The 56,701-nt window shown below is 65.0% G+C and carries 54 protein-coding genes; 39 read left to right on the top strand and 15 right to left on the bottom strand.

Going from position 1 to position 56,701, the window contains the following annotated elements:
- The first annotated feature begins 250 nt into the window (after positions 1–250).
- Entirely contained in the window at positions 251–685 is a 435-nt protein-coding gene (locus QW863_RS21935) for a c-type cytochrome (protein ID WP_315714312.1), read from the top strand.
- Between the two features lie 18 nt (positions 686–703).
- Here the strand turns inward: QW863_RS21935 and QW863_RS21930 are convergent, their stop codons facing one another.
- The 6 genes from QW863_RS21930 to QW863_RS21905 form a co-directional block, all read right to left on the bottom strand.
- Positions 704–967, bottom strand: a complete 264-nt coding sequence (locus QW863_RS21930; RefSeq protein WP_315714313.1) for a hypothetical protein — start codon at positions 965–967, stop codon at positions 704–706.
- 11 nt (positions 968–978) lie between these two features.
- Positions 979–2,190, bottom strand: coding sequence for a geranylgeranyl diphosphate reductase (locus QW863_RS21925; protein WP_315714314.1), 1,212 nt, complete (start codon positions 2,188–2,190; stop codon positions 979–981).
- Positions 2,191–2,193: 3 nt separating this feature from the next.
- Positions 2,194–3,528: a BCD family MFS transporter gene (locus QW863_RS21920; protein WP_315714315.1), complete on the bottom strand. Its 1,335-nt coding sequence runs from the start codon at positions 3,526–3,528 to the stop codon at positions 2,194–2,196.
- Positions 3,525–4,427 carry a chlorophyll synthase ChlG gene (gene chlG, locus QW863_RS21915; RefSeq protein WP_315714316.1) on the bottom strand — a complete coding sequence of 301 codons (903 nt, stop codon included), beginning with the start codon at positions 4,425–4,427 and terminating at the stop codon, positions 3,525–3,527. The genes QW863_RS21920 and chlG overlap by 4 nt, the downstream gene beginning before the upstream one ends.
- A gap of 14 nt (positions 4,428–4,441) precedes the next feature.
- Positions 4,442–5,809, bottom strand: a complete 1,368-nt coding sequence (ppsR, locus tag QW863_RS21910) for a transcriptional regulator PpsR (protein ID WP_315768641.1) — start codon at positions 5,807–5,809, stop codon at positions 4,442–4,444.
- A gap of 138 nt (positions 5,810–5,947) precedes the next feature.
- Positions 5,948–6,844: a B12-binding domain-containing protein gene (locus tag QW863_RS21905; protein ID WP_315714318.1), complete on the bottom strand. Its 897-nt coding sequence runs from the start codon at positions 6,842–6,844 to the stop codon at positions 5,948–5,950.
- A 229-nt stretch (positions 6,845–7,073) separates the two neighbouring features.
- Between QW863_RS21905 and bchF the strand changes: the two genes are divergently transcribed.
- From bchF to bchJ, 16 genes are all read left to right on the top strand, one after another.
- A complete protein-coding gene (gene bchF / locus QW863_RS21900; protein ID WP_315714395.1) occupies positions 7,074–7,664 on the top strand; it encodes a 2-vinyl bacteriochlorophyllide hydratase in 591 nt (196 codons plus the stop codon).
- A gap of 2 nt (positions 7,665–7,666) precedes the next feature.
- The gene (locus QW863_RS21895; protein ID WP_409977954.1) at positions 7,667–8,947 is read left to right on the top strand and encodes a ferredoxin:protochlorophyllide reductase (ATP-dependent) subunit N; all 1,281 of its coding nucleotides are present in this window, start codon (positions 7,667–7,669) and stop codon (positions 8,945–8,947) included.
- Between the two features lies 1 nt (position 8,948).
- Entirely contained in the window at positions 8,949–10,505 is a 1,557-nt protein-coding gene (bchB, locus tag QW863_RS21890) for a ferredoxin:protochlorophyllide reductase (ATP-dependent) subunit B (protein WP_315714320.1), read from the top strand.
- Positions 10,480–14,070 (top strand): magnesium chelatase subunit H, encoded by a 3,591-nt coding sequence (locus QW863_RS21885; protein WP_315714396.1) that lies wholly within the window; start codon positions 10,480–10,482, stop codon positions 14,068–14,070. The genes bchB and QW863_RS21885 overlap by 26 nt, the downstream gene beginning before the upstream one ends.
- Positions 14,067–14,972, top strand: a complete 906-nt coding sequence (gene bchL, locus QW863_RS21880) for a ferredoxin:protochlorophyllide reductase (ATP-dependent) iron-sulfur ATP-binding protein (RefSeq protein WP_315714321.1) — start codon at positions 14,067–14,069, stop codon at positions 14,970–14,972. The genes QW863_RS21885 and bchL overlap by 4 nt, the downstream gene beginning before the upstream one ends.
- A gap of 15 nt (positions 14,973–14,987) precedes the next feature.
- Positions 14,988–15,689 carry a magnesium protoporphyrin IX methyltransferase gene (bchM, locus tag QW863_RS21875; protein WP_315714322.1) on the top strand — a complete coding sequence of 234 codons (702 nt, stop codon included), beginning with the start codon at positions 14,988–14,990 and terminating at the stop codon, positions 15,687–15,689.
- Positions 15,686–17,116: a BCD family MFS transporter gene (locus QW863_RS21870; protein ID WP_315714323.1), complete on the top strand. Its 1,431-nt coding sequence runs from the start codon at positions 15,686–15,688 to the stop codon at positions 17,114–17,116. The genes bchM and QW863_RS21870 overlap by 4 nt, the downstream gene beginning before the upstream one ends.
- 19 nt (positions 17,117–17,135) lie before the next feature.
- Positions 17,136–17,918, top strand: a complete 783-nt coding sequence (gene puhA, locus QW863_RS21865; protein ID WP_315714324.1) for a photosynthetic reaction center subunit H — start codon at positions 17,136–17,138, stop codon at positions 17,916–17,918.
- Entirely contained in the window at positions 17,915–18,565 is a 651-nt protein-coding gene (gene puhB, locus QW863_RS21860; RefSeq protein WP_315714325.1) for a photosynthetic complex putative assembly protein PuhB, read from the top strand. Before puhA ends, puhB begins: the two co-directional genes overlap by 4 nt.
- 16 nt (positions 18,566–18,581) lie before the next feature.
- Positions 18,582–19,049, top strand: a complete 468-nt coding sequence (gene puhC / locus QW863_RS21855) for a photosynthetic complex assembly protein PuhC (protein WP_315714326.1) — start codon at positions 18,582–18,584, stop codon at positions 19,047–19,049.
- A complete protein-coding gene (locus tag QW863_RS21850; RefSeq protein ID WP_315714327.1) occupies positions 19,046–19,351 on the top strand; it encodes a hypothetical protein in 306 nt (101 codons plus the stop codon). Before puhC ends, QW863_RS21850 begins: the two co-directional genes overlap by 4 nt.
- Positions 19,348–20,409 carry a magnesium-protoporphyrin IX monomethyl ester (oxidative) cyclase gene (gene acsF / locus QW863_RS21845; protein WP_315714328.1) on the top strand — a complete coding sequence of 354 codons (1,062 nt, stop codon included), beginning with the start codon at positions 19,348–19,350 and terminating at the stop codon, positions 20,407–20,409. The genes QW863_RS21850 and acsF overlap by 4 nt, the downstream gene beginning before the upstream one ends.
- A gap of 13 nt (positions 20,410–20,422) precedes the next feature.
- Positions 20,423–21,466 (top strand): putative photosynthetic complex assembly protein PuhE, encoded by a 1,044-nt coding sequence (puhE, locus tag QW863_RS21840; protein WP_315714329.1) that lies wholly within the window; start codon positions 20,423–20,425, stop codon positions 21,464–21,466.
- Complete coding sequence (gene hemA / locus QW863_RS21835; protein WP_315714330.1) at positions 21,463–22,674, top strand: 5-aminolevulinate synthase; 1,212 nt, start codon at positions 21,463–21,465, stop codon at positions 22,672–22,674. The genes puhE and hemA overlap by 4 nt, the downstream gene beginning before the upstream one ends.
- A 94-nt stretch (positions 22,675–22,768) precedes the next feature.
- Positions 22,769–24,373 (top strand): magnesium-protoporphyrin IX monomethyl ester anaerobic oxidative cyclase, encoded by a 1,605-nt coding sequence (gene bchE / locus QW863_RS21830; protein WP_315714331.1) that lies wholly within the window; start codon positions 22,769–22,771, stop codon positions 24,371–24,373.
- A 1-nt stretch (position 24,374) separates the two neighbouring features.
- The gene (gene bchJ, locus QW863_RS21825; RefSeq protein ID WP_315714333.1) at positions 24,375–25,040 is read left to right on the top strand and encodes a bacteriochlorophyll 4-vinyl reductase; all 666 of its coding nucleotides are present in this window, start codon (positions 24,375–24,377) and stop codon (positions 25,038–25,040) included.
- A gap of 48 nt (positions 25,041–25,088) precedes the next feature.
- Here the strand turns inward: bchJ and QW863_RS21820 are convergent, their stop codons facing one another.
- Positions 25,089–26,009: a LysR family transcriptional regulator gene (locus tag QW863_RS21820; RefSeq protein ID WP_315714335.1), complete on the bottom strand. Its 921-nt coding sequence runs from the start codon at positions 26,007–26,009 to the stop codon at positions 25,089–25,091.
- Between the two features lie 146 nt (positions 26,010–26,155).
- On the opposite strand from QW863_RS21820, the gene QW863_RS21815 reads away from it, so the two are divergent.
- The 9 genes from QW863_RS21815 to QW863_RS21775 all read left to right on the top strand — a co-directional run bounded on the left by QW863_RS21815 (position 26,156) and on the right by QW863_RS21775 (position 35,936).
- Positions 26,156–27,211: a class 1 fructose-bisphosphatase gene (locus QW863_RS21815; protein WP_315714336.1), complete on the top strand. Its 1,056-nt coding sequence runs from the start codon at positions 26,156–26,158 to the stop codon at positions 27,209–27,211.
- Positions 27,212–27,246: 35 nt separating this feature from the next.
- The gene (locus QW863_RS21810; RefSeq protein WP_315714337.1) at positions 27,247–28,122 is read left to right on the top strand and encodes a phosphoribulokinase; all 876 of its coding nucleotides are present in this window, start codon (positions 27,247–27,249) and stop codon (positions 28,120–28,122) included.
- Positions 28,119–30,146, top strand: a complete 2,028-nt coding sequence (tkt, locus tag QW863_RS21805) for a transketolase (protein WP_315714338.1) — start codon at positions 28,119–28,121, stop codon at positions 30,144–30,146. Before QW863_RS21810 ends, tkt begins: the two co-directional genes overlap by 4 nt.
- A 44-nt stretch (positions 30,147–30,190) precedes the next feature.
- Positions 30,191–31,273, top strand: coding sequence for a class II fructose-bisphosphate aldolase (fba, locus tag QW863_RS21800; RefSeq protein ID WP_315714339.1), 1,083 nt, complete (start codon positions 30,191–30,193; stop codon positions 31,271–31,273).
- 35 nt (positions 31,274–31,308) lie between these two features.
- Complete coding sequence (locus tag QW863_RS21795) at positions 31,309–32,769, top strand: form I ribulose bisphosphate carboxylase large subunit (RefSeq protein WP_315714340.1); 1,461 nt, start codon at positions 31,309–31,311, stop codon at positions 32,767–32,769.
- Between the two features lie 75 nt (positions 32,770–32,844).
- Entirely contained in the window at positions 32,845–33,261 is a 417-nt protein-coding gene (locus tag QW863_RS21790) for a ribulose bisphosphate carboxylase small subunit (protein ID WP_315714341.1), read from the top strand.
- A gap of 170 nt (positions 33,262–33,431) precedes the next feature.
- Positions 33,432–34,376, top strand: coding sequence for a CbbX protein (gene cbbX, locus QW863_RS21785; protein WP_315714397.1), 945 nt, complete (start codon positions 33,432–33,434; stop codon positions 34,374–34,376).
- A complete protein-coding gene (locus QW863_RS21780) occupies positions 34,373–35,095 on the top strand; it encodes an HAD-IA family hydrolase (protein ID WP_315714342.1) in 723 nt (240 codons plus the stop codon). Before cbbX ends, QW863_RS21780 begins: the two co-directional genes overlap by 4 nt.
- Positions 35,096–35,243: 148 nt before the next feature.
- A complete protein-coding gene (locus QW863_RS21775; protein WP_315714343.1) occupies positions 35,244–35,936 on the top strand; it encodes a TetR/AcrR family transcriptional regulator in 693 nt (230 codons plus the stop codon).
- A gap of 9 nt (positions 35,937–35,945) precedes the next feature.
- On the opposite strand, the gene QW863_RS21770 is transcribed toward QW863_RS21775, so the two are convergent.
- Both QW863_RS21770 and QW863_RS21765 read right to left on the bottom strand, forming a co-directional pair.
- Positions 35,946–36,533, bottom strand: coding sequence for a PepSY domain-containing protein (locus tag QW863_RS21770; protein ID WP_315768638.1), 588 nt, complete (start codon positions 36,531–36,533; stop codon positions 35,946–35,948).
- Between the two features lie 190 nt (positions 36,534–36,723).
- Positions 36,724–36,969 carry a hypothetical protein gene (locus QW863_RS21765; protein WP_315714345.1) on the bottom strand — a complete coding sequence of 82 codons (246 nt, stop codon included), beginning with the start codon at positions 36,967–36,969 and terminating at the stop codon, positions 36,724–36,726.
- A 177-nt stretch (positions 36,970–37,146) separates the two neighbouring features.
- Between QW863_RS21765 and QW863_RS21760 the strand changes: the two genes are divergently transcribed.
- Positions 37,147–37,962, top strand: a complete 816-nt coding sequence (locus QW863_RS21760) for a lytic transglycosylase domain-containing protein (RefSeq protein WP_409977953.1) — start codon at positions 37,147–37,149, stop codon at positions 37,960–37,962.
- A 95-nt stretch (positions 37,963–38,057) separates the two neighbouring features.
- On the opposite strand, the gene katG is transcribed toward QW863_RS21760, so the two are convergent.
- Entirely contained in the window at positions 38,058–40,238 is a 2,181-nt protein-coding gene (gene katG / locus QW863_RS21755) for a catalase/peroxidase HPI (RefSeq protein WP_315714346.1), read from the bottom strand.
- Between the two features lie 229 nt (positions 40,239–40,467).
- On the opposite strand from katG, the gene QW863_RS21750 reads away from it, so the two are divergent.
- The 5 genes from QW863_RS21750 to QW863_RS21730 all read left to right on the top strand — a co-directional run bounded on the left by QW863_RS21750 (position 40,468) and on the right by QW863_RS21730 (position 44,153).
- A complete protein-coding gene (locus QW863_RS21750; RefSeq protein ID WP_315714347.1) occupies positions 40,468–41,397 on the top strand; it encodes a hydrogen peroxide-inducible genes activator in 930 nt (309 codons plus the stop codon).
- A 58-nt stretch (positions 41,398–41,455) separates the two neighbouring features.
- Entirely contained in the window at positions 41,456–41,770 is a 315-nt protein-coding gene (locus QW863_RS21745) for a hypothetical protein (protein WP_315714348.1), read from the top strand.
- Between the two features lie 167 nt (positions 41,771–41,937).
- Positions 41,938–42,360, top strand: a complete 423-nt coding sequence (locus tag QW863_RS21740; protein ID WP_315714349.1) for a hypothetical protein — start codon at positions 41,938–41,940, stop codon at positions 42,358–42,360.
- Between the two features lie 182 nt (positions 42,361–42,542).
- Entirely contained in the window at positions 42,543–43,109 is a 567-nt protein-coding gene (locus QW863_RS21735) for an HPF/RaiA family ribosome-associated protein (RefSeq protein WP_315714350.1), read from the top strand.
- Positions 43,110–43,160: 51 nt separating this feature from the next.
- The gene (locus QW863_RS21730; RefSeq protein ID WP_315714351.1) at positions 43,161–44,153 is read left to right on the top strand and encodes a ribose-phosphate diphosphokinase; all 993 of its coding nucleotides are present in this window, start codon (positions 43,161–43,163) and stop codon (positions 44,151–44,153) included.
- A gap of 22 nt (positions 44,154–44,175) precedes the next feature.
- Here the strand turns inward: QW863_RS21730 and QW863_RS21725 are convergent, their stop codons facing one another.
- Positions 44,176–45,102, bottom strand: a complete 927-nt coding sequence (locus QW863_RS21725) for a hypothetical protein (protein WP_315714352.1) — start codon at positions 45,100–45,102, stop codon at positions 44,176–44,178.
- Between the two features lie 241 nt (positions 45,103–45,343).
- Here QW863_RS21725 and QW863_RS21720 point away from each other — a divergent pair, with 241 nt between their 5' ends.
- Entirely contained in the window at positions 45,344–46,006 is a 663-nt protein-coding gene (locus QW863_RS21720; protein WP_315714353.1) for a phosphoribosyltransferase, read from the top strand.
- Between the two features lie 11 nt (positions 46,007–46,017).
- Here QW863_RS21720 and QW863_RS21715 read toward each other — a convergent pair whose 3' ends face one another.
- A complete protein-coding gene (locus QW863_RS21715; protein ID WP_315714354.1) occupies positions 46,018–46,236 on the bottom strand; it encodes a ChaB family protein in 219 nt (72 codons plus the stop codon).
- Positions 46,237–46,398: 162 nt separating this feature from the next.
- Here QW863_RS21715 and QW863_RS21710 point away from each other — a divergent pair, with 162 nt between their 5' ends.
- From QW863_RS21710 to QW863_RS21695, 4 genes are all read left to right on the top strand, one after another.
- A complete protein-coding gene (locus QW863_RS21710; RefSeq protein WP_315768635.1) occupies positions 46,399–47,742 on the top strand; it encodes a nicotinate phosphoribosyltransferase in 1,344 nt (447 codons plus the stop codon).
- 67 nt (positions 47,743–47,809) lie between these two features.
- Positions 47,810–49,525, top strand: a complete 1,716-nt coding sequence (polX, locus tag QW863_RS21705; RefSeq protein WP_315718650.1) for a DNA polymerase/3'-5' exonuclease PolX — start codon at positions 47,810–47,812, stop codon at positions 49,523–49,525.
- A gap of 75 nt (positions 49,526–49,600) precedes the next feature.
- Positions 49,601–49,930 carry a hypothetical protein gene (locus QW863_RS21700; RefSeq protein WP_315718649.1) on the top strand — a complete coding sequence of 110 codons (330 nt, stop codon included), beginning with the start codon at positions 49,601–49,603 and terminating at the stop codon, positions 49,928–49,930.
- A 58-nt stretch (positions 49,931–49,988) separates the two neighbouring features.
- Positions 49,989–50,336, top strand: a complete 348-nt coding sequence (locus QW863_RS21695) for a cytochrome c (RefSeq protein ID WP_315718648.1) — start codon at positions 49,989–49,991, stop codon at positions 50,334–50,336.
- Positions 50,337–50,529: 193 nt separating this feature from the next.
- On the opposite strand, the gene QW863_RS21690 is transcribed toward QW863_RS21695, so the two are convergent.
- The 3 genes from QW863_RS21690 to groL form a co-directional block, all read right to left on the bottom strand.
- A complete protein-coding gene (locus QW863_RS21690) occupies positions 50,530–51,018 on the bottom strand; it encodes a DUF2267 domain-containing protein (RefSeq protein WP_315729401.1) in 489 nt (162 codons plus the stop codon).
- Between the two features lie 42 nt (positions 51,019–51,060).
- A complete protein-coding gene (locus QW863_RS21685) occupies positions 51,061–51,915 on the bottom strand; it encodes a universal stress protein (protein WP_315718646.1) in 855 nt (284 codons plus the stop codon).
- Between the two features lie 156 nt (positions 51,916–52,071).
- Positions 52,072–53,694, bottom strand: coding sequence for a chaperonin GroEL (gene groL, locus QW863_RS21680; protein WP_315718645.1), 1,623 nt, complete (start codon positions 53,692–53,694; stop codon positions 52,072–52,074).
- A 107-nt stretch (positions 53,695–53,801) separates the two neighbouring features.
- Between groL and QW863_RS21675 the strand changes: the two genes are divergently transcribed.
- Together QW863_RS21675 and QW863_RS21670 are read left to right on the top strand one after the other, a co-directional pair.
- Positions 53,802–55,160 (top strand): hypothetical protein, encoded by a 1,359-nt coding sequence (locus QW863_RS21675; protein WP_315768633.1) that lies wholly within the window; start codon positions 53,802–53,804, stop codon positions 55,158–55,160.
- 224 nt (positions 55,161–55,384) lie between these two features.
- Positions 55,385–56,473, top strand: coding sequence for a hypothetical protein (locus QW863_RS21670; RefSeq protein ID WP_315718643.1), 1,089 nt, complete (start codon positions 55,385–55,387; stop codon positions 56,471–56,473).
- The last annotated feature ends 228 nt before the right edge of the window (positions 56,474–56,701 follow it).

The raw sequence follows: 56,701 nt of genomic DNA, 5'->3' as shown, positions 1-56,701 counted from the left end.
GCGCATTTTGAAGGTGTTGCGCCCCATCCCGCTAACGTATTGAGAGTCTTGAGAATGTCGTTAGCCCATGCAGGGCGCTCGCTGTCAAGGCTTATTTCAGAGCATCCAGCTTTCGTTGGTATCCCTGCGCCTATTGCATGTTCGAGCTGCGACTTAATCACTCGGGTGAGAATGACAAGATATCATGACACTGATAAATGTAACGATGAGGTCACATGGGCTAACGGAACGACAAATTGGGAGGATGCACATGCTCAAGGCGGGTTTGGTTGCGGCAGTCGTGGTTGCAACGTCGGGAGGCGCCGCATTGGCGCTGGACGGCGGCGACGCTGCGAAGGGCGAACAGGTCTTCAAGCAGTGCATGACCTGCCATCGGATCGGACCGGAGGCGAAGAACGCGGTCGGTCCCGTGCTCACCGGCGTGGTCGGCCGGCCTACCGGGACCTATCCGGGCTTCGCCTATTCTGAGCTGAACAAGCATGCCGGCGAGGCCGGGCTGGTCTGGACCGAGGACAACATCTTCGCATACCTCCCAGATCCCAACGCCTTCCTGAAGAAGTTCCTCACCGACAAGGGCAAAGCGGATCAGGCCACTGGATCGACCAAGATGGTGTTCAAGCTCGCCAACGAGCAGCAGCGCAAGGACGTCATCGCGTATCTGAAGACATTCTCCGAGAAGAAGTGATCGGTATCTGCCGACCCCTCATCGCCAGCGCTGCCGCAGATCGGCGGCGTTGGCGAGACCCGAGGCCGCCAGACAGCCTGCGAGCCAGAACCAAGGCGCCCCGATCAGCGCGCAGCGCAGCGCCAGCAGCAGGAACACGCCGGCGAGCAGGTTGGGCAGCAGTCCAAGCGGGCTGATGCCGCGGCGGTGCCGCTGCCAGATCCACGCCACGGCGGCGAACTCCACGGCGACCACCGCGAGGATCAGGTCGACCAGATGCGGGCTGCGAAACAGCTCACCCATTGCGCGAGCCGCTAGGCGGCCCTCGCGAGTCCGGTGAGGTGCGCGATGTTCTTGAAGAAGATCCGCACATGCGACAGCGGTTTCGCCTTCACCAGTTCCTTGTTCATGTAGGCGTCCCAGGTCAGCTGCTGGACGTCCTTGTCACGGCAGATCGCGACGAAGCGCTCGCGGCGGGCGTCGTTCGTGTACCAGTAGCGCTGCATCATGCCGAGGATGAAGAACACGGCGCCATGCTTGCGCATGAAGGATTTGCGGGCGGTGGCCAGGGCGGCTGCGTCGCCGGTCTTGAGGAACAGGGCAACGGCGTCGGCGGCCGCGCGGCCGCCGGCCATTGCGTAGTAGATGCCTTCACCGGAGGCCGGGGCCACCACGCCCGACGCATCGCCGGCCAGCACGACGTCGCGGCCATTGTCCCACCGCGACAGCGGCTTCAGCGGGATCGGCGCGCCTTCGCGGCGGACGGTTTCGAGATCGTCGAGCGCGGCGGCCTTGCGGAATTCGGCGACTGAGCCCCGCAGCGAAAAGCCCTTATGCGCGCTGCCGGTGCCGATGCTGGTGGTCGGTCCGTGCGGAAACACCCAGCTGTAGAAGTCCGGCGACAGCCGGCCGCGATAGACGACATCGCACCGCGCGGCATCGAACACCGGATGGCTAAGGTCCGGCGAGCGGATGATCTCGTGATACGCGAACACGTAGCGCATCTCGCTGGCTTCGGGGATGCACTGGCGCGCCACGGCCGAGACCGCCCCGTCGGCGCCGATCACGGCGCGCGTCCGCACGCTGTCCTCGCGCACGCTGCCGTCGTCCATGCGCCTGACATAGTGCACCACCGACTTGCCGTCGTCGTCGCGCGCGATATGGCTGAAGGTCCCGGTGCGGCGGATCGCGCCGTTTGCGGCGGCGCGCGCGCGCAGCCATTTGTCGAAATGTTCGCGATCGACCATGCCGACGAAGCCGCCATCGATCGGCATGTCGACGTCCCGGTTGCTCGGCGACACCATGCGGGCGGAGGAGATGCGCGCCACCAGGAGTTGGTCGGGGATCTCGAACTCGGCGATCAGCCGCGGCGGAATCGCACCGCCGCAGGGCTTGATGCGGCCGGCCTTGTCGAGCAGCAGCACACGCTGGCCCTTGCGGGCGAGATCATTGGCGGCGGTCGCGCCGGCGGGGCCGCCGCCGATGACCACGACGTCGAAGGTTTCCGGGCTGGAAGAGGAAGTCATCGCTCAGGCTCCGATGTTGGCCGGCTGTGGCGCAAGGCTCGGTTGAGCTTCGCGTGGGCTCTTGATCCAGATTGCGAGCCAGGCGGCGAAGACGAACAGTGCGGCCTCGGCGGCGAACACCGCCGCATAGGCCGAGGCGGTGGTGGGCATGAAATGGCGCGCGGCGTCCGCCGCGGCGGTGCCGACGAAGCCGCCGATGCCGAACGAGATCGCCTGCGAGGCGCCCCACAGGCCCATGCGCGTGCCCTCGCGGTTGTCGCGGCCCTCGCTGACCATGTTCATCATCGCGCCGATCGCGGCGATGGCGTAGACGCCGTTGGTGATGCCGAGCAGCAACACGGACGCGCGCAGCGGCCAGGCCGGGCCGACGGTCGCGGCCGCAACCAGGCTGAGCAGCGCCAGTGCCGAGGCGAGGCAGCCGCCGATGATCCACGGCTGCGGCCGCATCCGCCAATCGGCATGCAGGCTCGCCATCGCCGGCATCAGGATCATGCCGATCAGTGCACCCATGTGTTGCACCGATGAGAGCTGCGTGGTCTGGCCCGGCGTCATGCCGAACACGCTGCCGGCGAACGGCTCCAGGATCAGGTCCTGTGCGCTGTAGGCGAGCATCGAGACGAAGATGAAGATCGCGAAGCGCCGCGCCTGCGGCTCCCGGCAGATCTCGCGGAAGTCTTGCATGAAGCCCGACCGCTCCGCGATGGCGGAGGTCGTCTCGGCAGAGGTGTCGGGCTGCTCGATGCCCCAGACGCCGAGCAGCGTCAGCACCATGGCGATCGCCGACACCGTGCCCGACACCGTCATCAGCCGCTCGCCGGAGAACGGATCGAGCGCCTTGCCGGCCACCGCCGTGGTGACGATGAAGCCTGTGATCATCATGATCCAGGCGATCGAGGCGGCGGCGCTGCGCCGCTCTGGCGCGGTGCGCTTGGCGAGCAGCACCAAGAGCGACGTGCCGGCGGCGCCGACGCCGATGCCGATCATGATGAACGCGATCACTGCGAGCGCCAGGCCGAGGGCGAGGTGGGTCGCCATCAGCGCGGTGGCGGCTGCGGCCAGCAGGCCGCCAGCCGCGAGCACGGCCATGCCGCCGACGATCCAGGCGAAACGACGCCCGCCGACATCGGAGCCGTGACCGAGCCAGGGCCTGAGCACCTGCATCGCATAGTGGATCGCGACCAGCAGGCCGGGGATCATCGCCGGCAGCGCCAGTTCGATCACCATGACGCGGTTGAGCGTCGAGGTCGTCAGCACCACGACGGCGCCGAGCGCGGTCTGCACCAGGCCGAGCCTGACGATGCCGAACCAGGACAGGGGAGCGGGCGCAGCGTTGCTCATGCCGACAACCCCGCCAGCGCGAGGGCCGTGACCAGCATGCCCAGCACGTAGAGCAGCACGCCCGTGCCGTTGTACCAGGGCGCGAGCTCGCGCGGGTTCGTCATCAGCCGCCGCATCAGCACCAGCTGGGCCGCGATCAGCGCAACCACGATGATGGCATGGGCCGGGCGGCTCCAGACAATGAGCAGCGTCAACACCGCAACCTGCGCCAGCGCCATCGTGATGCAGGCGAGGCGCGCGGCGCGCTCGGCGCCGAGCAGCACCGGCAGCGAGTTGACGCCGCTGACGCGGTCGCCGCCGATCGACTTGAAGTCGTTCAGGGTCATGATGCCGTGCGCGCCGGCGCTATACAGCAGGGCGACCGCGAGCACGGGCCAGGACGGCGCCTGCGCGCTCATGATCGCTGCCGCCGTGATCCAGGGCAGGCCTTCGTAGCAGAGGCCGACGGCGCTGTTGCCCCACCAGCCGTTCTGCTTGAGCCGGATCGGCGGCGCGCTGTAGGCCCAGGCCAGCGCGAGGCCAAGCGCCGCAGCAGCAAAGCCCCAGGTGCCGAGCAGGGTGGCGACGCCGAGCGACAGCACCGTCCAGATCAGCGCAATATAGAGACCCCAGCGTCCGGGAATGCGGCCCGACGGGATCGGGCGGTCCGGTTCGTTGAGCGCATCGACATGGCGGTCGAACCAGTCGTTGACGGCCTGGCTGGTGGCGCAAACCATCGGCCCGGCGAGCATGAGACCCGCGATCACGACCGGCCAGCGCGGCGCCAGTGGCGCGCCGGACGAGATCATGCCGCAGCCGAACGCCCAGATCGGTGGAAACCAGGTGATCGGCTTCAACAGCTCGAGAACGGCCGAGGGATGAAGCCGGGGAGCGAGCGGGACGGGCGCGATCTCGGTCATTGCAACTGTTCCCCCTATTCCAACTGGCTGTCTTCTTCGCTCGGCTCGGCAAGGCCATAGCGCCGCAGCTTGACGTAGAGGCTCTGGCGGCTGAGGCCGAGCATCTCGGCGGCGGTGGCGCGGTTGTCGCCGGTCAGCTTGAGCGCGGTCTCGATGCACATCCGCTCGATCACGTCGGTGGTCTCGCGCACCAGCTCCTTAAGCGGCACGCGGCCGATCAGCTCGGCGAGCTGCTCGCGGGAGCGCGGAATATAGCCGTGGTCGCCGCCGTCGCCGGAGATGCGCGGGCCGACGTTGCGGATGGTGAAGCCGAGCCGGGCCTGGCCGGGCGCCCCGACCGTGCTGGCGGAGATCTCGACGTCGACCGGCGAGCCGTGCTCGCCGCGGACGACGCTGGAGAACAGCTTCACGCTGCCATGCTGGCGCAGATTGGTCAGCATGACCGAGAAATCGATCGCCGACTTGCCGATCCAGCGGTCGATCGTCTCGCCCATGATCTGGTGCATGTTCTCGATCTGGGCAAGCTGGAGGAAGGTGGCGTTGGCGTGCAGCAGGCGGCCGTCCATGTCGGTGATGACGAAGCCGTCGGGCGCCGATTCGACGAACTGCACGAGCTGGGTGTTGACGTCGGACGTCCTGGGGAGCGCAGGCTGCGACGTCTGCGGCGAGAACCGCAGCAGGAACAGCGACGAGTTGTCCTGCCGGAAGAAGGTGCCGTCGAGCAGATAGTCGCGGCCACCGTCGAGCCGGATCTTGGCGCGTTCGATCTTGCCCTGCGAGCGGATCGCCAGCGACAGGGATTGCGACATCGCCATGTCGTCGAGCAGCAGCACGTCGGGAAACAGCTTGCCGATCAGATTGGCGGCGCCATGGTCGAGCAGGGCGGCCGCGGCCGGATTGGCCTCGACGATGCGATGGCTCACCGCATCGACGATCAGCACCGGCTCGGCCGTGATCTGAAACAGGATCCGGTAGCGCGATTCGGCGTTGCGCATGCGCGAGTAATCGCGCTCGATGGCAACTTGCGCCTCGATCAGCTTCTGCTGGAGCGCGGCGGTGGCGCGCACGTCGCGGCCGACCGCGATGAAGCGCGCCGCGCCCTTGATCGCCACCACCGCGAACAGGATCGGGATGTCCGGTCCGCGCGCGGCCGGATAACGCACCTCGCGCCAGCGCGACACCTTGCGCTGGGAGGCTTCGGCGAGCAGCAGCTCTGGCTTGGTCTGGCTTTCCTCGGACACTGTTGCTTGCCAGGATCGGCCGATCCACGCGTCTGTGTTTCTCAGTTCAAGCGGTAGGCCGGCTTGTTGAAAAGCCAGGTCCTGAATGTTGCCGTCGGCGTCGAGCGCGAGCGCAATGTCGGACGCTGCGGCCACCAGCATGCCCGCAACATCCGCATTGAGGTCGCCAAGCGACTCTTTCGGAGCTCTGAACGCCCTCACCAACGCCGTTGTCCTCCCAGTCAAGGAGCCTTCGCGCGGCAAGTCTCGTTCCAGCATTCATCTTCACTGCACCCTCAGCTATCGCCGTTCGGTCAGAAGACTGACGACGTGCCGGGCTTGCGAAGCCTCTCTGCTCGGATCGGAGACGACACCGTCGCCACCGACCAGGAGAACGAGTTCAGGCCGTTCAATAAAAGCAGGACCGCAGACCAGCACGCCGACGTCCTGGTTGGAGGACTCGCGCCGGACCATCCTTATGTTTGAGGCGAGATCGTCAAGCTTCTTGTCGCTGTTGGCGAAGAACTCGACGACGTTGAACCACTGCGAGCGAAGCGTCTCGACGAAGCCGCGATCGGCCGTATCCGGCTCGATCCAGGTCTCGAAGCCGTCGCGACGGAAGAACTCGCCGGCCAGCACGAGACCGAACATCATGTGGCCCAGCTCGCGCCTGTCGCCCGGCGCCGTGGTCAGCAGCACGCGCAGCCCCGCGGGCGCGACCGAGAGCTCGGCGCAGAAGGCCGAGCTGAAATGCCGCAGCAGCTGCTGCAGCCGCCACAGCGCGAGCGTGACGTCGGCGAAGTCGCGCTCGTCGTCCGCCCACAGATGGCGCAGATGGTTCGCGGTGGGGACCAGGAGATCGAGGTAGATGCGCTCCAGGGTCTCGCCGTGATCGCGATGCGCCTGGATGCAGGCCACTGCGCCAACGTCGTCCGCATCCAGCACGAGTTCGGCGAAATCAGCCGCCTCCTGCGCCGAGGCCGTGATGATTGCCGGGACGCGTTCGAGCGCGGAGGCATGGGCCATCACGAGCCGCGGAATGATCTCGGCTTCGATCGCGTCGTTGAGTTGGGGGTGACGTGTGTTGCGTAGCGGCGCGATGATGCGCGGCGATGCAGGCGAATGAAAGCCGGGCTGCCCCCGCTTCGTCCGAAAGCGGGCTCGCGGAAATCGGGCTGTCTCATTGAGCTCGGTCATAAGCGCCTCCCCTCCATATGAGCGCACGTCACTCGTTGCGTCAATATTATTTGACGTCAATTTTGATTGACACTCTTCCTGCCCAGGTCTAGCGTTTCCCCATCGGGCTCGCACTCGGGGATTTGCGATGCGCCACCTGCGAACTGCACAACGTAGCGCTGATCAGACCGAGTGCGGTGCACCACAAATCCCCCTGTGGTTGTCGTCATCGCATCACTGGGCACCGATGTTGTCAAATCATCTTTACACATGGTGTGACGCCCAGTTCACATCCGCCACCGATCCGTCGCTCTGGAGCCAGCTCTGCTTCACGCCTGAGCCGGCGCCGCGTGCAAAGCGGCAAGCGCTTTACACGCCTGAGGAAAAGCGCCGGCGCGACGCCACGCCATGGACCCTGGTGCAGGCCATTCTGGCGCCGCTGCAATTTCTCGTCTTCCTGATCAGCCTCGGACTCGTGGCGCGCTATCTCGCGACCGGCGAGGGACTCTGGCTCGCGACCGCCTCGGTCGTTCTGAAGACAGCGCTGCTCTACATCATCATGATCACCGGCTCGATCTGGGAGCGGGTCGTGTTCGGGCGTTATCTGTTCGCACCGGCCTTCTTCTGGGAGGACGTATTCTCGATGCTGGTGATCGCGCTGCATACGGCCTATCTGGCCGCGATCATCGGTCATATCGGCGGCGCCCGGCAGCAGATGCTGCTCGTGCTCGCCGCCTACGCCGCCTATGCGATCAACGCCGCGCAATTTCTCCTCAAGCTGCGTGCGGCACGGCTGCAGGACGAGGCGATGGCGCAGGTCGGTGCGGAGCGCGCGTCATGAGCATGTCCGCGCAAGCCTGTGCCGTGAAACCACCTGCTTCGCCGGACGGCGTGCTGCGCGAGCGCGGACAGCGCGAGGTGTTCTGCGGCCTCACCGGCATCGTCTGGCTGCATAGGAAGATCCAAGACGCGTTCTTCCTCGTCGTCGGCTCGCGCACCTGCGCGCATCTGATCCAGTCGGCCGCCGGCGTCATGATCTTCGCCGAGCCGCGCTTCGCCACCGCCATCATGGAGGAGCGCGATCTCGCCGGCCTCGTCGACGCCAATGACGAGCTCGACCGCATCGTCGCGCAGCTGCTGGCGCGTCGGCCCGAGATCAAGCTGCTGTTTCTGGTCGGCTCCTGCCCGTCGGAAGTGATCAAGCTCGACCTGTCACGCGCGGCGCTGCGGCTGTCGCAGCGCTTCTCACCTGATGTGCGCGTGCTCAACTACTCCGGCAGCGGCATCGAGACGACGTTCACGCAAGGCGAGGATGCCTGCCTCGCGTCGCTGGTGCCGGTGCTCCCCGCAGCCGATCGGGCTGCGCGGCCATCGCTGCTGGTGGTCGGCGCGCTCGCCGACGTGGTGGAGGACCAGTTCAGGCGGACCTTTGCGGCAATCGGCGTCGACCAGGTCTCCTTCCTGCCGCCGCGCCGCTCCTCGGAGCTGCCCGCGATCGGCCCCGAGACGCGCGTGCTGCTGGCGCAGCCCTTCCTCGGCGACACCGCGCGTGCGCTCGAGGAGCGCGGTTGCCGCCGCATCGCTGCGCCATTTCCGCTCGGCGGCGAAGGCACCGCGCTGTGGCTCGCAGCCGCCGCCGACGCCTTCGGTGTCTCTCGCCCCCATGTCGAGCGGACCATCGCGCCGCTGAAGGCGCGGGCCGAGCGCGCGCTGGCGCGCTACCGCGCGCGGCTCGCCGGCAAGCGCGTCTTCCTGTTTCCGGACTCCCAGATCGAGATCCCGCTGGCGCGTTTCCTGGCGCGCGAGATCGGCATGGAGCTGGTCGAGGTCGGCACGCCCTATCTGCACCGCGACCATCTCGCCTCCGAGCTGGCGCTGCTGCCTGATGGCACGCAGCTCAGCGAAGGCCAGGACGTCGAGCGTCAGCTCGACCGTTGCCGCGCCGCGCGGCCCGATCTCGTCGTCTGCGGGCTCGGCCTCGCCAATCCGCTGGAGGCCGAGGGTCTCACGACCAAATGGTCGATCGAGCTGATCTTCACGCCGATTCAGGGTTTTGAGCAGGCTGGCGATCTCGCCGAGCTGTTCGCGCGGCCCTTGCTGCGGCAAACCCGACTGGCGGTGTGAGATGCAGCTGTCGGTCTGGACCTATGAAGGACCCCCGCACATCGGCGCGATGCGCATCGCGACCGCGATGCGCGACGTGCACTACGTGCTGCACGCGCCGCAGGGCGACACCTACGCCGATCTGCTGTTCACGATGATCGAGCGCCGTGACCGCCGTCCGCCGGTCACCTACACCACGTTCCAGGCGCGCGATCTCGGCGGCGACACCGCGGATCTGCTGCAGAGCGCGGCGCGCGCCGCTTACGAGCGCTTCCAGCCGCAGGCGATGCTGGTCGGCGCGTCCTGCACGGCCGAGCTGATCCAGGATGATCCCGGCGGGCTCGCGCAGGCCTTGAAGCTTCCCATTCCGGTGATTCCGCTCGAGCTGCCGGCCTATCAGCGCAAGGAGAATTGGGGCGCCTCAGAAACGCTCTACCGGATTGTACGGGCGTTGGCTGCGTCTTCCGCTGATGGCTCCCCCCGCCGTGAAAGGAAGACAGGCGCCCGTCCAGTCTGCAACCTGCTTGGTCCGACGGCTCTCGGCTTCCGTCACCGCGACGACCTCGCGGAAGTGACCAGGCAGGTTGTGGAGCTCGGCATCGAGATCAACGTCGTCGCGCCGTGGAACGCGACGCCGGCCGATCTCGCCCGCCTTCCCGACGCCGATTTCAACATCGTGCTGTATCCCGAGATCGCGCTGACGACGGCGCAATGGCTCAATCGCCAGTTCGGCCAGCCTTTCACGCGCACGATCCCGATCGGCGTCGGCGCGACGCGCGACTTCATTGCGGAGGTCGCAGGCCTCGCCGGCGTCGATGCCGCGCCGGTGCTGGCGCGCAGCGAGAGCCGGCTGCCGTGGTACTCGCGCTCGGTCGATTCGACCTATCTCACCGGCAAGCGCGTCTTCATCTTCGGCGACGCGACCCATGCGGTCGCCGCGGCGCGCGTCGCGACGCAGGAGCTCGGCTTCGAGGTCGTCGGCCTCGGCACCTATGCGCGGGAATTCGCCCGCGAGATCCGCGAGGCCGCGGCGATCTACGGCGTCGAGCCACTGATCACCGACGACTATCTCGAGGTCGAGGCGCGCGTCAGCGAGCTCAGGCCCGAGCTCGTGCTCGGCACGCAGATGGAGCGCCATATCGCCAAGCGCCTTGGCATTCCCTGCGCCGTGATCTCGTCGCCGACCCACGTTCAGGATTTTCCCGCGCGCTATTCGCCGCAGATGGGGTTCGAAGGCGCCAACGTGCTGTTCGACACCTGGGTGCATCCGCTGATGATGGGCCTGGAGGAGCATCTGCTCGGCATGTTCCGCGAGGACCACGAATTCGCCGATCACGCCCCCTCGCATCTCGGAGCAGCGCCCGCGGTTCCCCCGCAACAGCCGCAGCTGCGCGTCGTCGAAACCGCCATCGCCACCGAGCTCGCCTGGGCGTCCGACGCCGAGCGCGAGCTGACCAAGATCCCCTTCTTCGTGCGCGGCAAGGCCCGCCGCAACACCGAACGCTTCGCGCGCGAGCGCAACGTCAACCTGATCACGCTCGAGACCTTGTATGATGCCAAAGCGCATTTCGGTCGCTGACGTCACACCCATCCGGGTGGTGATCGTGACGATGGACAGCCATCTCGCCTCGGCTGCCGTGCGCGCGCGCACGGCGTTGCAAGCGGAGCTGCCCGGCCTCGATCTGAAGGTGCACGCAGCCGACGAATGGGGCTGCAATCCGACCGCGCTGGAACACTGCCTCGCCGACATCGCCACCGGCGACATCGTCGTCGCCACCATGCTGTTCATGGAGGACCACATCCAGCCGGTGCTGCCAGCGCTGCAGGCCCGCCGTGATCATTGCGACGCCATGATCGGCTGCCTGTCGGCCGGCGAGGTGGTGCGGCTGACGCGGCTCGGCAAGCTCACGATGTCGGGCTCGGCCACCGGCGTGCTCGGCCTGTTGAAGCGGCTGCGCGGCAGCAACCGGGCCGGCAGCTCCAGCGGCCAGGGCCAGATGAAGATGCTGCAGCGGATGCCGCGTCTCCTGCGCTACATCCCCGGCACCGCACAGGACCTGCGCGCCTACTTCCTCACCCTGCAATACTGGCTCGCCGGCTCCGAGCAGAACTTTGCGAACATGGTGCGCTTCCTGGTCGGCCGCTACGCCGACGGCCCGCGTGCTGTGCTGCGTGGCAAGACCAACGCGGCCGAGCCGGCGATCTATCCGGATGTCGGCCTCTATCATCCGCGGCTGTCGCCGCGGATCATCGAGCGCGCCGACCAGTTGCCGGCCCTGGCGAAGCCGGCCGGCCGCGTCGGCGTGATCTTGATGCGCTCCTATCTGCTCGCCGCCAACACCGCGCATTATGACGGCGTGATCGCGGCGCTGGAGGCGCGCGGGCTTGCGGTCATTCCGGTGTTCGCCTGCGGGCTGGACTCGCGCCCGGCGATTGAGCGCTATTTCCAGAAGGACGGCGTCGCCACCGTCGACGCGGTGATCTCGCTCACCGGTTTCTCGCTGGTCGGCGGCCCCGCCTACAATGACGCGCGCGCCGCGGAAGAGGTGATGGCCGGCCTCGACGTGCCGCTGATCGCGGCGCATCCGCTCGAATTCCAGACCGTCGAGCAGTGGCGCGATGACGCGCGCGGGCTGACGCCCGTCGAAGCCACCATGATGGTCGCGATTCCCGAGCTCGACGGCGCCGTCCGCCCGACCGTGTTCGGCGGCCGCTCGGCGGTGGCCGATGCCGGCCGCGACATGGCCTCGCTGCCGGAGCGCGCGGCGCAACTCGCCGCGCGTGTGGCCAGGCTCGTCGAGCTACGCCGCTCCGCGCGCGCCGAGCGGAAGCTCGGCGTGGTGTTGTTCAACTTCCCGCCGAACGGTGGCAGCGCCGGCACCGCCGCCTATCTCTCGGTGTTCGAGTCGCTGCACAATGTGATGAATTCGCTCCGCGCGGCGGGCTACACGATCGACGTCCCCGACACCGTGGACGCGCTGCGCGCGCGTGTGCTCAAGGGCAATGCCGAGCGCTTCGGCACCGCCGCCAATGTCGCGGCGCGCATCCCGGTGGATCAGCATGTCCGGCGCGAGCGCCACCTCGCCGAGATCGAGAAGCAGTGGGGGCCGGCGCCCGGCCGCCACCAGACCGATGGCGCCAGCCTCCTCGTGCTCGGCGAGCAGTTCGGTAATCTGTTCGTCGGCCTGCAGCCGGCGTTCGGCTACGAAGGCGATCCGATGCGGTTGCTGTTCGAGCGCAGCTTTGCGCCGACGCATGCGTTTGCGGCGTTCTATCGCTGGCTGCGCGAGGATTTCCGCGCCCACGCCGTGCTGCATTTCGGCACCCATGGCGCGCTGGAATTCATGCCGGGCAAGCAGGCCGGGTTGTCCGCGGAATGCTGGCCGGAGCGCCTGATCGGCGACCTGCCGAACTTCTACATCTACGCGTCCAACAACCCGTCCGAGGGCGCTCTGGCGAAGCGGCGTGGCGGTGCCACCCTGATCAGCTATCTCACGCCCTCGATCACCAGCGCCGGCCTCTACAAGGGGCTCGCCGATCTGAAATCCTCGCTCGACGCCTGGCGCAATCTGTCGCCGGACGCGACCGAGCAGGTGAGGGGCGACAGCGCGGCGCTGATCCAGGCGCAGGCGGCGGCGGTCGATCTTGCCGCGGCCGAGCCGCTGTGGGGCGACGAGCGCGATGCCAGCATCGGCGCGCTGTCCGCGAGCGTGCTGGAGCTGGAATACTCGCTGATCCCACACGGCCTGCACATCGTCGGCGCGCCGCCGCCCGAGGGGCAGCGGACCGAGCTGCTCGACCTCGCCGGCATCGCCGATCCGGCCAAGCGTGCCGAGCTCGACAGGATGCTCGCCACCGACAGCGAGACGCCCGCGATCCTGCACGCGCTCGACGGCGGCTATATCCGTCCGGTGCCCGGCGGCGATCTGCTGCGCAACACCGACGTGCTGCCCACCGGGCGCAACCTGCATGGTTTCGATCCCTTCCGCATCCCCAGCGCCTTCGCGCTCAAGGATGCCGAGCGCCAGGTCGCGCGGCTGCTCGCCCGCCATGCAGGTGAAGGCCACAAGCTGCCTGAGACAATCGCGCTGGTGCTGTGGGGCACCGACAATCTCAAGACCGAGGGCGGGCCGATCGCGCAGGCGCTGTGGCTGATGGGCGCCGAGCCACGCCATGACAGCTATGGCCGCCTCTGCGGCGCGAAGCTGATCCCGCTGGAGCAGTTGGGCCGCCCGCGCATCGATGTCGTCATCACTCTCTCGGGCATCTTCCGCGACCTGATGCCGTTGCAGACCAAGTTGCTCGCCGAAGCAGCGCTGCTTGCGGCGTCCGCCGACGAGCCGGCCGACATGAATTACGTGCGCAAGCACGCGGTCGCGTTCCAGGCCGCGCATGGCGGCGAGCTGGCGGATGCGTCGCTGCGTGTGTTCGGCAATGCCGAGGGCGCCTATGGCGCCAACGTCAACCACCTGATCGATTGCGGCGCCTGGACCGATGAGGACGAACTCGCCGACGTCTACACACGGCGCAAGGGCTTTGCCTACGGCACCGACGGACGCCCTGTCCGGCGCGACGCGTTGCTCGGCCATGTGCTGGCCGGCGTCGATGCGGCCTATCAGAACGTCGACTCGGTCGAGCTCGGCGTCACCACTATCGACCATTATTTCGATACGCTCGGCGGCATCAGCCGCGCGGTGAAGCGCGCCAAGGGCGAGGCGGCACCGGTCTATATCGGCGACCAGACCCGCGGCGAAGGCACGGTGCGCACGCTGTCGGAGCAGGTGGCGCTGGAGACCCGTACCCGCACGCTCAATCCGAAATGGTACGAGGCGCTGCTCGCCCACGGCTATGAGGGCGTACGCCAGATCGAGTCGCATGTGACCAACACCGTCGGCTGGTCGGCCACCACGGGCCAGGTCGCGCCCTGGGTCTATCAGCAGATCACGACGACCTTCGTGCTCGACCCCGCGATGCGCGAGCGGCTTGCCTCGCTCAATCCGGCCGCGTCGGCGAAGATCGCCAACCGACTGATCGAGGCGCATGAGCGCAATTACTGGACCCCGGACCCCGACATGCTCGACGTGCTGCGCAAGGCGGGGGAAGAGCTCGAAGATCGCCTCGAAGGCGTGGGAGTTGCCGCATGAACGTGACATTACGACCGCCGCTGACGACCGCGCCGCGACGCCCCGACGGGGCCGGCAGCGTGCAGGTGCAGCTCGATCCGAACGTCGTCATCGACACCGCGAAGGTGTTCTCGGTGTATGGCAAGGGCGGCATCGGCAAGAGCACGACGTCGTCGAACCTCTCGGTCGCGCTGTCCAAGCTCGGCAAGCGCGTGCTGCAGATCGGCTGCGATCCCAAGCACGACTCCACCTTCACTTTGACCAAGCGGCTGGTACCGACGGTCATCGACATTCTCGAGCAGGTCAATTTCCACGCCGAGGAGCTGCGCCCGGAGGACTTCGTCTACCAGGGTTATAACGGCGTGATGTGCGTCGAGGCGGGCGGGCCGCCGGCCGGCACCGGCTGCGGCGGCTACGTGGTCGGCCAGACCGTCAAGCTGCTCAAGGAACACCATCTGCTCGAAGACACCGACGTCGTGATCTTCGACGTGCTCGGCGACGTCGTCTGCGGCGGCTTCGCAGCGCCCTTGCAGCACGCCGACCGTGCGCTGATCGTGGCTGCGAACGACTTCGACTCGATCTTCGCGATGAACCGCATCGTCGCCGCGATCCAGGCCAAGTCGCGCAACTATCCGGTGCGGCTCGGCGGCGTGATCGCCAACCGTAGCGCCGCGACGGACCAGATCGACAAGTTCAACGAGCGGGCCGGATTGAGGACGGTGGCGCACTTCCCCGATCTCGACGTCATCAGAAAGAGCCGGCTGAAGAAGTGCACGCTGTTCGAGATGGAGGCCTCGCCCGACGTCGAGCGCGCCCAGAACGAGTATCTGCGCCTCGCCGCCTCGCTGCTCGCCGGCAGCGAGCCGATGCAGGCGGTGCCGCTCAAGGACCGCGACATCTTCGATCTCCTTGGTTTCGATTGAGTAGGGCTCTCTCCGATGACCTCAGCGCAATATCTCGCCCGCCGCAGTGAAGTGGAGACCTATTTCGACCGCACCGCGGTCGCCGCCTGGACACGGCTGACGTCGGATGCGCCGGTCGGCCGCATCCGCGCCACGGTGCGGGCCGGCCGTGACGAGATGCGGCGGACGCTGCTGTCATGGCTCCCGCTCGATCTGCGCGGCGCGCGCATTCTCGACGCCGGCTGCGGCACCGGCAGCTTCTCGATCGAGGCGGCCCGTCGCGGCGCCGATGTCGTCGCCGTCGACATTTCGCCGACCCTGATCGAGATCGCCCAGCGCCGGCTGCCCGACGACATCAGCCGCAACGCCATTCAGTTCGTCGCCGGCGACATGCTCGATCCCAGGTACGGCGGCTTCAACTTCGTCGTCGCGATGGACTCGTTCATCCACTACCGCGCCGAGGATGCCGTGCGGATTGTCGCCGGTCTGGCCGCTCGCACCTCCGACGCGATCCTGATGACCTATGCGCCGCGCACGCCGTTGCTCGCCGTCATGCATGCCGTCGGTGGCGTGTTCCCGCGCGGCAACCGCGCGCCGTCGATCGAGCCGGTCGCCGAGCAGAAGCTGTATCGCCTGATCGCCGACCATCACGATCTCGCCGACTGGCGCTGCGCCCGCAGCCGCCGCATCGCCAACGGCTTCTATATCTCGCAGGCGCTGGAGCTCCGCCCGGCATGAGCGCACGCGCACCATCGATCATGCAGGCGTGGATGCGGCTGTCGTCGCGCTATCTGCCGTTTGCGGATGCCGCCTCGACCGAGCTGCCGCTGTCGCGCCTGATGCGGCTGTCGCTGTTCCAGGTCTCGATCGGCATATCGGTGGTGCTGCTCAACGGCACGCTCAACCGCGTCATGATCGTGGAGCTCGGCGTGCCCTCCTGGCTGGTCGCGACCATGGTGGCGCTGCCGCTGGTGTTCGCACCGCTGCGGGTGCTGATCGGCTTCAAGTCCGATCATCACCGCTCGGTGCTCGGCTGGCGCCGGGTGCCCTACATCTGGATGGGCACCCTGTTGCAGTTCGGCGGCCTCGCGATCATGCCGTTCGCGCTGCTCGTGCTCTCGTCGGGCGACGCACCGGGCCAGGTGATCGCCGGCCGTATCGGTGCCGCGCTTGCGTTCCTGCTGGTCGGCGCCGGGTTGCACACGACGCAGACGGCAGGCCTGTCACTCGCGACCGACATCGCGCCGGAGCATTCGCGTCCGCGCGTCGTCGCCTTTCTCTACGTGATGCTGATGTTCGGCATGATGGCGAGCGCGCTGACCTTCGGTGGGCTGCTCGCCGAGTTCAGCGAGATGCGGCTGATCCAGGTGATCCAGGGCGCGGCGCTGACCGAGATGGTGCTCAACGTCATCGCGCTGTGGAAGCAGGAGGCGCGTGATCCGTCGCGCACGTCGGCGGCCCGCGAGCGGCCGCGCTTCGGCGACTCCTGGCGACACTTCCGGGAGGCGGGTGGCTCGGCACGCGTGCTGCTCGCAGTCGGGCTCGGCACCGCCGGCTTCACCATGCAGGACATCCTGCTGGAGCCTTACGGGGCTGAGATCCTGCATCTGACCGTCGGCGAGACCACGGCGCTGACCGCCTTGTTCGCCGCGGGCACGCTGGCCGGCTTCGGTCTCTCTGCGCGCCGCCTCGGCAAGGGCTCCGATCCCTATCGGATCGCCGCCCTCGGCGGACTGGTCGGGCTGTTCGCTTTCTCTGCTGTCATCTTCTCGGCGCCGCTGGCCTCACCCTTGTTGTTCCGGATTGGCACCACGCTGATCGGTCTCGGCGGCGGGCTGTTCGCCGTGGGCACGCTGACGGCGGCGATGGCACTGGTGCAGAACGGCGAGAGCGGGCTTGCGCTCGGTGCCTGGGGCGCGGTGCAGGCGACGGCGGCGGGGCTCGCGATCGCCGGCGGCGGCGCCATTCGCGATGTGATGTCGCAGCTCGCGCTGGATGGCCGCCTCGGCGTCGCCCTTGCCGGTCCCGCGACCGGCTACAGCATCGTCTACCACGTCGAAATCGCGCTGCTGTTCGTCACGCTTGCGGTCATCGGACCGCTGGTGCGGCGGCGAGCGGCGGAGCCGCAGCAACTACAATTCGGAATCGCTGAATTTCCAGGTTAGCCCGGTCGGGGAGGAAACCATGCAGACGTCTTTCACGAGCTACATCGATGTCGCCCAGGTGGTGCTTTACGGGTTCTGGGTGTTCTTCGCAGCCCTGATCCTCTACCTGCGCACCGAGGACAAGCGCGAAGGCTATCCGCTGCAGTTCGAGGGCCGCGTCGGCCGCCGGACCGCCTCGAGCGGTCACGGCTTCCCGACCCCGCCGAGCCCGAAGACCTACCACATGCATGGCGGCCGCACCGCGACCCTGCCGAACTGGGACAACGACCGCGCCGATGCGCCGGTGACGCCGATGTATCCCTGGCCGGGCACGCCTTATCTGCCGACCGGCAATCCGATGCTCGACGGTGTCGGCCCGGGCTCCTTTGCCGCGCGCAAGGACGAGCCGGAGCTGACCATCGACAACATCCCTGCGATCGTGCCGCTGCGCGTCGACGGCAGCATCTTCATCGCCTCCGAAGATCCGGATCCGCGCGGCATGCCAGTGCTGGGTTGCGACGGCAGGCTCGGCGGCAAGGTTCGGGAGGTCTGGGTCGACCGCGCCGAGATGCTGATCCGATACCTCGAGGTCGAGGTCGACGGCATCGTCGGACGTCACGTGCTGCTGCCGATGACCATGGCCATCGTCGACAGGTCGCGTAAGGCGGTGCTGGTCGATGCCATCCTCGGCTCGCAATTCGCCAGCGTGCCGGGCCTTGCCAACCCCGACCAGGTCACCAAGCTCGAGGAAGACAAGATCGTCGGCTACTATGGCGGCGGTCATCTCTACGCGACTGCTGCACGGCAGGAGCCGCTGCTGTGAGTACGCGCAGGGAGATGGACACGCTGATGCTGCCGGAGGGCGAGCGGCTGCTTTGGCAGGGACAGCCCACGGTGAAGGCGCTGCTGCTGCGGGTGTTCCACCTGCGCCTCGTGCTGGCTTATTTCGCGGCGCTGTTCGGCGCGCGCGTTGTGGCGGGCGTGCTCGATCATCAGCCGCTCGCGGCCTCGGTCGTCGGCGCCTCGTCGCTGGTGACGCCGGTGGCACTGGCGACGCTGCTGCTCACCGGGCTCGCGGTGCTCTACAGCCGCACCACGCGCTATACCATTACCAGCCGGCGCGTACTGCTGCAGTTCGGCGCCGTGTTGCCGATGACCCTGAACGTGCCGTTCAAGCAGGTGGCACGGGCGGATGCGAAGCTGTTCTCCGATGGCTCCGGCGATCTGCCGCTCGGCGTCACCGCGCAGCAGCGGCTGTCGTATCTGCTGCTGTGGCCGCATGCGCGGCCGTGGCGGCTGAACGAGGTCGAGCCGATGCTGCGCGGCGTTCCGGACGCCCGCAACGTCGCCGAGATTCTTGCCAAGGCGCTGGTTGCGGCGTCGGATGGCGCCGTCGCCGCGCAGCCGCTGCCGACAGCCAATGGTCAGTCGCAAGGCGCACCGCCGGCGGCGGTCGCCAGCGCGGCGTGATCGGGAGGAGGGCGCGATGAGCAACGCCGATAGCCATGCCGAAGCCGAGATCATCATTCCGAAGGGCGCGCTCCGCGCGGCCTTCGCGCTGGTCGCCTTTGCCCTGCTCGCGGCCGGCGTCGGCCGGGTCACGGGTATCGGCACGGTGCGCAACGACCACGTCACGGCGGTGCAGTCGACGGCGCTGCGGTTCGAGGACCGTGCCGATGGCGGCATTGCGGTGGTGTCGCCCGACAGCGGCAAGCTCGTGACCGTGGTCGAGGCCGGCGGCGATGGCTTCCTGCGCACCGTGCTGCGCAGCATGGCCTTCGACCGCCAGCGTCTCGCGATCGGATCGGGCCCGGCGTTCACGATCAACCGCTGGTCCGACGGCCATCTGACACTGGACGATCCCGCCACCGGCCGGCGGATCGATCTCGCGCCGTTCGGCGCCGACAACATGCGCCGGTTCACGGGATTGATGGCGATGGGAGAGCCGCGATGAGAGGATTATGGGCCGCCGGGCCGCGCCGCTTCGACATCGGCTGCAGCATCGAGATCGAGCAGACCTCCGAGACCTTGCATGCCCATGTCACGCTCGACCGCGACGTCAACATTCGTCCGGGCGACGAAGTGCTGATCCAGGGCGCGCCGATCGTGGTGAAGTTCGGCGAGCAGCTCAACCTGCGCCGCACCGCCACGGTGGTGCGGGCAGGTCCCTTGAAGCGCCTGATGATGCATGTCGCGGGCTATCTCGAGCTCACGGAATTGTACGACGTCAGCTTTTCGGACGGGAGGGTCAGATGATCGCGATGGAAGGCGGAAGCGGCAACATCTCCACCAAGATGGCACTGGAGGACACGATCCTCACGCCGCGCTTCTACACCACCGACTTTGCGGCGATGGACCGGCTCAACGTCGACCTGGTGCGCCGCGAATGGGATGCGGTCATGGCCGAGCTGCGCGCCGACCACAACCGCAAGCACTTCGTGCGCACGCCGGAATTCGAGAAGGATCTGAACGAGCTGCCCGAGGCGCTTCGCGTGGAGTTCAAGGACTTCCTGGTGTCGTCCTTGACCGCCGAGTTCTCCGGCTGCGTGCTCTATGCCGAGATCAAGAAGCGGATCACCAATCCCGATATCCGCGAGCTGTTCCAGTTCATGAGCCGCGACGAGGCGCGCCATGCCGGCTTCATCAACGAGATCCTCAAGGATCACGGCATCGGCGTCGACCTCAGCTTCCTCACCAAGACGAAGAAGTACACCTACTTCAAGCCGAAGTTCATCTTCTACGCGACCTATCTGTCCGAGAAGATCGGCTACGCCCGCTACATCACCATCTATCGCCAGATGGAGCGGCATCCGGAGCGCCAGTTCCACCCGATCTTCAAGTGGTTCGAGCGGTGGTGCAACGACGAGTTCCGGCACGGCGAGGCGTTCGCGCTTCTCATGCGCGCCGATCCGAAGCTGCTCAGCGGCCTCAACAAGCTGTGGATCAAGTTCTTCCTGCTCGCGGTGTTCGCGACGATGCATGTCCGCGACCACATGCGCCCCGCCTTCTACGAGGCGCTCGGCATGCCGGTGGACGAGTACGACATGCGCGTGTTCCGGATCACCTCGGAGATCTCGCGCCAGGTGTTCCCGGTCATGCTGGACATCGATAATCCGCGCTTCTGGGCCGGCTTGAGGCAGCTGCGCCAGGTATCGGAGGCGATTGCCGATGCAAAGGCACAGGGGGGCATCATGGGCACGCTCAAGCGCGCCGTGCTGCCGCTCAAGGCGGCGCTGACCTTCGGCCGGCTGTACATGCTGCCGGCCAAGAGCAACGAACTGCCACGGGAGATCAGGCTGCAACCCGCCTGGTGACAAGGAGCCGGCCATGGGCGCGACCGCGATTGCCATTCCCTACGTCGTGTTCGTCTGGTGGTTCTCGACCGGCGCCGTGCTGGCGCTGGTCGGGCTCGCCGCCCGCCATCCGGCCGCGTTCAAATGGGGCACGGCCGCAGCCTTCGTCGCGGCCCTGTCGGGCGTCGCGGTGTCGAGCCAGGCGGCGGAGGATGCCAACGCCTATTGCGCCTTCACCTGCGCCATTCTCCTGTGGGGCACGGTCGAGATGTCGCTGCTCGCCGGCTGGATCACCGGCCCGCGGCCCGAGGCGTGCCCGCGGGACTGCACGCCCGCCTCGCGCGTCGGCTTCGCGCTGCAGGCGATCGCCTATCACGAGTTGGCGCTGATCGCGACAGCGGGCCTCGTCTTCGCGGTGACATCGGGCGCGCCCAACCGTCTCAGCTGGTGGACCTTCGCGGCACTGCTGGTGCTGCGGCAAAGCGCCAAGATCAATTTGTTCCTTGGCGTGCGCACCCTGAACGACGAGCTGCTGCCGCAGCAGGTCCGCTTCATGCGCAGCTATTTTGCAAAGAAGTCCACCAACCCGTTGTTCCCGTTCTCGATTGCCGCGGCGACCACCGCGACCGTGATGGTCGCGGCTGCCGCGATCGGCGCAACGTCATCGTTCGACGGCGTCGCGCTGTCACTGCTCGCATCGTTGATCGCGCTCGGCCTGCTCGAGCATGGCTTCATGGCGCTGCCGATGCCGGTGATCAATCTGTGGCGCTGGAGCGCGCCAGTCGAGCCTGCCGTGCCTGCGATGGCGGTCGTGGCTGCCGCTCCCGCACCAGTGCCCGCGACGCCTTTGGTCCGGCCGGTGCTCGCGGTAGTCTCTCCTGCGCCGCAGGCCGAGCGTCCCGTCTCTGTTCAGAAGAATGCAGCAGCCGCAGCACGGCAGCGGCTCGAAGAGCAATTCCGCCAAGCCTATCGCCAGGCCCGCGCTGACGCGCAGGCGCAAACCATCACCGGACTGGCCGCGGTGCCGGTCACGCCGCCGGTCGATCCGAACACGACAGCACAGGGGGGAGTACCATGAACTACGAAGACTATTTCCGCCGCCAGCTCGACGGTCTCAGGCGCGAAGGACGCTATCGCGTGTTCGCCGACCTCGAGCGCAAGGCCGGCGCCTTCCCGCGTGCGACCTATCGTGGCCCCCATGGCGAGCGCGATGTCGCGGTGTGGTGCTCCAACGACTATCTCGGCATGGGCCAGCACCCCAAGGTTCTGGAGGTGATGCACGAGGCGCTCGACCGCTGCGGTGCCGGCGCCGGCGGCACCCGCAACATCAGCGGCACCAACCACTATCATGTCCTGCTGGAGGAGGAGCTCGCCGATCTCCACGGCAAGCAGGCTGCGCTCTTGTTCAACTCCGGCTATGTCTCGAACTGGACGTCGCTGTCGACCTTGGCTTCGCGCATGCCCGGCTGCGTGATCCTGTCCGACGAGCTCAACCACGCCTCGATGATCGAGGGCATCCGCCACAGCCGCTGCGACACCCGGATCTGGCGCCACAACGACGTCGCCGATCTCCACGACAAGCTGTCGGATCTCGATCCCAAGGCGCCGAAGCTGATCGCGTTCGAGAGCGTCTATTCGATGGACGGCGACATCTCGCCGATCTCGGACATCTGCGACGTCGCCGACGAGTTCAACGCCATGACCTATCTCGACGAGGTCCACGCCGTCGGCCTGTACGGTCCGCGCGGCGGCGGCATCTCGGAGCGCGACGGCGTGGCCGATCGCCTGACCGTGATCGAGGGTACCCTGGCCAAGGCGTTCGGCGTGATCGGCGGCTATATCACGGCCTCCAACACGGTCTGCGACTTCGTTCGCAGCTTTGCCTCCGGCTTCATCTTCTCCAGCTCGCTGCCGCCGGCGGTGGCGGCGGGGGCGCTAACCAGCATCCGGCATCTGAAGGCCAGCAATGCCGAGCGCGCCCGGCACCAGGACCGTGTCGCTCGGCTGCGTCGCCGGCTCGACGAGGCCGGCGTCAGCCATCTCGACAATCCCAGCCATATCGTGCCGGTGATGGTGCGGGATCCTGTGCTGTGCAAGCGGATCAGCGACATCCTGCTCGACCGCTACGGCATCTATGTGCAGCCGATCAACTATCCGACGGTGCCGCGCGGCACCGAACGGCTGCGCATCACGCCGTCGCCCTATCATTCCGATGCGGATATCGAGCATCTCGTTGCGGCACTCTCGGAGATCTGGGCCGAGATGGGTCTCGCACAAGCGGCATGAGGTGACGCTTTCGCGCGGCGTTTGAGCCAGATCAAATTGTCAATCTATCTTGACGTTAAGATTGATAGACAAATTGATAATCGGGGAGAACGCCGTGCGGATCTTGTTGCTGCATCCGAATTATCACTCCGGCGGCGCCGAGATCGCCGGCAACTGGCCGCCCGCCTGGGCGGCCTATATCTCTGGCGCGCTGAAGGCGGCCGGCTTCACCGACCTCCGCTTCATCGACGCGATGACCAACGATCTCTCCGAGGATCAGGTCCGCGCCATCCTGCGCAGCGAAAAGCCTGACGTGATCGGGTGCACCGCGATCACGCCCTCCATCTACAAGGCCGAGCGTCTTCTGGAGATCGCTCGGGAGGAGCACCCGGACGCACTGACCGTGCTCGGCGGCATCCACGCCACCTTCATGTATCAGCAGGTGCTGACCGAGGCGCCGTGGATCGACGCCATCGTGCGCGGCGAGGGCGAGGAGATCATCGTCGACCTGATGCGCGCCCGCGAGGACGGCCGCTGGGCGACGGACCGCCGCAGCATCAAGGGCATCGCCTATCGCGACGGCAGCGAGGTCGTGGCGACGGTGGCGGCGCCGACGGTGAAGAACCTCGATGCGATCACGCCGGATTGGAGCGTGCTCGAATGGAGCAAGTACATCTACATCCCGATGAACAAGCGCGTCGCCATCCCCAACATGGCGCGCGGCTGCCCGTTCACCTGCAGCTTCTGCTCGCAATGGAAATTCTGGCGCGACTATCGCATCCGCGACCCGAAGAAGGTGGTCGATGAGATCGAGACATTGATGCGCGAGCACGATGTCGGCTTCTTCATCCTGGCCGACGAGGAGCCGACCATCAACAAGAAGAAATTCATAGCCTTCTGCCAGGAGCTGATCCGCCGCGACCTCAAGATCCTCTGGGGCATCAACACCCGCGTCACCGACATCCTGCGCGACGAAGCGCTGCTGCCGCTGTACCGCAAGGCCGGCCTGATCCACGTCTCGCTGGGGACGGAAGCCGCGGCGCAGATGAAGCTCGACCGCTTCAACAAGGAGACCACGGTCGCGCAGAACAAGAAGGCGATCCAGCTCTTGCGCGACGCCGGCATCGTCGTCGAGGCCCAGTTCATCGTTGGCCTTGAGAACGAGACCCGCGAGACCCTGGAAGAGACCTACCAGATGGCGCGCGACTGGAAGCCGGATCTCGCCAACTGGGCGATGTACACGCCCTGGCCTTTCTCCGATCTGTTCCGCGACCTCGGCGACAAGGTCGAGATCTTCGACTACGAGAAGTACAATTTCGTCACCCCGATCATGAAGCCGGACGCGATGGACCGCGGCGAGCTGCTCGACGGCGTCATGAACAACTATCGCCGCTTCTACATCCTAAAGGCGCTGTTCTCCTATCCCTGGGCCGGCTCCGGCGAGCGCCGCCGCTATCTGCTCGGCTGCCTCAAGGCGTTCCTGAAGTCGGGCTTCGAGCGGAAATTCTACGATCTTGGCCGCGTCAATTACTGGGGGCCGCAGTCCAAGGGCAAGGTCGATTTCGGCTTCGATACGTCGCGCAGGCGCGCCGATCCCGGCAAGGTCGAATGGAAGACGAGCCATAATCGCAAGCTGAGCGGACCGCAGCAGGCGCAGGTGATGGCCTGTGGCGGCGGTGCCGGGCAGATGAACGACGAGACCGAGACGCGGGTGCATTGAAATGCACGGCACGTGCGCCCGGCACGTTCCGCTGCCGCGTGCTGACGCCGCGCCTGACCATCAGGACGGCGTTGCTGAAGGCCACATCGCCGGCCGCATCGGTCCCAACGCGATCATCCAGACCGCGGAGGCCTTGCGTCAGCTGCACGGCGAGGAGGCGGCGCGCCGCGTCTTCGCGGCCGCGCGGCTCGACACCTATCTCGCGACGCCTCCGGCGGCGATGGTCGACGAAGCCGAGGTCACGCGGCTCCATCGTGCGCTTCGGACCGAGCTCGACGACGATGCTGCGCGCGCCGTCAGCACCAGGGCAGGGCGGCTGACGGCGGCCTATCTGCTCGCGCATCGCATCCCCTCCGCGGCGCACCGCGTGCTCCGGCTGCTGCCGGCCCGGCTCGCGAGCGGCGTGCTGACGCGGGCGATATCCGCGCATGCCTGGACGTTTGCCGGGACCGGCACCTTCACCGTACGCCCAGGTCGGCCCACCATCTACCAGATCAGCCATTGTCCGCTGTGCCGCGGCCATCACGGCGATCACGCCATCTGCGACTTCTACGCTGGGACGTTCGAGACGCTGTTCGCAAGGCTCGTGCATCCCGACGCCCATGCGCGCGAGATTGCCTGCGAAGCCTGGGGTGACGAGGCCTGCCGGTTCGAGATCGGCTGGTGAGACGGCGCCATGCGAGACGTGACACCGCAATGGCATCGGTTGTCGCGCTCAGCTCGGCAGAAACCGCGCTCCTTCCTTGCCGAAGAAGTCCAGCATCGCCTGCGCCGGCGGCAGCAGCAGCTTGTCGGCGCGCCGCACCGCGTGCCACTGGCGGATGATCGGCAATCCCGCGACCTTCAACGTCACCAGCCGCCCCTCGCTGAGCTCATGGGCGACGGTGTGCTGCGAGATGAAGGCGATGCCGAGGCCGGCGATCACGGCCTGCTTGATGGTCTCGTTGCTGTCCATCTCCATGCTGGTCTTCGGCTTCAGACCATGCTTCTCGAAGAATGTCTCCATCAGCAGCCGGGTGCCCGATCCCGGCTCCCGGGTGATGAACACCTCGCCGGCGAGATCCTCGGCCGCGATCCGCTTGCGGCGCGCCAGCCGGTGGTTGGCTGGGGCGATGATGATGTGCGGGTGCTTTCCGAACGGCCGCATATCCACGGGAACGTCGGCCGGTGGCCGGCCCATGATGGCGATGTCGAGATCATAGCCGCGCAGTGCCTCGCGCAGGCTGTCGCGATTGCCGATCCGCAAGGTGACGTCGATCTTGGGGAAGCGCCGCGAAAATTCCGCGATCGCAAACGGCACGAAATATTTCGCGGTGCTGACCGCGCCGATCGCCACGCGGCCGCCGCTGCGTCCCGCCAGAATGTCGAGCGCCTGCTCGCAGTCCTGCAGCGCGGCTTCGACGCGCTCGGCGAGTGCCAGGACGCTGCGGCCGGCCTCGGTCAGGATCATGCCGTCGGTGGTGCGCTGGATCAGCGGCAGCCCGGCGAGCTCCTGAAGATTGCGAATCTGCAGGGTCACGGCAGGCTGAGTGAGGTTCAAACGGCCGGCCGCAGACGTCACCGACCCCGAGTTTTGCACGGCAGCCAGCGCCCGAAGCTGGCGGATGGTGAGATCGCGAGAGAAGTGCCGGCTCATGGAACCCTCGATGAGATCGCCAGTATAAGGAAAACTTTGGTCTATCCAAAGATAATGAAATTTCCCTAATTAGGCAAATCGAGTGTTGATAGCAGCGCGGCACGACGCATTCGTGCGGCTTCATCAAGTTCCCGGCAGAGGAGCTGATGGCGAGGGAGTGGCCCATGAATCACCAAATGGATCAACATCAGACATTGCAGGCACATCTGGCGGCGCAGGGTGCCGACGCCGATTGCGCCGCGGTCATCGAGGCTCTGGCCGGGGCGGCGCGCGAACTCGCGCGGCAGATCGCGGTCGCACCGCTGTCTGGCGTCGACGAAGGCGCCGCCACCGTGAACGCCGACGGCGACGTCCAGAAGGCGCTCGACATCGTCGCCGACAATCTGATGCGGGATGCGCTGCGCCGGGCTCCGGTCGCTGGCATCCTGTCCGAGGAGGTCGACCGGCCGGAAACGGTCAATGCTGCTGCCCCACTTTGCGTGGCGATCGACCCGCTCGACGGCTCGTCGAACCTGCAGAACAACATCTCCGTCGGCACCATCTTCTCGATCCGCCCGCGGGGCCGCGACGTGCTCTCCAGCTTCTTCGAGCCCGGCACGGCACAGCTTGCCGCCGGCTTCTTTGTCTATGGACCACAGACCTGCCTGGTGCTCGCGATCGACCATCGCGTCGATCTCTACGTCCTGCATCCGACCTTGCACGAGTTCATGCTCGCCAAGTCTGGCATCCGCATCCCGCAGGATACGCCGGAGTTCGCCATCAACGCGTCGAACCGCCGGCACTGGAGCGGGACCGTGCGCAACTATGTCGACGAATGCCTGTCGGGCGCGGCCGGCCCGCGCGGCCGCGACTTCAACATGCGCTGGATCGCCTCGCTGGTCGCCGAGGCCTATCGTATCCTGATGCGCGGCGGCGTGTTCCTCTATCCGGCCGACTCCCGCCCCGGCTATCGCGAGGGCCGGCTGCGGCTGGTCTACGAAGCGCATCCGATGGCGCTGATCATGGAATGGGCCGGCGGCTCGGCCTCGAGCGGCCGTTCGCGCATCCTCGAACTGTCGGCGCGCTCGCCGCATCAGCGCGCGCCGCTGATCATGGGCGACGTCCGCCTTGTCCGCGACGTCGACCAGTTGCATGAGGGCATCGAGCCGCTGTTCGAAACCAGCGATGCGCCCCTGTTCGCGCGGCGCGGCCTGTTCCGCTGAGCCCGCCTGCCGAACGCGCCTTCCGGAGAAAGTTCATGTCACGTCGTCATCCCATCATCTCGATCACCGGCTCGTCGGGCGCCGGCACCACGTCCGTCAAGAAGACCTTCGAGAACATCTTCCGCCGCGAGAACGTCAAGGCGGCCTATATCGAGGGCGACGCCTTCCATCGCTACAATCGCGAGGAGATGCGCCGCAAGATGGTCGAGGAGGCCGAGATCGGCAACAAGCACTTCAGCCATTTCAGCCCCGACACCAATCTGTTCGAGGAGCTCGAGAAGACTTTTCGCGATTATTCCGAGACCGGCACCGGCATGACGCGCCACTACGTCCACGATGAGGAGGAGGCGCGGCTCTACGACACAAGGCCCGGCAACTTCACCGAGTGGAGCCGGCTGCCGGAGGACTCCGATCTGCTGTTCTACGAAGGCCTGCACGGCGCCGTTGTCACGGACAAGGTCAACATCGCGCAGCACGCCGATTTGAAGATCGGCGTTGTTCCGGTGATGAACCTGGAGTGGATCCAGAAGCTGCACCGCGACCGCGCGTCGCGCGGCTACACCACCGAGGCGGTCACCGACACGATCCTGCGCCGCATGCCGGACTACGTGAACTACATCATCCCGCAGTTCTCCGAGACCGACATCAACTTTCAGCGCGTGCCGACGGTTGACACCTCGAACCCGTTCGTCGCCCGCTGGATCCCGACGCCCGATGAATCGATGGTCGTGATCCGGCTGAAGAACCCGCGCGGCATCGACTTCCCCTATCTGCTCTCGATGATTCCGCAGAGCTTCATGTCGCGCGCCAATTCGATCGTGATCCACGGCGCCAAGCTCGATCTCGCGATGCAGCTCATTCTCACCCCCATGATCATGCAACTGATGGACCGAAAGAGGCGCACGCTATGACCGCCACCGCCGTGCAAACGCTGGCTCCGAAAGCCGATCCCAGCCATGCCGAGATGGCGAATGCCATCCGCTTCCTGGCCATCGACGCAGTCGAAAAGGCGAAATCGGGTCATCCGGGCATGCCGATGGGCATGGCCGACGTGGCAACCGTCCTTTTCTCACGCTTCATGAAATTCGATCCCGCCGATCCGGCCTGGCCCGATCGCGACCGTTTCGTGCTGTCGGCCGGACACGGCTCGATGCTGCTCTATGCGCTGCTGCATCTGACTGGCTACGAGGCCGTCACGATCGATGAGCTGAAGCGGTTCCGGCAATGGGGCGCCAAGACGCCGGGGCATCCTGAGTATGGCCACACGCCTGGTGTCGAGACCACCACCGGTCCGCTCGGGCAGGGCATCGCGACGGCGGTCGGCATGGCGCTCGCCGAGCGCCTGATGAACGCGCGCTACGGCGACGATCTGGTCGATCACTATACCTACGTGATCGCCGGCGACGGCTGCCTGATGGAGGGCATCAGCCACGAGGCGATCTCGCTCGCGGGCCATCTCAAGCTGAATCGCTTGATCGTGCTGTTCGACGACAACGGCATCTCGATCGACGGCTCGACGGGTCTTGCCTGCTCCGACGATCAGCTCGCACGCTTCGCGGCGTCGGGCTGGGCGACGTCCCGCATTGACGGCCATGATCCCGAAGCCATCGAGGCTGCTATCGCGGCGGCGCGGCAGAGCAACCGCCCGAGCATGATTGCGTGCCGGACGACGATCGGCTTCGGCTCACCCGGACGGCAGGGCTCGGAGAAGGCGCATGGCGCGCCGCTCGGGCCGGAGGAGGTCGAGAAGACCCGCGCGGCACTGCACTGGCCGCACCGTCCGTTCGAGGTGCCAGCCGATGTGTTGGTGAGCTGGCGCGAGATCGGCGCGCGCGGCCGCAGCGTGCGCCAGGCCTGGAAGGAGCGTGCGCGCAAGCTGTGCACCGCGGACCGATCGCCGTGCCATGACGCGCTGAACAAGAAGCTGCCGGCCGCCTATACCGAGCGCATGGCGCAGTTCATCGCGCAGCTCACGGCCGAGCGGCCGAAGATCGCCACCCGCCAGGCCTCGCAGAACGTCATCGATGTCATTGCGACAGTGCTGCCAAATCTGCTCGGCGGCTCGGCGGACCTGACTCATTCCAACCTGACCAAGGCAAAGACGCACAAATCCGTCACACCGGCCGCAATGGATGGCAACTACGTGCACTATGGTGTGCGCGAACACGCGATGGCTGCGGCCATGAACGGCATCGCGCTGCATGGCGGTTTCATTCCCTATGGCGGCACCTTCCTCGCGTTCGCCGACTACAGCCGGCCGGCGATTCGGCTGGCCGCGCTGATGGGCATCCGCGTTATCCACGTGATGACCCACGATTCCATCGGCCTCGGCGAGGACGGCCCGACGCATCAGCCAGTCGAGCATGTCGCGAGCTTGCGCGCCATTCCGAACCTCCTGGTCTTCCGCCCGGCCGACGCGGTCGAGACGGCGGAAGCCTGGGACTGCGCGCTGCGCGCGGAGACCTCGCCGTCGGTGCTGTGCCTGTCTCGGCAAGCCCTGCCGGCCTTCCGCACCGAGGCATCGGATCACAACAAGGTCGCGCGCGGCGCTTACGTGGTCATCGAGCCCGAGGCTGGGCGCGATGTGACCTTGATTGCGACCGGCTCGGAGGTGGCGATCGCGCTGGAGGCGGCCAAGCTGCTGGCGGCCGAGGGCGTCCAGGCGGCGGTGGTGTCGGCGCCGTGCTTCGAGTTGTTTCGCAAGCAGTCGGCAGAGTATCGCGCCGCGGTGCTCGGCCACGTGCCGCGCATCGGCGTGGAGGCCGCGATCGAGGGCGACTGGGCGCGCTGGCTCGGCGATGCCGGCGAGTTCGTCGGCATGCACGGCTTCGGCGCCTCGGCGCCGGCCGAGGTGCTGTACCGCGAATTCGGCATCACGCCTGCGGCGGTGGCCGATGCGGCGATGCGCAACATCATCCGGGCGCGGGCTTCCTGAGCCGCGCCACCAAGCAGAACATCGAACCAGGGACGGAGACCAACATGGCGCGGATCACGCTCAGACAATTGCTGGACCATGCGGCCGAGCGCGGCTACGGCGTGCCGGCGTTCAACATCAACAACATGGAGCAGGGGCTGGCGATCATGGAGGCGGCCGCGGCCGTCGATGCCCCCGTGATCATCCAGGCCTCGCGCGGCGCGCGCTCCTATGCCGGCGACATCATGCTGTCCAAGATGATCGACGCGCTGGAGGAGATGTATCCGCAGATCCCGCTCTGCCTGCACCAGGACCACGGCAATGACGAGGCGACCTGCGCCACCGCGATCAAGTACGGCTTTACGTCCGTGATGATGGACGGCTCGCTCAGGGCCGATGCCAAGACCGCGGCCGACTACGACTACAACGTCGACATCACCCGCCGCGTCACCGATATGGCGCACTGGGTCGGCGCCTCGGTCGAGGGCGAGCTCGGCGTGCTCGGCTCGCTCGAACATGGTGGCGGCGAGCAGGAGGATGGTCACGGCCTCGAGGGCAAGGTCAGCCGCGAGCAGCTGCTGACCGATCCCGACCAGGCGGTCGACTTCGTCCGCGCCACCAAGGTCGATGCGCTGGCGATCGCGATGGGCACCTCGCACGGCGCCTACAAATTCTCGCGCAAGCCGGACGGCGAGATTCTCGCCATGAACGTGATCGAGGAGATCCATCGCCGGCTGCCGAATACGCATCTCGTCATGCACGGCTCGTCCTCGGTGCCGCAGAGCCTGCAGGACATGTTCAACCAGTTCGGCGGCGAGATGCCGCAGACCTGGGGCGTCCCGGTCGAGGAGATCGTGCGCGGCATCCGTCACGGCGTGCGCAAGGTCAACATCGACACCGACTGCCGGCTGGCAATGACCGCCATCTTCCGAAAAGTCGGCGCGTCGTCGAAGAGCGAGTTCGATCCGCGCAAATTCCTGAAGCCCGCGATGGATTCGATGCGCGAGCTCTGCCGCGAGCGGTTCGAGCAGTTCGGCGCCGCCGGCAATGCATCCAGGATCAAGGTGCTGCCGCTGTCGGAGATGGCCAAGCGCTATCGCTCCGGCGCGCTCGATCCACGAATTGGGGGAATGACCGAAGCTGCGTGACGTCCACAGCCACAACGAAAATCCAGGAGGAACACATGAACGACCAATCGATCACGGTGCGCGGCAAGGATCGCTACAAGTCCGGCGTGATGGAATACAAGAAGATGGGCTATTGGGAGCCGTCCTATCAGCCCAAGGACACCGACGTCATCGCGCTGTTCCGCGTCACGCCGCAGGACGGTGTCGATCCGACCGAGGCCTGCGCCGCGGTCGCCGGCGAATCCTCGACGGCGACCTGGACCGTGGTGTGGACCGACCGGCTGACGGCGGCCGAGAAGTATCGCGCCAAGTGCTACCGCGTCGAGCCGGTGCCGGGCTCGCCCGGCAGCTATTTCGCCTATATCGCCTATGACCTCGATCTGTTCGAGCCCGGCTCGATCTCCAACCTGACCGCCTCGATCATCGGCAATGTGTTCGGCTTCAAGCCGCTGAAGGCGCTGCGGCTGGAGGACATGCGGCTGCCGGTGGCCTATGTGAAGACGTTCCAGGGGCCGGCGACCGGCATCGTCGTCGAGCGCGAGCGGCTCGACAAGTTCGGCCGTCCCTTGCTCGGCGCCACCGTCAAGCCGAAGCTCGGCCTGTCCGGCCGCAACTACGGACGCGTCGTCTACGAGGCGCTGAAGGGCGGGCTCGACTTCACCAAGGACGACGAGAACATCAACTCGCAGCCGTTCATGCATTGGCGCGAGCGCTTCCTGTACTGCATGGAGGCGGTCAACAAGGCGCAGGCGGCGACCGGCGAGATCAAGGGCACCTACCTCAACGTCACCGCGGCGACGATGGAGGACATGTATGAGCGCGCCGAGTTCGCCAAGGAGCTCGGCTCGACGATCGTCATGATCGACCTCGTGATCGGCTACACCGCGATCCAGTCGATGGCGAAATGGGCGCGCCGGAACGACATGATCCTGCATCTGCATCGTGCCGGTCACTCGACCTACACGCGGCAGCGCGCGCACGGCGTGTCGTTCCGCGTCATCGCCAAATGGATGAGGCTCGCCGGCGTCGACCACATCCATGCCGGTACCGTGGTCGGCAAGCTCGAAGGCGATCCGAACACCACGCGCGGCTATTACGACATCTGCCGCGAGGACTTCAATCCGATGCGGCTGGAGCATGGCGTGTTCTTCGACCAGAACTGGGCCAGCCTGAACAAGCTGATGCCGGTGGCCTCCGGCGGCATCCATGCCGGCCAGATGCACCAGTTGCTCGACCTGCTCGGCGAGGACGTCGTGCTGCAGTTCGGCGGCGGCACGATCGGCCATCCGCGCGGCATCGCCGCCGGTGCGACCGCCAACCGCGTCGCGCTGGAAGCGATGATCCTCGCCCGCAATGAGGGCCGCGACTACGTGCATGAAGGTCCGGAGATCCTGGCCAAGGCGGCACAGACCTGCACGCCGCTGCGCGAGGCGCTGGAGATCTGGAAGGACGTCACCTTCAACTACGAATCGACCGATTCGCCGGACTTCGTCCCGACAGTGACGCCTGCCGCCTAACAATCGTTCGATGCGACGCCGCGATGCGAGCCGGACACCGGCTCGCCCGTTTCAGCGATATCAGGAGACATCAACATGCGCGTGACCCAGGGTTGCTTTTCTTTCCTGCCCGATCTGACCGACGAGCAGATCTCCGCTCAGATCCAGTATTGCCTCGAGAAGAATTGGGCCGTGAACATCGAGTTCACCGACGATCCGCATCCCCGCAACACCTATTGGGAGATGTGGGGCCTGCCGATGTTCGACCTGCGTGACGCCGCCGGCATCATGCGCGAGCTGACCGAGTGCCGGAAGATCTACGGCGACCGCTACATCCGCATCTCGGCCTTCGATTCCAGCCATGGCTGGGAATCGACCCGGTTGTCCTTCATCGTCAACCGGCCGCAGAACGAGCCGGGCTTCCGGCTCGACCGGCAGGAAACCGTCGGGCGCAATCAGCGTTATTCGACGCGGTCCTACGCGGCCGAGCGCCCGGAAGGCCAGCGTTACTGATCCCTGGCGGGCGGAGGTCGCTGCTGCGTCTGCGGGTCTGCGGCGTGGCAGGGATCTCCGCCCGGAGCGGCCATATCACCTTCTATTTGCCGTTGCTTCGTTGCTGCCAGGTTCGCAATCGAACGCACGGCGATCTGATGCGAACGTCCAGAACGGAGCACCAGCCGATGATGCAGGCCACGCAGACGGACACCACCGAGGCGACGCCGGTCGACACCGTCGACCTGCGCCGCGAGTTCGAGAGCGTCGATATTGCGCCGGTGCTGGAGCAGCTCGACCGCGAGCTGGTCGGGCTCACCCCGGTCAAGACGCGAATCCGCGAGATCGCGTCGCTGCTGATGATGGAGCGGATCCGCCGCAAGATGGGGCTGGCGACGACGTTTCCGACCCTGCACATGTCGTTCACCGGCAATCCCGGCACCGGCAAGACCACTGTCGCGCTGCGCATGGCCGGCATCCTGCACCGGCTCGGCTTCGTGCGCCGCGGCCACGTCATCAGCGTCACCCGCGACGACCTCGTCGGCCAGTATATCGGCCACACCGCGCCGAAGACCAAGGAGGTGCTGAAGAAGGCGATGGGGGGCGTCCTGTTCATCGACGAGGCGTATTATCTCTACCGTCCCGAGAACGAGCGCGACTACGGCCAGGAGTCGATCGAGATCCTGCTGCAGATCATGGAGTCGCAGCGCGAGGACCTCGTGGTCATTCTTGCCGGCTATGCCGACCGGATGGAGAAGTTCTTCCAGAGCAATCCCGGCTTCCGCTCGCGCATCGCCCATCACATCGACTTCCCCGACTATTCGGAGGCCGAGCTGCTGACGATCTCCGAGATGATGCTGGAAGGGCAGAATTATCGCTTCACGCCGGAGGCCCGCGCCGCTTTCGAAAGATACATCGCCGTCCGGCGCACTCAGCCCATGTTCTCCAACGCGCGCTCGATCCGCAATGCGCTGGATCGGATCCGCCTGCGCCAGGCCAACCGGCTGGTGTCGCGGCTCGACCGCGTGCTGACGTCCGATGACGTGATGTCGATCGAAGCCAGCGACGTGCTGGCAAGCCGCGTGTTCGCCAAGGGGACCGACGCGGGAGACGGCAGGGTGGAGGTGCAACCATGAGTCTGGCTCTGGTGAGGAACGCGCCGCTCGACGACCTCCGGCGCCGCATCGCCGACGCCGGCGCGCTGATCTTCGACGTCGACGGCACGATGGCCGAGACCGAGGAAATCCATCGCGAGGCCTTCAACGAGGCGTTCGTCGCGGTGGGCATCGACTGGCACTGGGGCCGCCGCATCTACAAGGAGCTGCTGCGTGTCACCGGTGGCAAGGAGCGCGTTCGTGCGTTCGACCAGATGCGGCGCACGGGTCCTCCGCTCAGCGACGCCGTCGTTGCCCGGCTTCATCGCATCAAGACGGAGCGGTTTGCCGCGCTGATGGCCGACAAGGGCTGCCCGTTGCGTCCGGGCGTTCAAGCATTGCTGGAGGCTGCCTCGGCCCGCGGGCAGCGGCTCGCGATCGCGACGACGACCACGCGCGCCAATATCGATGCCCTGTTGGCGCCCGCGCTGGGCGCGAACTGGGAGGCAGGATTTGCCGCCGTCGTGGCGGCCGACGATGTCGTGCGCAAGAAGCCTGCGCCCGATGTCTACCTGGAGGTCTTGTCGCAGCTCGATCTACCCGCGGCCAGTTGCATCGCGATCGAGGACTCCGGTAACGGGTTGATGGCTGCGACCCGCGCCGGCGTTCCCGTGCTGATCACGCGCAGCCTCTACTTTCATGACGACGCGTTCGACGGTGCGCTCGCCGTGTTCGACGATCTCGGGGAGCTTGTTACCTGAGGTATTTTGAGGTGCTTGTGCTGATGCGTTGCCGATTATGTACGCCACCATGCGCATAGCCGCGTGGCGTGGTCGTTCTATTGCCGTCTCGACAAGAACGTGTAATCCCTTGACGACATATCTTCATGTCGAGTCGAGGTCGTTGAGTATGGCCCGCACGCAGGCCAAATTGAAACGTACGGACGTTGCACGCACGGAAGCGTTTCGCGGGCGGGTGGGACGGCCGCCGAAGGCGCTGGCTGGAAATATCGAGGAACGTATTCTGGACGCTGCGCGCGCGGTGTTTCTCGAGCGCGGCTTTGACGGCGCCAGCATCGACGAGATCGCCGAGCGCGCCCCCGCCAGCAAGCCGACGATTTATGCCCGATACACCGGCAAGGCCGCCTTGTTCGCCGCCGTCGTCGCGCGGTCCATCAACGACGTGATGAATCTCGGGTCCTACACGCCGGTGGCCGGCACCGCACAGGAAAAGCTGGTTGGACTGGCCATCGCCATCGTCGATCGCGCGCTGAAGGACTCGCTGGGATTGTTACGGGTCACGATCGGGGAGGCTTACCGGTTTCCCGATCTCAGTTGTCAGTTTCATGACGTCTCGCGCAAGCGGGCCACCCATGCCGTGGCGGTGCTGCTCGGCGAGACGATCGGCGCCTCGGCCACGACCGCTCGCCGGACGCCGTCGAAGGCGTCGGCCGTTTCTGCCGAGATCTTCATCGATCTGATCGTCATGCCGGTGATCATGCGCTCGCTCATGGGTGAGAGCGAAAGGACGATCCGCAGGGAGCTGCCCGGCTTCGTCCGTGACCGGGTCAAGACGTTCCTGGCGCTGCAGCCGAAGGTCTGAGCAGCGCGATCAGCGTCGCCGGAGCGATGACGGTTCGAGCGTCACCTGCTTGAGATCGTTGCCGCTGACGACGATCACGACGAAGGCGAGCTTGCCGTCCTTGTTCATCAGGCCGCCACTGATCGCCCGGCCGGCCGCCGAGCGCTCGGCGATCCGAATCGCATCCGACATCTTGAGCCGGACCGTGGTGAGGGCAGCCAGGCTGTTACGATCGCTTTCGCTCAGTCCATCCACGGTGGAGAACAGCACGCTGTTGCGCACCTTCGCCGTGGTGCCGTCGATGTCGGATTCCCAGATCCGTCCGCTCTGCAGGGTTCGGACCTTGTAGACGGGCGCGTCGAGCCCACCCTCGAAGCTGATGTCCGCGGTCTTGGAGCCCGGATGAATCCTTTCGGCGATCCGCAGCGCCTGGTGCAGTGACACCTCCGTCCGCCGGAACTTGTCGAGCTCGCGATCGATCGTCTCCTGGCTCAGTGCCGGATCGGTGGAGGCTGACGGATCCCTCTCGGTCTGCATGCCGGAGCCGGTCCCGGCGACCGCGTGCGCCAGGGGCGCCCATGACAGCAGGATCAAGGTCAACAGAATGATTCGTTTCATGACGGCCTGCTGTCTCCGATCTCGGTCGGTGCTTGTAGAGCATTCCCTCGGAAAACGGTTGTGATAAAACGAAACTGTATCGTTTTATAATTAAGGGCAGCGTATATGTCAAGGTTACGGTACCGGCGGCGTCATGTAGTCGGTGTCGAAGCCGACGCCGTGGCCCTCGGGGATGGAGGGGCGATCGCCGTCACGTTGAAGGCCAAGCCATTGTGCCTGGCGAACTGATAGGTGGCGGGAGATAGCTCTGGATCTCGCGTTTGCTCGTCATGGCCAGCGAGCGGATCGCGATCGCCTTGGCGCTGTTTTCGACCGGCTGGAAACCGGTGGACGTCCGGCAGGTCATGATGATGTAGATGGCGCTGATCACGATTGCGGGAGCTGCGTCCTTGGAACCCGCACGGCCACGCATGTCGATGGGCGGCTGCGCAATCACGGGTGCTCGGCGCGTTCATCTGCGGCTAATGCGCCGCCGGCTATGATTTTCTTCCATTTCCGATAGGTTGTCGCCGTTTCAACCGGGAGCGGCCGATATTGCCGCGCAGCGGCGTCCGATGTCCCGACAGGGGTCACGATGCAGGCCGCATCGGCGGACGCGACCAGAGGAGTCTGAATGATTAAGCGCCGGGCCATGATCACCTTCACGTTCACCGTCGCGACGCTGCTCGCAGCCTGCGGCGGCGTTGCGCAAGCGGCGCAGTGCGGTTCGTCGCCGGCGGGGTTCGAGGCGTGGAAGCGCGAATTCAGCGAGGAGGCGCGGGCGAAGGGCGTCGGCGGCGCCGCGATCGCCGCGCTGATGCAGACCAACTACGCCTCCGCGACGATCGCCGCCGATCGCGGCCAGCGCAGCTTCTCGCTGTCGCTCGATCAGTTCCTCGCCAAGCGCGGGGCTGCTGCGATCGTCGCGCGCGGCCGCCAGCTCAAGCAGTCGCAGGCGGCGATGTTCGCCTCGATCGAGCAGCGTTACGGCGTGCCGCCCGGACCGCTGATCGCGATCTGGGGCATGGAGAGCGCGTTCGGCAGCCAGCGCGGCAATCAGCACATGCTGTCGTCGATCGCGACGCTCGCCTATGACTGCCGCCGTCCGGAGTTCTTCACCGACCAGCTCTATGCCGCGCTCAAGCTGATCGACCGCGGCGTGCTCTCGGGCAACACCCGCGGCTCGATGCATGGCGAGGTCGGGCAGACGCAATTCATGCCGAAGAACATCCTCGCTTACGGCGTCGGCAATCTCGACGTCGCCGCCAACGCGCTGGCCTCGACCGCGAACTTCCTGCGCGCCAACGGCTGGAAGGCAGGCGCCGGCTATCAGCCGGGCGAGCCGAACTTCGCCGCCATCGAGGCCTGGAACGCCGCCGGCGTCTATCAGAAGGCGATCGCGCTGATGGGCCGCCAGATCGACGGCGGCGGCTCGGCCGCGGCGCGCTGACGGGCCCGCGACTGATAGACATGTCCAATGAAAAAAGCGGCGCTTCATCACTGAAGCGCCGCTTCTCTTTGGTGTCGGTCAGTCGGCTTGTCGCCTCAGGCCTTCAGATCGAACCGGTCGAGGTTCATCACCTTGGTCCAGGCGGCGACGAAGTCCTTGACGAACTTCTGCTTGGCATCCGAGCTGGCATAGACCTCAGCCAGCGCGCGCAACTGCGAGTGCGAGCCGAAGATCAGGTCGGCGCGGGTCGCCGTCCACTTGATCGCGCCGGACTTGCGGTCGCGGCCCTCGAAGGTGTGCTCGCCCTGATCGACCGGACGCCAGGCCACGCCCATGTCGAGCAGGTTGGCGAAGAAGTCGTTGGAGAGCGTCTCGGTCTGCTCGGTGAACACGCCATGCTTGGAGCCGTTGGCGTTGGCGCCGAGCACGCGCAGGCCGCCGACCAGCACGGTCATCTCCGGCGCGGTCAAGGTGAGCAGTTGCGCCTTGTCGACCAGCAGCTCCTCGCCCGACAGCCACTGCTTGCCGCTGAGATAGTTGCGGAAGCCGTCATGGGTCGGTTCGAGCACCGCGAACGACTCGACGTCGGTCTGCTCCTGCGAGGCATCGGTGCGGCCGGGCGCGAACGGCACGGTCACCTCGACGCCGGCCTTCTTGGCGGCCGCCTCGACGCCGGCATTGCCGGCCAGCACGATCAGGTCGGCGAGCGAGATCTTCTTGCCGCCGGAGGCCTGCGCGTTGAACTCCTTCTGGATGGCCTCGAGCGTCGAGAGCACCTTGGCGAGTTCGGCCGGGTTGTTGACCGCCCAGTCCTTCTGCGGAGCCAGGCGAATGCGCGCGCCATTGGCGCCGCCGCGCTTGTCCGAGCCGCGGAAGGTCGAGGCTGAGGCCCAGGCCGTCGACACCAGTTGCGACACCGACAGACCCGAGGCGAGGATCTTCGCCTTGAGCGCCGCGACGTCCTTGTCGTCGACAACGGGATGATCGAGGGCCGGCACCGGATCCTGCCAGATCAGATCCTCCTTCGGCACCAGCGGGCCAAGGTAGCGCACCTTCGGACCCATGTCGCGATGGGTCAGCTTGAACCAGGCGCGGGCGAAGGCGTCGGCGAACTGATCCGGGTTCTCCAGGAAGCGGCGCGAGATCTTCTCGTAGGCCGGATCGAAGCGCAGCGCGAGGTCGGTGGTGAGCATCGACGGCGCATGCCGCTTCGACTTGTCATGCGCGTCCGGCACCGTGTTGGCGCCGGCGCCGTGCTTCGGCTTCCACTGATGCGCGCCGGCCGGGCTCTTGGTCAGCTCCCATTCGTAGCCGAACAGATTCCAGAAGAAGTTGTTGCTCCACTTGGTCGGCGTCGTCGTCCAGATCACTTCGAGGCCGGAGGTGATGGTATCGCCGCCCTTGCCCGAGCCGTACTTGCTGGCCCAGCCGAGACCCTGCTGCGCGATGTCGGCGCCTTCCGGCTCGGCCCCGACCAGCGACGCATCGCCCGCGCCGTGGGTCTTGCCGAAGGTGTGACCGCCGGCGATCAGCGCCACCGTCTCTTCGTCGTTCATCGCCATGCGGGCGAAGGTCTCGCGGATGTCGCGCGCGGCAGCCAGCGGATCGGGATTGCCGTTCGGGCCTTCCGGGTTGACGTAGATGAGGCCCATCTGCACGGCAGCGAGCGAGCCCGCGAGCTCGCGGTCGCCGCTGTAGCGCTCGTCGGCGAGCCACTTGCCCTCGGGACCCCAATAGATGTCCTGCTCGGGCTCCCAGGTGTCGGCGCGGCCGCCGCCGAAGCCGAAGGTCTTGAAACCCATCGATTCCAGCGCGACGTTGCCGGTCAGCACGAACAGGTCGGCCCAGGAGATTTTCTGGCCGTACTTCTGCTTGATCGGCCACAGCAGGCGGCGAGCCTTGTCGAGGTTGGCGTTGTCTGGCCAGCTGTTCAGCGGCGCGAAGCGCTGCTGGCCGGTGCCGGCGCCGCCACGGCCGTCGCCAATGCGATAGGTGCCGGCGGCGTGCCAGGCCATGCGGATGAACAGCGGACCGTAATGGCCGAAATCGGCCGGCCACCAGTCCTGCGAATCGGTCATCAGCGCGTGCAGGTCCTTGACCAGCGCGTCGAGATCGAGGCTCTTGAATTCCTTGGAATAATCGAACGCCTCACCGAGCGGATCGGAGAGGTTCGAGTGCTGATGCAGGACCGAGAGATTGAGCTGGTTCGGCCACCAATCCTTGTTCGAAAATCCCTTCAAGCCGCCCGAAAACGGGCACTTGCTGACGTCATCCATGTTTCTCTCCTGACGTGATCGTCATGGTTCCCCCCTGGGGTGGGAGCCGGGACCCTACGCGGCTGCTTCGATCAGGGGAAATTGAGATTGGTGATCGCAACGATAAGATTATCTGATGAACCTGGTCTGACGCCATTCAAACGCATATGGACACGGTGCATGACCGTTGCATCTCAAGATTGTGGTCAGGGAAAATTGACTCCGCGGCGGTGAACGATAAGATAAACTGATGATACATTTGACGATGCGGCAGCTTCGCTATTTCGATGCGCTGGCGCGTCTCGGCCATTTCGGCCGCGCCGCGGAGGCCTGCGCGATCTCGCAGCCGGCGCTGTCGATGCAGATCAAGGAGATGGAGGACGCGCTTGGCGGCGTGCTGCTGGAGCGCAATGCGCGCCAGGTGGTGCTGACGCGATTCGGCGAGCAGCTCGCCGAGCGCGTGCGCGAGATCCTGCGCTCGGTCGATGAGCTCGGCGATTTCGCCCGCGCCTCGCGCGACAAGCTCACGGGCCGGCTGCGGCTCGGCATGATCCCGACGATCGCGCCCTATCTGCTGCCCAAGGTGATCGGGAACCTGACGCGCAGACATCCCGAGATCGACATCCACGTCCGCGAGTCCAAGACGCCGAAGCTGATCGAGGAACTGGTCGAGGGCCGCCTCGATGCCGCGATCGTCGCGCTGCCGGTGTCGGAGCCGTCGCTGACCGAGGTCGCGCTGTTCGCGGAGAGCTTCCTGCTGGTGCGGCCGCCGGAATATGAAGGCGCGGCGGTGCCGAGCAGCGAGATGCTGCGCGAGATGCGGCTGCTGTTGCTGGAGGAGGGGCACTGCTTCCGCGACCAGGCGCTGTCGTTCTGCAACATGCAGGCGCCGCGCGAGATGCTCGATGCCTCCTCGCTGTCGACCCTGGTGCAGATGGTCGGCGCCGGCATGGGCGTGACGTTGATTCCGGAGATGGCGGTCGGCGTCGAGACGCGGTCGGCGTCGGTGTCGCTGGCGCGCTTCGCCGATCCGCAGCCGCAGCGCACGGTCGGCATGGTCTGGCGCAAGACCAGCCCGCTCGCCAAGCAACTGATGCAGATTTCCGAGATCGTCGGCAGCGCGGCCGAGGGTCTGCGCAAGCAGGCCGCGGCAGCGCAGGGCCGCAAACGGCGAAGCTGATCCTTCGGGACCATCCCGTCCGAGGCGGCGTTGTCCTTCCTTAAGGAAGGACATCCTCATGAAATTGGCCTTGATCGCATCCGCTGCTGCGCTCGCGTTGTCGAGCCAGCTCGCCTTGGCTGATAGCAGCGGCACGGGTGGCAGCTGCGCCGGCGCCTCCCGCGACGCGACAACCTCAACGCCGGGCGGACCCGGAAACGCGACGGGGACGACCGGAATGGGATCGGGCGCGGCGGAAGCCGCCGCTGCGGCGGGGAACGGATCGGGGCGCACGCCATCGGCGCCGAATGACGCCACCGGCTTGCTCGACAACAACAGCCCGAGCACCGGCGCCGACAATTCCGGCAGCTCGAGCAATCTCGGCCGGCATTGAAGGGATGTTCGCCGGCGATCGCGCTTTTGCAATGGAACGGTCGCGCCGACAGGTGGTTCGTAGCGACGAGCAGCTCATTTGCTCGTCGCCGCGATCGCGGCGGAGGACTGCGCCGGATGACCTTCGCGGCAGTCATGCGTGATGACCTTGGTCGAGGAGTCCTTGCGATGCGAAGCTTGAACTATGTGGGAGCGCTGGCCCTGTCCGGCGCAATGCTGGCCGGAGCGAGCGCTCCGGCGTTGTCTGCACCCGTCGCTGCGCTGTCGGCCGCGGCGAAGGCCGACGTTGCGCCGCTCAGCACGGTTCAGGTCCGCTATGGCGGCTGGCATGGCGGCGGCTGGCGTGGTGGCGGTTGGCGTGGCGGCGGCTGGGGCTGGGGAGCAGGCGCGCTCGCGGCCGGCGCGCTTCTCGGCGCCGGGATCGCGGCGACGGCATCGCCTTATTACTACGACGATCCCTATTATTATGGCCCGCCCTACGGCTATGTCGGCGTCGGCTACGGGCCGTATTACGGCCGTCCCTACTATGCCCGTCCGTATTGGCGGCATCGCTATTATGGCTGGGGTGGTCCGTGGGGCGGCCCCTGGTGAGATCGGCTGATTGGTTCCGGATGCCCTGTCGTCTGCGCGAGCGATCGCGCAGACGATTTCGTGTTTGCTGCGAGCTGATCGTGATCGCGTGGCAGCCAGAACGCTAAAGGCAAGTTGATCTTGCTCAAAGCTGCTCCTCGCTCCCGTGGTCCAATAAGTTCGACACGGGAGAGGAGCCGGAAATGCAAACACCAGTTCAAATCGAATTTGAAGGGATTCGCGTCTCCGCTGAAATCCGGGCTGCCGTTGAGCAACATGTCGCGGAACTGGAGAGCCGCTTTGGCCGGATCACCGCGGCGCGCGTCATGGTCAAAGGTCCGGGCGGTCATCACCAAACCGGCGGTCAATATCTGGTGAGCGTTCGGCTGGCGCTGCCCGACGGTCGGGAAGTCCACGTTGGACGTACCCCGAAGCTGGATGAACGGTACGTCGACTTGACCTTCGCCGTGGACAACGCATTCAAACGCGCGCGTCGACAACTGCAGGACCGGGCGCGACTGATGCGTGGCGATGTCAAGACGCACGAGCCTCAACCGATCGGAACCGTTGCGCGTATCGATCCAAGCGGCCAGTTCGGCTTTCTGGAAGCCGCCGACGGCCACGAAGTCTATTTCAACTGTAATAGTGTCGTTGATGGTGGACCAAGCATCGTGCCCGGCGCCCGCGTAAGCTACGTCGAGGAGATCGGAGAAAAAGGACCGCAGGCGAGCACGGTCAGATTGCTCGGGAAACATGGGCTGCGGGCTTAGATCGGCGGCCGAGACGCGAGCGGCGAGCAGGTTTGACGTTGGAGGTAACCGATGATTGGTGATCGCCTGCGTTTGTTCTGTCTTCATGGCACGGAAGGGCTTGGCGAAAAAATCGCTCACGCGCTCGGATGCCGTCTCGCCGCTGTCGAAGAACGCAGCTTCGAGGACGGCGAACACAAGGTGCGGCCGCTGGAAGTTGTCGCCGGCTGCGACGTCTACGTTCTGCATAGCCTCCATGGCGGTCCTGACGAGAGTCCGAACGACAAGCTGTGCCGGCTGCTGTTCCTGGTCGGAGCGTTGAAGGATGCCGGTGCTGCGCGGGTGACGGCGGTCGCACCGTATCTGTGTTATGCGCGAAAGGATCGGCGCACCAAGGCCAATGACCCCGTCACGATCCGTTATCTTGCGACCATGTTCGAGGCGATCGGTGTTGATGCAGTGGTGACCCTCGAAGTTCACAACGAGGCCGCGTTCGAGAACGCGTTCCGTTGCCCATCGGTAGCGCTGAGCACGGCGCCGCTCTTGATCGGCAGGATCAAGGCGATCGCGGCTGATCGGCCGATTGCCGTGGTTTCGCCGGATCTCGGAGGCGGCAAGCGCGCGGACCTGCTCCGCGAGGTTCTGGGGAAAGCGCTCGGCCGTCCGATCGGCAAGGCATTCGTGGAGAAGCATCGCAGCTCCGGCGTCGTTTCGGGCGACTTGTTCGCCGGAGAGGTGGCGAACGCGCTGTGCGTGATCGTGGATGATCTCATCAGCAGCGGTGGAACCCTGGTGCGGGCGGCGAAGGCGGCCCGTGCCCATGGGGCCGAAGAGGTGATAGCTTGCGTGGCGCACGGCTTGTTCATGCCGGGCGCGGCAACGACGCTCGCCGACCCTGCGATCGGCCGCATCATCGCGACCGACAGCGTGCCACCGTTCAGGCTTCCGCCGGGCGCGGTTCGCGATAAGCTCGAGATTGTCTCGGCGGCGCCCCTTCTCGGAGAGACCATTCGTCGGCTGCACCACAACGAGCCGCTGACGGAGCTGCTTCCGTATCAGGATTGATCCCCGCAATTCAAATTCTGGCTCACGCCGTGAGCTGCCGCTCAAGCTGCGCTGCGTCCGCCTTGGCAAGTTTGAGATAGGTGCGCGCCAGCCGCGGCCATTTTTCCGGCGTCCGTGGATGGGCGTCGGCGAGATGAGCGATGGATAGCCTGGCGCGCAGCATGGCGCGGCCAATCCGATAGAACAAGAACAGTCCGCTGGCCGGGTCATCATTGAGCTGGACGGCCAGATATCGCCGAAGCCTCTCACCGACCCACGGTCCTCCCAGTCGAGCGCATTCCAAGTGCAGGAAGGCAATTTCGTCCAGTGCATCCGACGTCCGCAAGCGGGCATTGAACTCCAGGCAGTCGATGATGGGGAAGGGAGGGCTCAACCAGATATGTTCCGGCCGCAGATCGCCATGGCCGTCGAGGACGAGCCGGTGATGCACCCGCTGCGCCAGTAGATCGGTCCGCTGCCGCAGGAAACGGCATTGCAGGTTGGCGATGCGCTCGATGGTGCCGCGGGGCAGGTCGAAGGCCGACTCGAGCAAACCTCGCCGATCCGCCAGAACTGCCTTTTGCAGGGTCACCATGTAGCTCTCCGGATTGATCATGATCCGGCGCGCATGCGAATAGAAGCGGCTCAAGCGACTGGCCAAACCATCGATCTGGGCCTGGGAGACCTTGCGATTGCGAAGCCCGACTTCGAGTGTTTGGCCTTCGTCGAGCCGGCGCATGACGACGAGCCAATCAACGATGTGTCCGCCTCCTCTGATGGCGTAACCACCCGGCGCAGCCGTCAGCGGCACCAGGCCGTGATAGACGTCGGGCGCCAGCCTTCGGTTCAGCGAAACCTCAGCGCGGCAGGCCTCTGCGCGGCGCTCAAGGCTGGAGAAATCGAGATATGGAAAATGAACCGGCTTCTTGAGCTTGTAGACGCGCTCGTCAACCATGAAGACCCAGGACATGTGGGTCTCCCGCGTGATCACAGCGTCGGGCGCCGGGACATAACTGTCCGGCCGGCTGAGAAACGCCACCTTGCGAGCAAGAGCGGTCGCGCTGCCATTCTCAGCGTCCTCGCCCCAGGGTTCATTCTGCCATCCGGGCATATGATGCCTATCGCCAATCGAGGCAGCCGGCAGCTTGATACGGATCAATAGCAGTGGTTGTCCGGCTCATATCCTGCCCCTCTTCCGCATGAGGTCTGCCATGCTGTTCCAGAACCGAACCGATGCCGGCCGGCAACTCGCCGAGGCGCTGCTCAAATACAAGGGGCGGCACCCGGTCGTTCTTGCGCTGCCACGCGGCGGCGTGCCGGTTGCGGCGGAAGTCGCAGCAGCCCTCAATGCGCCACTCGATCTGCTGCTGGTCCGCAAGATCGGGCTGCCGGGGCAGCCGGAGCTCGCAATGGGCGCCATCGCGGATGGTGAGGGCATGACCACCATACGTAACCAGGACGTGATCGAGCTATCCGGCGTCACCTCCGAAGAATTTGAGGTCGTCTGCAGGGAGGAACGTGCTGAGATCGAACGGCGCCGCAAGCGCTATCTGGGCGATCGGGCTCGCGCCGAAGTCAAGGGGCAGGTTGCGATCATCGTCGATGACGGCGTTGCGACAGGCGCAACCACGCTTGCCGCCATCAAGGCTGTTCGGAAGCAGGAACCGAAAGAGCTCGTGCTTGCGGTCCCGGTCGCGCCGCCGGACGCCATCAGGAAATTGCATGCGGAAGTCGATGCCGTCGTCTGTCTGCATGAGCCTCAGGAGTTTGGCGCGATCGGCTATTTCTATCGCGACTTTCATCAGGTCAGCGACGACGAGGTGATTGCCACTTTGAGGCAGTTTCCATCAAGCAGATCCATGCACGCCTCCTGACGAGCCGGCGCCTAATGGTCGTGGGGCAGCGGCTCCCAGCGGTCGCCGACCTTCACGTAGGATCGCTTCACCGCTGCCCAGGCTGTGCGGTGAGCAATCTCTTCCTGCCGTTCGTCTTCCGCATGGGAGGCAAAGGCGTGGTTGAATGCTTCCCGATAGATGTCCTGCGCGTGCGATGGGAGGTGAGCGCGAACAGCAGGGGGAAGATCGATGTTTGTGCGATAGGGCATGGCTCTTGCCTCGGACGCTCACTGCCGCGCCTTGCTCGCGACGCCGCGGCGTTTCCACCAAAGAGGATAGAGGCAACTTGCTTCCGCCTCTTGACCGGCGTCAAATAGGGATGCGCAGACATCGAAGGGATGGCTGACGTCATGTGAGCGCCGAGGACATCGATGGACCCGTTACCGAGCGCGCTGCTAACCGATCTGTATCAGATGACCATGATCGAAGCGTACCTTGAATCGGGCCAGACTGATACAGCGGTATTTGAGTTCTTTGTGCGCAAGCTGCCGCCTCAGCGCAGCTTCCTGATGGCGGCCGGACTGGAGCAGGCGCTCGACTTCCTGCAAAACATACGGTTCTCGCAAGACGAACTCGGCTGGCTTGAGCGAACGGAAAAGTTCAGCAAGTCGTTGATCGACTATCTCGCCAATTTCCGCTTCACCGGCGAGGTTCATGCGATGCCGGAAGGCACCGTGTTCTTTGGCAACGAACCGATCCTTAGGGTTACGGCTCCTTTACCGGAGGCGCAGCTTGTCGAGACGCGCCTGATCAACATCCTGCATTTTCAGACGCTGATTGCCTCCAAGGCCGCGCGCATGGTCTTACTCGCGCCAGACAAGCTCCTGGTCGATTTTGGCTTGCGTCGCTCCCATGGTGCCGAGGCAGGGCTGCTGGCCGCCCGCGCGAGCTATGTCGCTGGATTCTCCGGTACGGCAACCCTCCTGGCCGAGAAGTCATTCGGCATTCCGACCTATGGCACCATGGCGCATTCGTTTGTTCAATCCTTTGATGACGAAGCTACAGCATTCGAGGCGTTTGCGCGCGCCAGGCCAGAGAATCTCGTCCTGCTGATCGACACTTATGACACCGAGGCGGCCGCGAGGAAGGTCGTCATGCTGGCGCCCCGATTGAAGGAACTTGGAATTGCGGTCAGCGCCGTGCGGCTTGACAGCGGGGATCTGTCTGCGCTCGCCAAGAAGGTGCGCTGCATTCTGGATTCCGGCGGACTCAAGGACACCGGCATCTTCGTCAGTGGCGGGATAGAGGAGGGTACCCTGATTGCCTTCGCTCGGGATGCGGCGCCGATCGACGGTATCGGCATCGGCACGGGCCTCGTCACGTCGTCCGATGCGCCAGCACTCGACTGTGCCTATAAGCTGCAGGAGTATGCGGGCTTGCCCCGTCGCAAGCGCTCGACGGGAAAGGCCACCTGGCCCGGCCGCAAGCAGGTTTGGCGCCGGTATGACAGGAAGGGCCGCATGCTCGCAGACATTCTTTCGACCGAGGAGGACCAACAAGAGGGGGAAACGCTGATCCAGGCGGTGATGCTCGGCGGACGCCCTATCGCCTCTCAACCTTCACTTCACGACATCCGGGCTCACGCGCGCCGGCAGCTCGATCTGCTGCCTCCGGAGCTGAGAACCTCCAAAGCGGTCGCGCCCTATCCGGTGCAGATTTCAAGCCATCTTGAACAGCTGGCAGCTGTCGCCGACCGGATAGGCTCGCGTCCCTGAATTCTGATCTGCATCAAGGGAAGCGGCTCGATCCCTCTCTAGCCTGTCAAGCGACGGAGGTGCATCGATGCCGGTACAGAATGCCGAAATTGCAGAGATGTTCGACCAGACCGCCGAACTTCTCGAGATCAAAGGCGACAATCCGTTTCGTTCGCGGGCCTATCGCAATGCTGCGCGGGTGATTGAACGTCTGCCCAGGAGCATCACCAACCTCTTGAAGGCGGGTGAGGATCTTTCCGAGCTGCCAGGTATCGGCAAGGATCTGGCAGGAAAGATCGAAACGATCGTCGCAACCCATCATTTCGATGTGCTGGACAAGCTCAAGCGTGAACTGCCCGGCGATCTCGGAGAGATCGCGGCACTCCCGGGCTTGGGTCCGAAACGCGTCAAACTGCTCTACGACAAGCTGGGCGTGCGGTCACTCGCGGACCTCAGGCGCGCGGTGAGGTCGGGTCGGCTGAGAGAGCTTCGGGGCTTCGGTGCCAAGAGCGAGGAAAAGCTCACCGCGGCGTTGGCCAAGCCTCGAGCCGAGAGGCGCTTCAGACTATCCGAGGCCGAAGCCGAAGCGGAAGCACTCCTCAGCTATCTGAGGCCAGACGCGACCGATGGAAAGGTGATCGTCGCCGGAAGCTACCGTCGCAGGCGCGATACCGTCGGTGATCTTGATATCTTGATGGTGGCACGTGACGGCCACGCCGCCGGCGGGAGACTCTCTCGATACGACAATGTCGCCAATGTGCTCGCTCATGGCGATACGCGGACGGCAGTGGTGCTGCGCTCCGGGCTGCACGTCGACCTGCGCGTTGTTTCTGAGGCCAGCTACGGCGCCGCGCTGATGTATTTCACCGGATCCAAGGCGCACAACATCTCCTTGCGCGGACTCGCTAACGATCACGGCTGGAAGCTGAACGAATATGGCCTGTTCGCCGGCAAGCGGCGCATCGCCGGAGCAACCGAGGAGGAGATCTATGGCAAGCTCGGGCTGCCCCTGATTCCGCCCGAGATGCGCGAGGATCGCGGCGAGATCGCGCTCGCAAAAGCAAAAAAGCTCCCGAAACTGATTACGCTGTCCGATATTCGAGGCGACCTGCACGTCCATTCCAAATGGACCGACGGCACCGCCGCGATCGCCGAGATGGCGACGGCCGCCAAGGCAAGAGGCTATGCCTATATGGCTCTGACCGACCATAGCCAACACGTCACTGTCGCCCATGGTCTCGATGCCGGACGTCTGTCGCGTCAGATCGACGAGATCGACCGTTTGAACGACCGGCTGGATGGATTTACGGTGCTGAAAGGCGCCGAAGTCGATATTCTGGCGGGCGGACGGCTTGATCTGCCCGACAAGATCCTGTCGCGGCTCGATCTGGTCGTTGCTTCCGTTCACTACAAGTTCGAGCTCTCGCGCAAGATGCAGACCGAGCGCATCATCCGGGCGATGGACAATCGCCATGTCTCGATTATCGGTCATCCGACCGGACGGTTGATCGGGGACCGCGAGCCTTACGAGATCGACATGGAAGCCGTCATTGCGGCGGCGGGCGAGCGCGGCTGTCATCTCGAGCTCAACGCCGACCCGGACCGGCTCGATCTCAACGATATCCATGTTCATGCCGCCAAGTCCGCGGGCGTCAAGCTGGCGATCTCGACGGACGCACATTCGACCGCTGGATTCGCCAACATGCGTTTCGGCGTCGATCAGGCGCGCCGAGGCTGGCTCGAAGCCGCAGACGTCATCAACACTCAACCCTTGTCGCGGACGAAGAAAATGCTGAAGCGCTAGCCGGATTGCTTGATCCTTCGCAACGTGGCGCACGCGAAGTTGCGCTCATCTTAGATGACAGCACAGGAGGGTGAAATGAGCTTCGGGAAGAAGATTGGTACGGTTGCGACCGCGGCCGTCCTGACCCTCGCGCTGCTTGCACCCACGGGTGCCGACGCTCGCAACGGGCGCATTGCCGCGGGAATCGTCGGCGGCCTGGCTGCCGGCGCGCTGTTCGGCGCGGCCCTCGGCGGCGGCTATTGGGGGCCGTATCCCTATTACGGCTATCCGGGGCCAGCCTATTACTACCCACCGGCACCGTATTGGGGGCCAGGTCCGTTCTGGGGACCGTACGGATACGGCGACTGCTATGTCCGAGCTGTCCGGCACAGGCGGCATGTGCATTACGTGCGGGTCTGCTATTAAATCCGCTTGCACTCGAGCAACGGGCGGGGCTGTTATATTGCCGCGGAGAGCCAGACGCATGTCGGGGCGTTTCAAGTTTCGGGCTCTGGGCCTCTTCGTCGGACTGCTCTCGTGTTGGCCGACAAACGTGGATGCCGCGAACCTCAGCAAGGCCGCGCAACGAGGCAGGACCATCCTGCAGGAAAGATGCGGGCGCTGTCATGCGATCAAATCGGTTGGCGAAAGCCCGCTCGAGAATGCTCCGCCGATGCGCGATATCTACGCCCGGTTCAATCGGCGCGAGTTGCAGGCGGAGCTGTCGGAAGGCATGGTGTCGAAGCACAGGGACATGCCGCAAATCGAATTTTCCGACGAGGACGTCTACGCGATCATGAGCTACCTCTACATTCTTGCAGTCAGGAAATGAATGCTCGCTGCTCAGGAAAGCGCTGATCCCTGCACATCGAAGCTCACTTGGGAAGCTCATTTGGCCGGCTGCGCGGTCCATTCGACGGTCTGACGGCATCGCCGCTGGTCTGGCGACACGCGATTGGGCCGGTACGAAGGCGTCCCGTCGCTGAGTGCGCGGCGGACGTGCCGGGCGGGGCCAGATGACCGGATTACGATTTCAATTCGCGGATCTGCACCGGCAGATGGTGCATCAGTTTCTCAAATTCACCGGGATCGAGCTTCTCCCACGCGATCTCGAACACCCCGCGAATGACGGTCAGCGGCGCGATGGGAAACTGCTGGGGCAGCTCCATGGCGACGTGATCCGCGAAGTCGCTGGCATGTCGCTCCTTGGTCGGCGTTCCCGCCGCGTGCCAGTTCTCGTAGTAGATCCCGCGCAGGAGGATCGGCAGCTGGGCGCCAAGCTTGATCGCCACCTCCGGAATTACGCGATCGCGCAACGCATGCAGAACAGCCCGGAGCGCGTTGTAGGCCTGTTGACGACTACCGAACTCCAGCTTCTCCTCGATCGCCTTGAGCCAGAGATTGGTCTCCTGAATGGTGTGATCCAGCGCGGTGACGCCTGTTACGCTCATGATGCGTTCTCCTAGATTGGCCACAATAGCGGCATCCCGGATCGACGGCGTCACCGCAATCACGTCCGTTGTCATGATCCGGCGAGCACGGATGCCGGCCTCGATTCAATGCGACAGCAGGGTCGGGATCGTCATCGTCCTCAGCATTTCATGGGTGACGCCGCCGAAAATGCCTTCCCGCAGGCGGGAATGCCCATATGCCCCCATCACCAGCATGTCGAGACTTTCGTCGGCGGCCAGGGACAGGATGGACGGCTGAATTTCGGAATGCTCTGCCGTCAGCTCGAGCAGCGTTGTCGTAAGTCCGGCGCGAGCCATGTGTTCAGTCAATTTCCGCGCTGAGGCCTCGGTGGGAGCAACCTGCGCCTCATTGATCGAAATCGTGACCAGCGCTTCTGCTTGAGAAAGAAACGGTCTTGCGTCCTTGAAAGCGCGGGCGGCAAGGCGGCTTCCATCCCAGCAGATGCCGATACGGTTGGCTCTGAAGGTGCCGCGGAAGATATGCGGCACGAACAGGACGGGTCCGCCCGCCTGGAGCAGGATCTCCGTCGCAGTCCTAGTGTCGTAGCTGTCCTGTGTTGCGTCCGTCTGCAGGACCACCGTCAGTCCATAGAGCCTGGCCGCAGCGCCGAGCGCGGACGCGGCTTCACCGGGCAGGTCCTCGACCGAGCGGCTTGCGTGAGAGATGTTCGCATTCCGGGCTTCCGTCTCGAAAATGGCGAGTGCAGCCGCGCTGCGTTGGGCGGCGCGTTGCCGCTCCATTTCGAAGATCTCTGAAGCGGCGACTGCTGCGCCCGCGCCTCCATCGACCACATACGCGCTACTGGGCGGGATGTATCCGACTGCAATCGCATCGAGATGGGCGTCGAACCGGGCAGCCAACGAGACGGCGGCATCAACGACAGGCTGCGGTGGCTGCTCGGTCGGAATATGCACGAGAATGTCGTTGATATTGATCACGACGACCTCCCTCCGGGACCCAATCCATACTCTCCGTCGGATGAAGCGGCATGTTGACTTGAATCAACAGTCAATGGCCGGCCGTCACTAACCGGTCCGCCGCAAAGTTGTGCTCCGCTCGGGGGAGGGGGCACGGCCCCGTTTCGTGGTCTAGCGTCACACCGGAATTTCGGGTTCCGCTAACCGTTCGCGCTTTGGCTCCGCGATTTCGGTCATCGTCGCCTCGGTGAGCAGGAGGATGCCGGCAACCGACACCGCGTTCTCGAGGGCTGTCCGAACGACCTTCGCGGGATCGACAATGCCGGCCTCGACGAGATCGACATATTGCTTGCGCGCGGCGTCAAACCCGAAACTGCCGACGCCACTCAGCATGCGCGCCACGACCACGCCGCCATCCGTTGCCGAGTTCTCCGCGATCTGGCGAGCGGGGGCCTCGAGCGCGCGCTTCAAGATCTGTACACCGGTCTTTTCGTCGCCTTCGCAGAGTGCTTCCTCCTTGCCGACGGCTTCGATGCATCGAAGCAAGGCAAGCCCGCCGCCCGGCACGATACCTTCTGCAACGGCCGCCTTCGTCGAACTGATGGCGTCGTCAAGCGCCTCTTTTCGTGATTTCATCTCAGCTTCAGTCGGCGCTCCGACACGGATAACGGCAACCCCGCCCGACAGCTTGGCGAGCCGCTCCTCAAGCTTCTCCTTGTCGTACTCGCTGGTCGTTTTCTCGATCTCGCGGCGGAGTTGTTGCAGCCGCGCATCGATCTGGCTGCGTTCGCCCTTGCTGCCGATCAGCGTGGTGTTTTCCTTGTCGGCAACCACACGGGCGACATGTCCCAACTGCTGCAAAGTGGTGTTTTCGAGCTTCGAACCGAGATCGTCGGAGATGACCTGGGCGCCAGTGAGGATTGCAATATCCTGCAACATCGCCTTGCGTCGCTCACCAAAACCGGGCGCCTTGACGGCGCAGCCTTTGAGCACGCCGCGAAGCTGATTGACGATGAGCGTGGCCAACGCCTCGCCTTCAATGTCTTCGGCGATGATCAGGAGCGGTTGTGCCGACTTTGCGATCTGTTCGAGCAGCGGAATGAGGTCGCGCAGGGCGCTGATCTTGTGGTCGCACAACAGGATGAATGGCTCTTCAAGCACCGCTTCCATGCGATCGGCATCGGTCACGAAGTAGGGCGACAGGAAGCCGCGGTCGAATTTCATCCCTTCCACCACGTCGAGCGACGTTTCGGTGGTCTTGGACTCCTCCACCGAGATCACTCCATCGCTGCCGACTTTCTCGAGCGCATCGGCGACCAGCGCGCCAATCGATGGATCATTGTGAGCCGAGATGGTGGCGACCTGAGCTCTTTCCGCCTTTGTCTTGACGGGGCGCGCCATGGCATGGAGGGCCGCTATCGTCGCGTGGGCAGCGCGGTCGAGGCCCCGTTTCAGATCGATGGCACTGGCGCCGGCGACCACGTTCCTGACGCCGTCGGCAAGAATCGCATGTGCCAGGATCGTCGAGGTGCTTGTTCCGTCGCCAACGAGATCGCCGGTCTTCTCCGCGGCCTGACGCAGCACCTGCGCTCCGAGATTCTCCTCCGGATCCTTGAGGTCAAATTCCTTGGCGATCGTGACGCCGTCGTTGCATACGATCGGGGTGCCCCAGCTCTTCTGGATCAACACTGATTTTGATTTGGGGCCGAGCGTCACGCGCACGGCGTCCGCAAGCAGCGAGGCTCCGCGCAGGATCTTTTCACGGGCCGCGGAATGAAACAGCACCTGCTTGTGAGGCATCAATCGCTCCTCAGAAGGACGGCTTTCATCAGATCAAGATAGAAGTGACGCCGTTTTGGACGCTTGATCCTGATCAAGCCTAGGCCTGGGAGCAACTCGCCGGTCGGATGCCGAGTGGTCTTGCATTGCCCACCGAGCAAGCCTACGCTGTTGCAAGCTTTAGTAGAAAACAGCTTTGCTGCGGTAACGCGCCGCGCAGCTTGCGCTGCGAAATTCATTGGGAGCGGGACGTGCGCTCTATTCCAATTCCTCGGCTCAATGGGGCTTTTTGGACCATCGTCCTTCAACTGATGGCCTGCTTGCTTCCCGGCCTCACCTGGGCCGATGCTCCCGGCAAGCCGGCGTTGACGGTTATTCTCGCGCGCAATGAAATCCTCGCCGGCCAGACGATGGGCTTCAGCATATGGATCGAGAATGCGACCGAAGCCAGGATCATGGACGCGGGTCTTAGCTTGTTTGGTCCTCCTTCTTTGAAGATCGGAAGCCTCGGGCCAGACGGCACATGCGACGTGAAAGACACCATCGGTCTCGGCACCGTTGAGCCCGGTTCGACTTTGGTGCGCAGCAGAATGTGCCTCAAAGCCGATTCCAGCATCGCAGAGCGGGACGAGAACCTGGCGTTCAGTGTCAGTTATTCGCTCCAAAACGTGAAGGACAACAAAACGATCGCCGGCGCATCTGTTGCGGAAAAGAAGATGAGCATCGGTCTTTTCGGGACTGAGAGCGTGGGCGGTGTTTCGCTCCGCCTCGCGTCGTACGTCATTCCCGGCACGTTCTTCTTGATGATTTTGCGGCTATTCGCCCCCAAGGAGTCAAGAGTTGAACTGGGCGCGACCGAGTCCGTTACACTCAGCATCTTTATCTCGACTCTTTTGTTCCTTGGGACGGCGTACCTCATTCCTTCCTTGCAGCTGCATTTTGCGGGGATCGGATCGACTGTGAGCGCGATCGCGTTTCTCGCGCTGTGTGGCGCTGCAATTGTGCTTGGCGGAATCTTGGCTGCCGTCTTGCAAGGTATTTCGATGATCGGCGCCCGGGAGCGCAACGCGCGCATTGTCCAGGAAACCGACAGGGTCGGCCCGATCATTCAGAAAGCCGTGCGTGCGGCCGGGGGCAAGCTCGATCCGGTTATGATGATCGCGGATGGCAAGCAATATTTCGGCTCGCTTGTCGTGCCTGCAAGCAATGGCGGCAGGATTTTGCTCGGCTGGTTTCAGCTCAAGGCGCCTGATGCGAAGTGCCGATCGGAAATGAAAGAATGGTTCGATAAAGACGAGTTCATCAAACCCATTGATGCAGCAGCCCGATGGGGGGTCGAACCGACCATGTTCGACCCGATCAAGGAATCAAGAGCCGGCAATCTTGAGCCGACCGAATTTCTCTGGATGTACTTTGACGAAAAGGCAGCGCGGTTGCCGGCCGGGCGCGAGGATCTTGCACAAATGAAACCGCTCACCTTAACCTGAAGAGCCGGCCGGGACCGGCCTTGCGGCCGGTCCCAGGAGATCGCTGCCGCCTTGCTCGCCTGGTCGGTAAGCACTGGCGACATATTTGGGCAGTCGCCCAGCTGTACAGCTCGTTGAGAATAGCGCGCAAAGCGCGAGAAGACAATGGTTTGCGGATGACCGGCGAAGCGAGATGCCGGGGATGCTGCGCTTGTGAGGAAATCGATCTTGTGAGGAAATCGATAATGGCGCGCGCTGTCTATTGTGTTTTTGACGTTCACCTCTGGTCGCAGCCGTTCGTTGCGGCCGATTTTGATCCACGGGTTCACTTCCTTTGGTCCTCTCGTGATTATCGCGAGATGCGCAGCCAGGGGGCCAAGATCGAGCTCGCGAACCTTGTCCTTCTTCCACTGAATGATGAATTCGACCTGCGCCGGAATCACTTCTGGCCGCGCTATCAGGCGGTCGCTAGCAATATCCCGGGGACCATAACCTCGTTTGGAGATGCCTGCGATCTCGTGTGGCCTCTACGCTGCAGGCCCAAGAATCTCGACTTAACGCTGAACGAGGCCGTGTGGCACACGACGGGGAAAGTGCGGTCAACCATCTGGCTGTGGCCGTTCGGCTGGTCTTCCACGCTCGAGATCGACCTGCCTGCAGACGATGAATTTGACGGCCTGCTGGATATTGGAATCGCGTTGCGTGAGAAAGACCCGGCGCCTTTGCTCTTGAAGGGGAAGGCGGTCGGGGTATCAGGCGCGCTCGCTCATCTCTCCCAACTCGTCAGGCAGGATCTGTGCACGCCGGCCGCACAGGGAAAGGCGATGGAAACGACCCGCCTTCCGCGCTACGTAGTCTGCGCGCTTGAACTGTCGAAAGGATTTCAGATCCGTGAGAACATTCCTGTAGCGGATCAGATGCTGCTGATCGGGGCCGTGCGTGGACAGGAGCTCGACCTTGCCAAGTTTCTCAGCAATCGTCCGCTATTTACTCGGCTCGGCTACGGCAATTTTGCCGTTACAGATTTCGATGCGGGGACCGCAATCGTGCAGCGGCATTGGCAGGACCGGCCGGGCACAAAGCTCGAAAGCAATCATTGCTTCTACGTCAATACACGGAACTTTTTCTCGATTTTTCTGACACTTCACCGAATGATCGCCTACATCACCGTGAAATCAAAGGACGATGCAAGGGCGGTGGCGGCCGCATCGGTGCTTGCGTCGTTACCTATCGAGTACCAGAACAAGCTCTGCTCGGATTTCGCAGCCAACTACGCGCCGCTGCACGGTGTTCCTGTTGCCGGAAATAAGAGTCCTGCTGGGCCAGCTTCTTGAGGCAACCGTATGCAGTATCGATCCGCTGATCGTTCAGTGGATCGCAGGTTGAAGTGCAGGGACATACGAAGCGGTCTTGCGCGAGGTGCGCCTCTGCTGGAATTCGCCAACAGCGCTCCCGGATGCATCGGAACAGGCGTATCGGCAGCAAGCGGTCGTGTCCCCGGAGGTGGTGTAGCTCGGTGGAGCAAAGCCGCCCGGACGCGCGCTCCCAAATAGCGCCGTAGC

Source organism: Bradyrhizobium sp. SZCCHNR1017 (genome assembly GCF_032381375.1).
Classification (GTDB): Bacteria; Pseudomonadota; Alphaproteobacteria; order Rhizobiales; family Xanthobacteraceae; genus Bradyrhizobium.
This window is presented reverse-complemented; position numbering and strand designations above follow the sequence as displayed.

What these genes read in the sequence shown, in the direction of transcription:
- QW863_RS21935 (WP_315714312.1), top strand. Translation starts at nt 251, where the DNA reads ATGCTCAAGGCGGGTTTGGTTGCGGCAGTCGTGGTTGCAACGTCGGGA.
- QW863_RS21930 (WP_315714313.1), bottom strand. Translation starts at nt 967, where the DNA reads ATGGGTGAGCTGTTTCGCAGCCCGCATCTGGTCGACCTGATCCTCGCG.
- QW863_RS21925 (WP_315714314.1), bottom strand. Translation starts at nt 2,190, where the DNA reads ATGACTTCCTCTTCCAGCCCGGAAACCTTCGACGTCGTGGTCATCGGC.
- QW863_RS21920 (WP_315714315.1), bottom strand. Translation starts at nt 3,528, where the DNA reads ATGAGCAACGCTGCGCCCGCTCCCCTGTCCTGGTTCGGCATCGTCAGG.
- chlG (WP_315714316.1), bottom strand. Translation starts at nt 4,427, where the DNA reads ATGACCGAGATCGCGCCCGTCCCGCTCGCTCCCCGGCTTCATCCCTCG.
- ppsR (WP_315768641.1), bottom strand. Translation starts at nt 5,809, where the DNA reads ATGCTGGTGGCCGCAGCGTCCGACATTGCGCTCGCGCTCGACGCCGAC.
- QW863_RS21905 (WP_315714318.1), bottom strand. Translation starts at nt 6,844, where the DNA reads ATGACCGAGCTCAATGAGACAGCCCGATTTCCGCGAGCCCGCTTTCGG.
- QW863_RS21895 (WP_409977954.1), top strand. Translation starts at nt 7,667, where the DNA reads ATGTCCGCGCAAGCCTGTGCCGTGAAACCACCTGCTTCGCCGGACGGC.
- bchB (WP_315714320.1), top strand. Translation starts at nt 8,949, where the DNA reads ATGCAGCTGTCGGTCTGGACCTATGAAGGACCCCCGCACATCGGCGCG.
- QW863_RS21885 (WP_315714396.1), top strand. Translation starts at nt 10,480, where the DNA reads ATGCCAAAGCGCATTTCGGTCGCTGACGTCACACCCATCCGGGTGGTG.
- bchL (WP_315714321.1), top strand. Translation starts at nt 14,067, where the DNA reads ATGAACGTGACATTACGACCGCCGCTGACGACCGCGCCGCGACGCCCC.
- bchM (WP_315714322.1), top strand. Translation starts at nt 14,988, where the DNA reads ATGACCTCAGCGCAATATCTCGCCCGCCGCAGTGAAGTGGAGACCTAT.
- QW863_RS21870 (WP_315714323.1), top strand. Translation starts at nt 15,686, where the DNA reads ATGAGCGCACGCGCACCATCGATCATGCAGGCGTGGATGCGGCTGTCG.
- puhA (WP_315714324.1), top strand. Translation starts at nt 17,136, where the DNA reads ATGCAGACGTCTTTCACGAGCTACATCGATGTCGCCCAGGTGGTGCTT.
- puhC (WP_315714326.1), top strand. Translation starts at nt 18,582, where the DNA reads ATGAGCAACGCCGATAGCCATGCCGAAGCCGAGATCATCATTCCGAAG.
- QW863_RS21850 (WP_315714327.1), top strand. Translation starts at nt 19,046, where the DNA reads ATGAGAGGATTATGGGCCGCCGGGCCGCGCCGCTTCGACATCGGCTGC.
- acsF (WP_315714328.1), top strand. Translation starts at nt 19,348, where the DNA reads ATGATCGCGATGGAAGGCGGAAGCGGCAACATCTCCACCAAGATGGCA.
- puhE (WP_315714329.1), top strand. Translation starts at nt 20,423, where the DNA reads ATGGGCGCGACCGCGATTGCCATTCCCTACGTCGTGTTCGTCTGGTGG.
- hemA (WP_315714330.1), top strand. Translation starts at nt 21,463, where the DNA reads ATGAACTACGAAGACTATTTCCGCCGCCAGCTCGACGGTCTCAGGCGC.
- bchJ (WP_315714333.1), top strand. Translation starts at nt 24,375, where the DNA reads ATGCACGGCACGTGCGCCCGGCACGTTCCGCTGCCGCGTGCTGACGCC.
- QW863_RS21820 (WP_315714335.1), bottom strand. Translation starts at nt 26,009, where the DNA reads ATGAGCCGGCACTTCTCTCGCGATCTCACCATCCGCCAGCTTCGGGCG.
- QW863_RS21815 (WP_315714336.1), top strand. Translation starts at nt 26,156, where the DNA reads ATGGCGAGGGAGTGGCCCATGAATCACCAAATGGATCAACATCAGACA.
- QW863_RS21810 (WP_315714337.1), top strand. Translation starts at nt 27,247, where the DNA reads ATGTCACGTCGTCATCCCATCATCTCGATCACCGGCTCGTCGGGCGCC.
- tkt (WP_315714338.1), top strand. Translation starts at nt 28,119, where the DNA reads ATGACCGCCACCGCCGTGCAAACGCTGGCTCCGAAAGCCGATCCCAGC.
- fba (WP_315714339.1), top strand. Translation starts at nt 30,191, where the DNA reads ATGGCGCGGATCACGCTCAGACAATTGCTGGACCATGCGGCCGAGCGC.
- QW863_RS21795 (WP_315714340.1), top strand. Translation starts at nt 31,309, where the DNA reads ATGAACGACCAATCGATCACGGTGCGCGGCAAGGATCGCTACAAGTCC.
- QW863_RS21790 (WP_315714341.1), top strand. Translation starts at nt 32,845, where the DNA reads ATGCGCGTGACCCAGGGTTGCTTTTCTTTCCTGCCCGATCTGACCGAC.
- cbbX (WP_315714397.1), top strand. Translation starts at nt 33,432, where the DNA reads ATGCAGGCCACGCAGACGGACACCACCGAGGCGACGCCGGTCGACACC.
- QW863_RS21780 (WP_315714342.1), top strand. Translation starts at nt 34,373, where the DNA reads ATGAGTCTGGCTCTGGTGAGGAACGCGCCGCTCGACGACCTCCGGCGC.
- QW863_RS21775 (WP_315714343.1), top strand. Translation starts at nt 35,244, where the DNA reads ATGGCCCGCACGCAGGCCAAATTGAAACGTACGGACGTTGCACGCACG.
- QW863_RS21770 (WP_315768638.1), bottom strand. Translation starts at nt 36,533, where the DNA reads ATGAAACGAATCATTCTGTTGACCTTGATCCTGCTGTCATGGGCGCCC.
- QW863_RS21760 (WP_409977953.1), top strand. Translation starts at nt 37,147, where the DNA reads ATGATTAAGCGCCGGGCCATGATCACCTTCACGTTCACCGTCGCGACG.
- katG (WP_315714346.1), bottom strand. Translation starts at nt 40,238, where the DNA reads ATGGATGACGTCAGCAAGTGCCCGTTTTCGGGCGGCTTGAAGGGATTT.
- QW863_RS21750 (WP_315714347.1), top strand. Translation starts at nt 40,468, where the DNA reads ATGATACATTTGACGATGCGGCAGCTTCGCTATTTCGATGCGCTGGCG.
- QW863_RS21745 (WP_315714348.1), top strand. Translation starts at nt 41,456, where the DNA reads ATGAAATTGGCCTTGATCGCATCCGCTGCTGCGCTCGCGTTGTCGAGC.
- QW863_RS21740 (WP_315714349.1), top strand. Translation starts at nt 41,938, where the DNA reads ATGCGAAGCTTGAACTATGTGGGAGCGCTGGCCCTGTCCGGCGCAATG.
- QW863_RS21735 (WP_315714350.1), top strand. Translation starts at nt 42,543, where the DNA reads ATGCAAACACCAGTTCAAATCGAATTTGAAGGGATTCGCGTCTCCGCT.
- QW863_RS21730 (WP_315714351.1), top strand. Translation starts at nt 43,161, where the DNA reads ATGATTGGTGATCGCCTGCGTTTGTTCTGTCTTCATGGCACGGAAGGG.
- QW863_RS21725 (WP_315714352.1), bottom strand. Translation starts at nt 45,102, where the DNA reads ATGTCCTGGGTCTTCATGGTTGACGAGCGCGTCTACAAGCTCAAGAAG.
- QW863_RS21720 (WP_315714353.1), top strand. Translation starts at nt 45,344, where the DNA reads ATGCTGTTCCAGAACCGAACCGATGCCGGCCGGCAACTCGCCGAGGCG.
- QW863_RS21715 (WP_315714354.1), bottom strand. Translation starts at nt 46,236, where the DNA reads ATGCCCTATCGCACAAACATCGATCTTCCCCCTGCTGTTCGCGCTCAC.
- QW863_RS21710 (WP_315768635.1), top strand. Translation starts at nt 46,399, where the DNA reads ATGGACCCGTTACCGAGCGCGCTGCTAACCGATCTGTATCAGATGACC.
- polX (WP_315718650.1), top strand. Translation starts at nt 47,810, where the DNA reads ATGCCGGTACAGAATGCCGAAATTGCAGAGATGTTCGACCAGACCGCC.
- QW863_RS21700 (WP_315718649.1), top strand. Translation starts at nt 49,601, where the DNA reads ATGAGCTTCGGGAAGAAGATTGGTACGGTTGCGACCGCGGCCGTCCTG.
- QW863_RS21695 (WP_315718648.1), top strand. Translation starts at nt 49,989, where the DNA reads ATGTCGGGGCGTTTCAAGTTTCGGGCTCTGGGCCTCTTCGTCGGACTG.
- groL (WP_315718645.1), bottom strand. Translation starts at nt 53,694, where the DNA reads ATGCCTCACAAGCAGGTGCTGTTTCATTCCGCGGCCCGTGAAAAGATC.
- QW863_RS21675 (WP_315768633.1), top strand. Translation starts at nt 53,802, where the DNA reads ATGCCGAGTGGTCTTGCATTGCCCACCGAGCAAGCCTACGCTGTTGCA.
- QW863_RS21670 (WP_315718643.1), top strand. Translation starts at nt 55,385, where the DNA reads ATGGCGCGCGCTGTCTATTGTGTTTTTGACGTTCACCTCTGGTCGCAG.